The sequence below is a fragment of the Brevibacterium sp. AGC70 genome (genome assembly GCF_057334195.1).
Window position 1 is genome coordinate 193658 of record NZ_JBHFIH010000009.1, and the last position, 42631, is coordinate 236288.

The following is a 42631-nucleotide window of genomic DNA, read 5'->3' on the forward strand; positions in this document are numbered from 1 at the left end:
GCCCTCTCACGTTGAGCCCGGGGCTGTGTTCAGCGCAATCGGAGGAATTTGAACGCGTTCAGGCGCGGAGAAAGTCCTTCAGCGCCGCCGAGACCGCCGCAGTCTCCGTGAGGAAACCGTCGTGACCGACCTCGGATTCGATGACATGATGGGTGACCGCTCCGGGCAGATTCTGCGCGAGCAGTTCGACCTGTGCGGTCGGGAACAGCCGATCAGAGGAGACTGAGACGACGAGGTTGTCGGTGCAGGCATCGGCCAATGCAGTCGCTAAGTCCTGGGAGCGACCGGTGCGCACGTCGTGATCGCGCAGGGCGCGAGAAAGCACGACGTAGCTGTGGGGGTCGAATCGAGCGGTGAGCTTCTTCGCCTGGTAGTCGAGGTACGAAGTGACTTCGTGATAGTCAGGCGATCTGCGCCGGCTGGAGAATCGGTGGTTGAGCTCCGCATCATTGCGGTAGGTCAGGTGGGCGATCTGGCGGGCCAGGCCCAATCCTTGTGCAGGGAAGGCGCCGACCGCGGTGTAGTCACCGGAATAGTAATCGGGGTCGAGTTCGATCGCGCGTTCCTGCATCATCGCCCAGGCGATCTGATCGGCGTCGCAGAAGGCCGGTGCTGCGATGATCGCGCACTTCTTCACTTTGCGTTTGTCGAGAAGTGCGAATTCGAGGGCTCTGGCTCCGCCCATCGATCCGCCGATGACGGCATGCCAGGAGTCGATGCCGAGGATCTGTGCGAGATTGTGTTCCAGTCGGGCCATATCGCGGATCGTGACCGCTGGGAATCGTGATCCGTAGGGCAGACCGTCGTCATAGACAGACTGCGGACCGGTGGTTCCCGAGCACCCGCCGAGCGAATTCGCACACACCACGAAGTATTCGTTCGTGTCGATCGCCTCGCCCGGACCGACGACTCCTGCCCACCATTCGGTGACGCTGGTATCGCCGGTCAGGGCGTGTTCGACCAGGATCGCATTGCTGCGGTCCGTGTTGAGTGTGCCGAAGGTCTCATAGGCGACTTCGACAGTCCCGAACGTGTGTCCGGATTCTGTGACGAAGCCCAGAATTCGCTCGACGGAAGTGCTCTGGGTAGTCATGTCAGGCGGCGGCCGATGCCTTCGCTGCGGCAGCGGCGAAGCCCTTGTCGATGTCGGCGATGATGTCGTCGCTGCCTTCGAGTCCCACGGACAGACGCACGAAGGCGGGATTCACGCCGGCGGCAATCTGTGCTTCTTCGTCCAGCTGGGCATGGGTTGTCGATGCCGGGTGGATGACCAGCGAGCGGACGTCGCCGATATTGGCCACGTGGGAGTGCAGTTCAAGGGCATCGACGAATGCCACAGCGGCGTCGAAGCCTCCGGCGATGTCGAAGCCAAGGACCGATCCGACACCGTTCGGCAGGTACCTCTTGGCTTTATCGTGCCAGGGGCTGGACTCGAGTCCGGCGAAGGCGACCCGGCTGACCTGTTCGTGGTTCTCGAGGTAGGCGGCAACCTTGTTCGCGTTCTCGACATGGCGGTCGATGCGCAGGCTCAGGGTTTCGATTCCCTGGGCGATGAGGAATGCATTGAACGGGCTGGCGGCCGGTCCGAGGTCGCGCAGACCCTGCACACGGGCCTTGAGGCCGAAGGAGACGTTTGCGCCGAACGGCGAATCCGCGCCGAGATCGCGAGCGTAGACCAGACCGTTGTAGGACTCATCCGGGGTGTTGAAGCCGGGGAACTTCTCCGGCTGCGTGCCGTAGTCGAAGTTTCCGCTGTCGATGACGACACCGGCGATCGAGTTGCCGTGTCCGCCGAGGTATTTCGTGGCCGAGTGGAGGACGACGTCGGCACCGTGCTCGATCGGGCGCACCAGGTAGGGGGTGGCCAGTGTGTTGTCGGTGAAGAGCGGAACACCGGCCTCGTGTGCGACGTCAGCTACAGCGGCAATGTCGAGGACATCGGAGCGGGGGTTGGAGACAACCTCGGCGAAGAAGAGCTTGGTGTTGTCCTGCACTGCTGACTTCCAGCCATCGAGGTCATCGACGTCGACGAATGTGGTCTCGATGCCCAGCTTGCGCAGGGTCACGTGAAGCAGGTTGTAGGTTCCGCCGTAGAGGCTGGAACTGGCCACAATGTGGTCACCGGCCTCAGCGATGTTCGTGATCGCCAGCAGGGCTGCTGACTGTCCCGATGCTGTGAGTACGGCGTGGACGCCGCCTTCGAGGTCGGCGATGCGGTTCTCCACGACCTCAGTGGTCGGGTTGGTGATGCGGGTGTAGATAGGGCCGAGCTCTGCGAGTGCGAAGCGATTCGCGGCAGTCTCATTGCTGTCGAAGACGAACGAGGTCGTCTGGTGGATGGGCAGCGCGCGGGCCCCGGTGACCGGATCGGGTGTCTGACCGGCGTGGATCTGGCGGGTTTCGAATGACTGAGCCATGATGTCTCCTTCGGATGCGACGGGTTCGCCCGCAATGGTTCATGCGGGTGATGCGAGTGGTGGTGATGGCTCTACTCTCATGGACTCTGTGACTTCCCCGATGTGATCTCGTCATCTTCGTGTCATGTGTCGTCATGTTCCGTCACACATCATCAGCGGAAGTTGCGGGCCTTGGTCGGCAGCTGCACCTCGAGCGGGATGAGCTTGTGGGCGTAGAGGCTCACGACCTCTCCCCCGCGTTGGATCAGCCCGGTGACCACGAGCGCGTTGCGCGAGGTCGCGATCGGCCGGAAGCGTTTCATCAGCCCGGCAGTGGCGACGACGTTGAGCATCCCGAATTCGTCCTCGAGGTTGATGAATGTGATCCCCGAAGCGGTGGCCGGGCGCTGTCGGTGTGTGACGATGGCGGCCACCGTCATCCGGGTCCCGTCCGCAGCCGCTGCGGCATCCGCCGTCGAGGCATAACCCCGTTCGAGCAGGGACGCTCGCAGGATCTCGGTCGGGTATCCGTCGACGGTGATCCCGGTGGAGAAGAGTTCGGCCAGGGTCGTGTCGAAGGCATCCATGGTCGGCAGGCTCGGCGCCGAGGAGATCGTGGCGGTTCCCGGGAGCACGCCCGGGTGTGCTCCCGCGACGCCTCCGGCCAGCCACAGTGCCTGTCTGCGGTCGAGGTCGAAGCTGCTCAGCGCCCCTGCGGTGGCGAGCCCTTCGAGTGCCTGCTTTCCGATTCCGGTCCTCTCCGCCAGGTCCGTCACCGAGGTGAATGGTGCGTTCGCGCGTTCGGTCACGATCACCTCGGCGAAGGAGCCGACATGGGCCACCGAGTCCAGACCCAACCGGATCCCGAACTCGCCTGAGGTCTCGACGCGCTCCAGATCGCTGCCGGCCATCGAGTGGCGAATGTCCACGGGCAGGATCTTCACACCGTGGCGACGGGCGTCGGCAACGAGGGACTGCGGTGAGTAGAAGCCCATCGGCTGACTGCGCAGCAGCCCCACGGTGAACGCCGCATGGTGATGATATTTGAACCAGGCCGACTGGTAGACGAGGTTCGCGAAGCTGATCGCATGGGATTCGGGGAACCCGTAGTTCGCGAACGCGGCAATCGTGGAGAAGATGGACTCCGCGGTCTCCTCGTCGACGCCCTTGGCTGCGGCACCGGTCTGGAACTTCTGCGCCAGTTCGGTCATCCGCTTCTCTGACCGCCGTGATCCCATGGCCTGCCGTAGCTGGTCGGCGTCGGCACCGGTGAAGCCGCCGACGTCGATGGCCATCTGCATGAGCTGCTCTTGGAACAGCGGTACCCCGTAGGTCTTGGCCAGGGACTTCTGCAGCAGCGGGTGGAGGTATTCGACCTCGTCGAGGCCCTGCCGTCTGCGGATGTAGGGGTGGACGGACCCGCCCTGGATGGGGCCGGGCCTAATGAGTGCGACCTGGACGGCGAGATCGTAGAACGTCTCGGGACGCAGACGGGGAAGGGTCGCCAGCTGGGCTCGCGATTCGACCTGGAAGACACCCACCGCATCGGCCTTCTGCAGCATCTCGTAGACACGGTTGTCCTCGTCGTCGATGTGGGCGCGTTCGATGAGCTCACCCGTGTGCCGGTGGACGAGATCGACCATCTCGTGCAGTGCTGTGAGCATGCCCAGCCCCAACAGGTCGAACTTCACCAGGTCCATGGCGGCGCAGTCGTCCTTGTCCCATTGGACGACGGTGCGATGGCCCATCGTGGCCTTCTCGATCGGGACGACCTCACCGATGGGACGGTCGGCAAGGATCATGCCACCGGAGTGGATGCCCAGGTGACGGGGTGAGCCCAGGAGGTCACCGGCGATTCTGAGCACCGGGGCCGGGACCGGGGAATCCTCGGCTTCGGGCAGAGTCGACCAGCGGTTGCTGGCTTTTGAGAACGCATCCTGCTGACCCGGTTCGTAACCCAGACTGAAGGCCGCATCCCTGATCGCCGACTTCGCCCGATAGGTGATGACGTTCGCGACCTGAGCGGCCCGTTCACGGCCGAAATGATCATAGACGTATTGGATGACCTCCTCCCTCCTGCCCGATTCGATGTCGATGTCGATGTCCGGATAGCCCTTGCGATCCGGTGAGAGGAAACGGTCGAAGAGGAGTTCATGCTTGACCGCGTCGACGGCGGTGATGTCGAGGACATAGCAGACGGCGGAGTTCGCAGCCGAACCTCTGCCCTGGCAGAAGATGGCCACCCGATGGCAGAACTCGGTGATGTCGTAGACGATGAGGAAGTATCCGCAGAACCCCAGCGTCGCGATCATGTTCATCTCCCGATCGAGCTGCGCCCATGCCTTCGGGTTCGCAGCCCGGGATCCGTAGCGTCTGGCACCGCGGTCTTCAATGAGCTCGCGCAGATACTCTTCGGCCCCGCGGTCATCGGGCATCGGAGCACGCGGCAGATCCGGACGAGCCGAGTTGAGGACGAAGGAGCATTCCTGGCCGATGGCCACCGCGTTCTCCAAGGCCTGCCGAGGGAAGCGTGCGGCCATCTCCTCGCCCGTATGGATCCGGGCATTCGCTGTCGCCGGCAGCCACCCGGCCAGCTCGTCGAGGGACAGTCGAGACCTCACCGAGGCCCTCACCTGCGCGGACTTCCATTGCGCTCGGGTAGCGAAGTGCACACTGTTGCTGGCTACGACCGGAAGATTGGTCCGCTGTGCAAGCTCGCCGAGGTGGCGCAGCCGTTCATCGTCGTCCGGGGTTCCGTCCCGGCTGAGTTCGACCGCGATCCGGTCGGCTCCGAAGAGCGCGATGAGCTCACGCAGGGCTCCGAGCCCACCGTCGGAATCATTCAGGGCTCGGCGCAGGGGACCTTTGCGACAGCCGGTGAGGATCGTCCAGTCCCCGCTCATCGCGGCCAGCTCTTCGAGACCGAACACCGGCCGGTTCTTCTCCCCTGCCAGGTTGGCCTCGGTGATGGCCATCGACAGTCGGTGATACCCCTCGACTCCGCGGGCAAGGACTAAAAGGTGGGTGGCGTCGGGATCGGTCTGGCCGGGGATCTTCTCCTCCAACCCCACGGACAGCTCCGCGCCGAAGACGGTAGGCAGCCCCACCTCGGCGGCGGCATGGGCGAACCGCACCGCACCGTAGAGACCATTGTGATCGGTCAGCGCTAAGGACCTCAGCCCCGCGGCCGCACCTACGGCCACGAGCTCCTCAGGGTCGGAGGCCCCATCGAGGAAGCTGAACTGGGAGTGCACATGCAGCTCGGCCCACTCGACGGTCGAAGTGCGCAGAATGGGCCCCTGGCCAGGTCCCGAATACCGTCCGGTGCCATCGGAGCCGCCGGGTCCCACCGACACCTGATGGCGGTCGGGGCGGGAGAAGGCGGGCGCGTCGGATCCGTCGGCATGTTCGTCAACCGCCTGCCTGTTGACCGTCTGCCTGTCGGCGACCTGTTTGCGGCTGGCCTGTTTGCCCTCCAGCCTCTGAGCCAGCTGGGACCAGGGGGTGCGCGGATTCGAGAAGCCCATCAGCGGTACCGGCCGGTGATGTACCACTGGCCGTTCTCTTTGCTCAGCAGCAGTGCCTGCCCCGAGTCGGTGACGACCTGCAGCCGGGTCCGGTAGATGGCTTTCGTCGGATCCCACCAACCGGATTCGACAGGCCAGGAGCCCGAATAGTCAATGACCGCCTCGGCGGTTCCGGTTGGAAAGCGGATCGCATACGGCACCGATTCCAGGCCAGCGGGACGTGCTCCCACCGGTCGGCCTCCCGCGGCGATCACGTCGACGGGCAGACGTTCGACCGTCGTCGGTCGGGGTGCGTGCAGCGCCCCGGGCCAGGGTGCGCCGGGGCTGCGCACAGGTGATGCCGCTTGCTGCCACGGTGTCCACAGATTCGTCTCGGCCGGATCCCATCCGCCCTGCAGCCCCGGGACCAGGACCGAATCGGGACCGAACAGTCCCTGCAGCCGCTCCAGCGTGTGGGTGACCTGCCCGGTGTTCTCATCGAACAGGCTCTTCGTCGCACCGATGGGGGTGGTCAGCTCCGCGGCCACGAGGCCCAGAGCGATGATGCCCTCTTCGGAGAAGTCTTCCGGGTCGGGACCGGGCTCGTCGGGAGCCGACTCGAACTCGGGAGTCGACCCGAGCTGAGGTGCGGCCGGTCCCTTTCGAGCGGCCCCTGCCAACCATCCCTCTGCCTGCCACCGCAGACGATCGGCGATGGTGTTCTCGTTCATGTCCTCGATCCGCCAAGTCCGCTTCGAGGACTGCCCTGAGACAGCGATGAGCTCGATTGTGATCTGCGTGCACACGAGCCCTCGGCGCCGCACTGTGGTCAGAAGGTCGGCGGCGAGCTGGCGGGTCAGGAATCCCAAAGTGTCACTGCGGGTGGTCGGTGTGTCCAGACCGAGTTCGACATTGAGTCGTTCCTCCCGGACATGATCATTCAACGGCGTCCACTCGGTTCCTGTGGCCAGATCGTGCGCGCGTTTGCCCAGTGCCCCGAATCGTGAGTTCACGTCCCGCGCGTCGATGTCGGCCAGGTCCCCCAGGGTCCGCAGACCCAGCTGGGTGAAGGTGTCGATGAGTTCGGTCGCGCCTGCCCCGGCATATTCGAGGGTGCTGATCGGCTGAGCGGCCAAGAACTCCGTGGTCTGCCCTGGCTCGACCCGGCGTGCCTGCCCCGCGGCGAGGACTGCCGCGAACACGGTGTCAGCAATGCCGGGGAAGAACTCCCACCCGGTGACCGATACGAGTGCGGAGATCAGCGCCTCCACGGCGGTGGGCTCATCGTCATAGCCGTGTTTGAGCGAGTCGAGGGGAATGGCGAGCGTGCCGGGGCTGAGCAGAGTGAACCGCGCCACGAGTTCTTCGAGCGCTCCGACTCCTGCGGAGAAGTGCCTGTTGTCTGCCTCCTCGTCCCAGGCCACCACGTGTGCTTCGGGACAGCGGTACCCGACCGCACGTTTGTTGTTGCCCAGAGCGATTCCGGCTGCGCGCGCAGGCGCATTGGCTGCCATCACCTTGCCCCCGCTGAGAACCGCCACCGGAGTGCGAGGGCTGAGGTCATGCTCGGTCGCGGCCGCCACCGCGGACCAATCGGGGACGGTCAGAACCAGCGTGCGACGGTCAGCGGTGCCGGTGCGCACAGCCCTGGGCTCAGCAGCGGCGTCAGCTGACACTGCGGATCACCGGCCGTTCGAATACACCCTCAGATGGGGAAGGTGCGGGTGCCTCGGCAGGAGTCCCGTCCGGTCCGGGCAACAGGAACCGGTGGACGCCGGTCTGAGATCGGGCCTGCACGAGGCAGGAGCGGAGACGTCCATGGCCGTGTTCCGTGCCCGACCACTGTGTATCGGTGATCTCGATCTGCTCCGTGCTTCCAGGCATCGACGTCAGACTGATGAGGCTGATCTTACGTTCGCGCACCTTCGCCAGCAGCCGGGCGCGTTCCCCAGCGCTGGGCAGAAATCCCGGGTCGATGACGAGGATATCGAAGGACTCGATGAGGATGGAGGCCACCCGCAGCCAGTCTTCGGCGGGGGTGACGAGGTTGACGAAATGGTCGAGGTCAACGCCCAGATCGGCAATGGACGACACGGCCGGTTCTCCGAGTCCGATGCCGGCGCACCATTTCTGCTCCTGGGTTGCGACGGCGATCGCAGCGAGGGCACAGCTCAAGGACTGGCCCCCGGTCAGTGTCACGATCTCACCCCTGGGAAGACCGCCTCGCCGAAACATCGGTGCCAGCACCGGATCCACAGCGCGGGGGGCAGGCCCATCGAACAGAGCAGTGGCCGTGGAGATACCCATCTCCCGGCTGAGCTGTTCAACGAGTGGTACTGCAGACATGACATCCATTATCGAACTAGTGTTCTAAATAGGCAAGATTTACGCAGCGGCATTGTTCGCCCGGGCGTGTCGCCATTCCGCTTCGAACATCCACGCAATGCAATAGTCCAGGCTGAAGCCGTACCCACCGCCGAGAGTGCTCGGATCCGCTTCGGCTACCGCCTTTTCGGCAACTTTCACCAGCCGCGCAGTGTCGAAGACGTGGCGCCCTCGCCTCCTCTCCTCGAGGGGAAGCAGCTGCGAGCCGTCGGGCAGGAAGAAGGCGAATGCCGCCTGTCCGTCCAGCGTTCCGGCGAATGGTGCTGGGGTCCGTGAGATATTCAACTCATATTTGTGCACCGCCGTGTGGTGCGTGCGGCAGAGCAGGATGAGATTGTCCAGGTCCGTCGCTCCGCCCTGTGACCACGGACGGACATGGTGAGCGTCACACCTCCTGCGGGCGCGGCAGCCCGGGAACTGGCATCCCATGTCCCGTGCGCTCAGCGCCAGGCGTTGGCGTCTGCTCACCAGCCTCTTCGAACGGCCGAGCATGAGCACGTCTCCGTCGGCGTCCTTGATCGCCCCACTGATCAGGGCTTCGCAGCTCAGCCGTTCCGCCGTCGCCGAGGTGACGCCTCCGAAGCCGTCAACACGACAGGTCAGGTCCCTCTTCCCGACCACAGGCGTCCCCGCGGGGACGTCGTCGAGGACAGCACCGGTGGTCTCGTGCTCGGTAGTCTCGTACTCGGCGTCTGCAGCATCGAGGGCACCGAATCTGGTCACCACCTCGGCGGAGGCATGCACGAGCATGCGGGCGCGGTCGACGTCAACGGTGCCGGACGACTCTGCCTGCGGAAACGCATGCACGATCTCCATCAGGCACATGACCTGCGAGATCGGCTCGTACGGCGGCTTCTCAACCTGCTCGTCCGTGTCGACCTCTTCCGTGTCGGACTGCCCATTCGTGCCGGACTGCTGTTCGAGGACATGCCGAGCAGCGTCGAGCATCGAGGAGAACTCAGCGGCTTCATCCTCGCCCAGGTCGATCGTGATGCGGGTCCGCCCGGATTCGGTGGTCCGCATACTCACGCTGTCGCGTGGAAGGAAGCGAGGTGGCCCACCGGCCTCGTTCGCGTCGGACAGCTGGAGGTAGTTGCGAGCTATCACACCGATCTGGCTCCCGGTGGAGACATCGGCTAAGCGCAAGGCCTCCTCATCAGGGATCCGCCCCACCAGCCTGGTGACCTCGCGCACCTTGGAGAAGCTGACATTCCCCTCCCCCAGACCCTCCTTGACCTTGGGCATTTCGCGCAGCGCCATCATCACGCGGACGTATTCACGTGCGGTATGTGCACTGACAGCAGCGATGTGCATGACCCACTGAGGCAGCGATGTCACGCCCACCCACTGTGCCCACAGGCCTCGGCGTTCGACCTCGTCGATGAGTGCAATGACACGGGCATGGCAGAAGGCGATGCACGAGATGTTGCGTCGAATGTCGGCAACCAGCTCTTCGGAGGTGAGGTCGCCGAGCCCAGTCCCTGTGTCCGCCTGAGGATCCGCATCCGTCTCACCGCCAGCGCGACCTCCAGGGCTCGGCTCGGCATGCGGAGCTTCTGCCTGCGCCCTCGAGTCTCTGCTGTAGTCGCTGGGATCGACGCTCATCGATTTGAGAATCTCTGAATCTGAGAACGGGTCCGGATAGTCCGCAAATGGATCTGCCGCCGTGTTCTCGACCATGGTTCCCACCTTTCCCCTTCGGCCCCTGTGGCCGTTCGGTTCGCGAGTCCCCATGACCTCGAACCAGACTTTAACCATACGAGGCACCACTGACATGACGTCCGGATCATCATGATCCACTCTGATGAATAAGATTGTCATCTTCTAATCTCATTCGACATCTCAATGTATATGTTCTAGATGATACGAATCCTCCGAATGTGAATGCGTCCCCGCGGGGACGCACCAGGCTCAATCGCAGCGTCACACCGTAGGCTGTTCGCATGAGCGATGAGACGAATGACGGCGCGGTCCTCTCCCATAGCAGCCCCCAGGATTCGGACCGAGAGACAGCCACCCGAGTCTCCTACGATGCGATCGCCGAGACCTATACGGGCTGGATTGCAGACGAGCTCACGGCCAAGCCACACGATCGAGCAGTTCTCGGTGCCTTTTCGGAACTCGTGCTCGCCACAGGAGATTCCCAGACGCTGGAAATCGGGTGCGGCCCCGGTCGGATCACCGCATTCCTTGCCGCCCTGGGTCTGACTCCGTCGGGCCTCGACCTCTCCCCCGCCATGATCGCCCTGGCAACGCGCCACTACCCCACCCTCGACTTCACCACCGGAACCATGACAGCACTGCCCTACGGCGACGACAGCTTCTCCGGACTCCTCGCGTGGTATTCCATCATCCACGTTCCCGATGAGTCCCTGCACACAGTCTTTGCTGAGGCGGCACGAGTGCTGCGGCCAGGCGGGCTGTTCCAATTGGCCTTCCAGCTCGGCGATCGAATCGACCATCAGGCGAAGGCCGCCGGCTTCACGGTCGATCTCGACTTCCACCGTCGCTCGATCGATCAGGTTCTCACGGTTCTCGCTGACCACGGCTTCGTCCCCGTGACCCGGCTCGAACGGGAACCGGACCAAGCGGGCCGATTCCCAGAGGCGACGCGGCAGGGCTACCTGCTCGTCCGCCAGCCAGCCTGACTCCCATCCCCAGGAATCAGCCCGTATCGCCTACTCCAGTCACAAGGGACCGGACCAACAGTTACGAAGGAGTGACATCATCCGCCGAGGTGGAGCGACGTTCTTCCCCGCATTCGAATCCACCTGGCTGGAATGACGGCAGAAACGACTTGCGAACAGTGACAAAATGGAACTCATATGAACATCGACATCGTCTTCCACACACCTGAGATCCCCGGCAACACCGGCAACGCCATACGCCTGGCCGCGGTCACGGGGGCCCACCTCCACCTCGTCGAGCCCTTGGGCTTCGACCTCTCTGATGCGAAGCTGCGTCGTGCGGGACTCGATTATCACGATCTCGCCCACGTCACGGTCCACGCGTCTCTGTCGGATCTGTGGAACCACCTCGGCGAGCGTCGGGTCATCGCATTCACCACCCATACGGAGCAGTCCTTCGCCGAGGTGGACTACTGTGACGGTGATGTCCTCCTCTTCGGTCAGGAGTCGACGGGCCTGCCCGATGCAGTCGTCGATGATGAGCATGTGGACCTGTCCGTGCGCATCCCGATGCTGCCGTCGCGGCGCTCACTCAACCTCGCGAATTCTGCGTCGATCGCGATCTACGAGGCCTGGCGACAGCAGGGATACGCCGGTGCCTGAACGCGCGTAGACTTCTGCCCGACAGCAATTCCCGAAAGGACCACTATGACCTCCAAAGTGCTCACGATCGCCGGCTCCGATGTCTCAGGTGGAGCAGGGCTCGAAGCTGACCTGAAGATGTTCGAAGAGTACGGCGCGTTCGGCACCGCCGCCGTGACCTGCATCGTCACCTTCGATCCGAATGACGGCTTCAGTCACGTCATCGAATTCATCGACCCCGAGGTTGTGACGAGGCAGCTCGAATCGACGCTGGCCGTGCACACGTTCGATGCGATCAAGTCGGGCATGCTCGGGTCCGTGGAGAACGCTCTCGTCCTGGCGGAGAAGCTGAAGACGAATGAGCTGCCCTATGTCTTCGACCCCGTCCTCGTGTGCAAGGGAGCGGGCACGATGGTCGATCTCAAGGATCTCTTCGTCGACAATCTCGTCCCCTTGGCCACCGTCATCACCCCGAATCTCGAGGAGGCTGCGACGCTGGCCGGCATCGATCCGATCGATTCGGTTGAGGGAATGATCGAGGCCGCGAAGATCATCCACGGTCAGGGTGCCGAAAACGTCGTCGTCAAAGGCGGTGCACGCCTAGCCGGTGATGACGCGATCGACATCCTCTTCGACGGCGAGAGCGTCACGACGCTGCGTTCACGCAAGGTCAACGAGAAGCTCGTCAACGGTGCAGGCTGTTCGTTCGCCTCATCCATCGCCGCTGGCATCGCCACCGGGCTGAGCATTGAGGACGCGGTCGTCTCGGCGAAGGAGAAGGTCGCCCACGGCATCGCGAACTGCCTCGGCAATGCCACCGGCGTTGCCTCGCTGTTCCACCCTGCGGCACGGACTCAGCCGTCGCCAGACGTCCGCGTCAGCGTGGACTGACAACTGAGCACAGAGCAAAAGAACTGCCCCGCACACCGTCTCAGGTGTGCGGGGCAGTTCGCATGGTTCATGCGTGACGGTCGGAACCGTCTGATCGGTCGAAACCGACAGGGGATCAGCGCTTGCCGAAGCCCTTGTAGCGATCCTTGAACTTCTCGACGCGGCCTGCGGAGTCGAGGATGCGCTGCTTTCCGGTGTAGAACGGGTGCGATGCGCTCGAGATCTCAACGTCGATGACTGGGTAGGTGTTGCCGTCTTCCCATTCGATCGTCTTTTCGCTCTTCGCGGTCGAGCGGGTGAGGATCTTGGTTCCCGACGACAGATCGTTGAACACGATCGGTGCGTATTCCGGGTGGATGTCCTTTTTCATATTCTTACCTTTGCTGAATCCGCTCAGGCGCCTGGTATGGGTCGACCCATCCGCCAGTGCCCGAATTCGTCTGCTGGACACGCCCCGTACCGTAGGAACCGGACACGAAGCGACAGTCCAGTCTATCTGATGGACCGGCCCAAAGCGATTCCCCTGCCGTCTCCTAAACTGTGGCCATGAACACCAAGGAACGCATCTCCGCGCAATTCGACCTCATTCCCGCAGCAACGGCTCCCGATCTCATGGCCGAGCCCACCGCCGAGGCGATCCCGTCGATCACCGGCGGTGTCGTCGCCTTCGCCATCGACCCGCAGATCGCTGACACTTCGGCCCTGCTCGACGCCACCGGCCTCGGGCCTGAGACTTCGGCCAACTGCGTCCTCGTCGCAGGTTCACGCGCCGGTGAGGAAAGGATCGCGGCCTGCATGGTCCTCGCGAACACGCGCGCCGATGTGAACAAGCGCGTGAAGAAACTCCTCGACGTCCGCAAGGCGTCATTCCTGCCTATGGATCGTGCGGTCGGCGAATCGGGTATGGAGTACGGCGGCATCGGGCCGATCGGTCTGCCCGCCAACTACCGGATCCTCATCGACTCCCGTGTGGCCGAGGCCAAAGAGCTCATCATCGGCTCGGGCATCCGCGGGTCCAAGCTCATGCTCTCTGGCGCGGCATTGGCATCACTTCCCACCGCCGAGGTGGTCGAGGGGCTCGCCAACGAGATCAGCTGAGCGCACCAGAGCTCAGTCGACTGACCCGCTGGTCAGGAACGTCGATCAGCTCAGCCCGGCTCGTTCGAGGACGAAGTCGATGAGCGGTTGGTAGAGGTAGGGCACAACATCGTCATCGAGGGGAACGGTGACCTCGATGGCTCCCTGCGCCTCGGCGACAAAGAGGGCAGGATCGTTGCAATCCGCATAACCCAGAGTGCGCAGACCCCGGGTCGAGGCCGCACCGGCCCACCCGTGATCGGCCACGATCAGATCCGGGGTCCGGCCGCCTCGGCGGGTGATGTCGTCGAGAAGTGCGTGCATGGGTTCGGCGAGGTGGGTGTGCGGGGTGCCACCGTGCTGATGCCAGGTCCACACACGGTTGATCTGTCGGCAGTCGCCGCCGATTCCGGAGACGGGAACGGCATTGGCCTGCTGGGTGATTGTGGCACCGCGGGCTTCGGCTTCCGCGGCGATGGCCATGTGCACGGGAAGCAGCCCGGCGGGGTGGCCGGTGGCGAAGAGGATCTCTCCCCCGGCTCGAGTGACATCTCCGATTGCCGCTGCCAACTGCTCGAGTGCGTCGATGCAGCGCGAGGTCGAAATCGTGTCGACACCCTCGATGAAGTCCGGCTCCGGACGCAGGCCCGCACGATCGACCATGAGAGCGAACACGGAGTCGAAATCCCAGTCGCGGGTGAGTTCGACGCCGAAGTCGAACTGCTTCTCCTGTGCGAGGAATCGGTGGATGTGGGAGAGGTTGTTCTCTCTGGGTGTGGCGACTTCGCCGGTGATGCGAGCGGTTTCGAGGGCGTTGGCGAGTGTGGTGCGATCCACTGGTCTCCTCATTCAGAGTCACGTTGTTCGAGGTCACGAAAACTGCGGGCGAAATGCCTGCCACCAGTCTCGCACAGCCGATTCCGTCCCCGGTCAGCGGACCGGCAGTGCGGTCTGTGCTCCCAGTTGCCGTGCGGAACATGACGATGGTCTCGCGCTTTCCTGCTCCGACCTCGACGACGAACGTGTCGCCGAACGCAATGACATCGGGTAGATGAGCTCTGCCAACACAATCAATTGCGTGACTGGAGCGTGCCTCCTGGGCGAGGTGATCTCTGCGCGTGTCGCTGAGCTTTGGCCCGGTTTCCACACCGGCTCATCGAGCACCATTGCCGCCTGCTGCCACGGGAGGAGTCGCGAAACAACAGCCCGCACCGGTGATGCGCGCATTCCTTGATCTCGAGCAGACCCCCATCCCGAACGATCCCGATGAAGTCATCCGCAATCACTCCCAACAGACGCTGAGCAGACCAGTTCGACGGCGACGTGACGGACACCTGGCCGGTGCGTTCATCGATGGCGAGCTCCGAATCAGGCACCAGCCGCTGGCAGCGATTCACCAGCTCTACGTGGGCGCGTTCTGGTGCCGGGGCACCGGGCCTGACAAGCTCGTAGACCGCGCGGCGGAGCCGCCGTGCGGTGAGCAGTTCGCCCTCGGTTGCGGGGAACACCTGATCGGCAATACCGGCCATTACTGCCCATCGACCGAGGTCACTTGAAGCCGACAGCGTCTCCTGGGGGTCCGTTGACCACCGGTCACGCAGAGTGTTGACGAAGTCGAGACTCTGCGCGTCGCCGTGGAATAGCCACTCATTCATTTTTCAATTCTAACCTGTTAAACAGGTTAGTATGATTGCATGATGATGAAGACAGTGGATCTGCCGAACCTGCGCATGAGTTACCGCGACACCGGAGGAGACCTGCCCCTGCTCGTGCTCCTTCATGGCTGGCCGCAGACATCGCAGTGCTGGGACCAGGTGATTCCCGCGCTTGCCGAGGACTTCCGCGTCGTCGCTCCGGATCTTCGCGGGTACGGACATTCCGACAAACCCCGAATCGGCTACGACAAGAGAACGATGGCGCAAGACATCCGTCAGCTGGTCGACCATCTCGGCCACGTCTCGGTGCGCATAGTCGGCCATGACCGCGGTGCACGGGTGGCGCACCGCTTCGCACTGGACCATCCGGACATGCTTACACACCTCACACTCCTTGACGTGGCTCCCACTCTGCACACATTCCGCAAGGGAACGACCTCGACCGCGCAGAACTATTGGCACTGGCTGTTCCACATGAAGGACGATCTGCCCGAGCTGCTCGTCGGCGAGAACATCGAGGCGTACCTGCGATTCTTCTTCGAGCGATGGACAATGCAACGAGATGCCGTGGAGCCAGCCATCCCCGACTACGTGACAGCCTTCTCCCGGCCTGGCGCGTTGCGGGCCGGCTTCGACGACTACCGCGCCACCGACATCGACCTGCTGCACGACGGCGCAGATCACGATGCCGGCACCACAGTGAACATCCCGGTACAACTGCTGTGGGGCGATCACGGACTTGTCTCTGGTATCGATGTCATCGCCGCCTGGAAGCCCTTCGCCCCACACGCCTTCGGCACGCCGCTGGTCGACTGCGGCCACTTCCTCCCCGAAGAGCAACCCAGCAAACTGACCGAGAAACTCCGCCCCTACCTGGCCTGACACCTGCTCGAATCCTCGCTGTGGCCGAGGGGAAGCACGAGTCCCAGAGCCGAGCCATAGCGGTCGAGACATTGGTCGGCGCGCAGGATCTCTTGGACCGCGTCGTCGGCGTCAGGCTCCGACTCAGAGAGCGGCCGCAGGCTCCGTCTGCAGAGCGAAGCAGGCCACCGCCGAGGCGGCCGCGACGTTGAGTGAGTCGACTCCCCCGGACATCGGGATCATCACAGTCGAATCACAGGCGACGATTGTCGAGCGTCGCAGACCGTCGCCCTCGGTGCCGAAGACGATTGCGGTGCGCTCAGGCGCATCGGCGGCGAACTCTCGGATCGCCACGGAATCCTCGTCGAGGGCCAGCGCCGCGACATGGAAACCGAGCTCACGCAGGGCATCGACTCCGGCGGGCCACGCTTCTATTCGCGTCCACGGCACCTGGAACACGGTGCCCATGGACACTCGGATGGAACGTCGGTAGAGAGGATCGGCGCACCTCGGCGTCACCAGAACAGCGTCGACGCCGAATGCGGCAGCGGACCGGAAGATCGCGCCCACGTTGGGAGGTGTTGTGGTCTGCTGTGGAGACGTCCGCTGTTCTGTATGCAACGCGCGATACGTCCTGGAGGCAGCTCATACCGGTCTCTTTCTCCTGGTCAGGAGACAATTCAAAATTCGACAATGCATGGCGATCGCTGCATCGTGTTCAATTAACGTATGCGAACCTCAGCTCCTACAATCGGGTCGACGCCGCCGAGCGCGAGCCCCGGTGGCCAGATCCTGAGCCACACGTCATGGCTCTCGTAGGCCTGGTGAGAGTCACCGAGGACTCTCGCGACGTCCAGCGACAACGCGATGTGCTGGACCGCATCTGCGCGCACGTGTTCGAAGAGCAGTCGTGTCGTCGACGCCTGGTCAAGAACCGGCCGCAGCTTCTCGCTGCGCTGGAGCAGCTTGGCACCGGTGACCGGCTCGTGGTCAGGAAGGTCAGAGATCTGGCGCAGAGCATGGTCGAAGGCTGGGAGGTGCTGATCGACCTGATCGAGCACAGCGTCGCGGTCCGGGTGCTCGAAGGCTCCGATGCGGGTGACTACGACGAGCTGTCGGACATTCGCGTACTGGTACGCGACATCACCGAGATCCGACGCTCCATTCTGAGCGACAGGATCAAGTGCGGGCTGCAAGCAGGTCGCGAAGGTGGCGCTGTCGTGGGCCGTCCGCAAGTCACCGATCGCGCCATGCGAGCCGCCATCTTCAACCAGCGCGACCAGGGAGAGACCCTGCGTTCCATCGCGCAGTCACTCAGCGTTTCGGTCGGGACGGTGCACAATGTGCTAATAGCCGAGAACCCTACAGAGGCATCATCGTGACCCAGCGGAGGTGAGCTGCCATCACAACCAATGTGCTCCTCAGTCACTCGACGTTCGGGACTGCTGCACGGATAGGTAACAGTTTGTCCTAACCTACACGTGCAGCAGACTCCTCGAGCCCTATGGCGAGGCTGGCGGATACTGGCTTGAGTGGGATTCCGGGATCTCGGCGCTGGACACAGACTATCGGGAAGCAGTTCGTCCGGATGCGCGGCGGCCTACCAGACGTCGTCCTCTGACGAGCAAGCAACTACAAAACCCACAACCACGAACAACTTGAGCTCGCGACTTTAGAATACGTCTGGTAGTGGGCCACTCAGCGACTCCACGGCGAGCTCGACATACGCACATCAACTGAAGTATTCTGTCCTTGAATCAGCCAGCCGGGCGTCTGCCGGACAAGCAATCTGATAGAAGTGGAAGCCGGTCCAATTCAATGGAAGGCTTACCAGCGAATCGGTGGAACAGACCAAAGGCGGTTTGGATGCGTATTATGTCAGTCAGCATTGAGAATTTCCGATGCCTAAACAAAGTCGAGATCGACTTTAACCAGATCACGACCTTTATCGGCCCTAATGGGGCGGGGAAAAGCTCGGTGCTTCGTGCGTTGGACTGGTTCTTCAATGGTGGAGTCATCGACGAGAAGGATGTCTGGTCGGGAAGTAACCAGCAGAGAGTACGAGTAAGAGTCACCTTCGACACCTTGAGCAACACAGATCGCGCCGTTCTAGGCGACAAGTATGCTTCAGCAAGAACTGAGACGTTTACGGCTTGGCGCACGTGGTCCAATGGCGAGGACAAGATGACCGGCAACGCCTTAACTTTCCCGCCTTTTGAGCGCGTCCGAATTGCTACTGGAGCTGGCCCCAAGAAAGAAGCCTGGCAGAAGATTCTCGAAGACCACCCAGACCAGGATTTACCCAAGTGGACGTCCGCGGCCAAAATTGAAGCCGCCATGGATGAGTGGGAACACACTCACCCTGAATATCTCGAAGAGTCTGAATCAGGTGGCCGTCATCTATTTGGATTCAATGGGCAAAACGTCCTCTCTGGAATCTTTGATTTCGTGCTGGTCACTGCTGATCTTCGTGCAAACGAGGAGAGCCAAGATACCAGGGGAACGATTATTAGTCGAATACTCGAAAAGACGGTTGATCGAGCAGCTGCCGACGAAGCGTATTCCGACCTTGCCGAGGAGGTGGCGAAGCGCCGTAAGGCCATCTCCAAAGAGTACCTAAACTCCCAACTTGAGACGCTCGGTGCTGACCTCAGCAGTGAAATCGAGGCGTTCACCTCCGGTCGCAAGATCCAATTATCGGCGGAAGAGCCTGAACTCAAACCTCAAATGTCGAAAATCCGGGTGACCGTCAAAGACCAGTTGACTCAAACCGACGTCGACAGGCAAGGACATGGATTCCAACGCGCTCTATTGATCTCCAGCTTGAAAATGCTTGCAAGCAAGTCCGCCAGCGAAGAATCAGAGAGTGTTATCTGCCTAGCCGTTGAGGAGCCAGAGCTCTTCCAGCATCCCACCCAAGCTCGTGCGTTTTCCAGCGTTCTGCGGACGCTTGCGAGCGATCTCGGCAACGGTCTGCAGATCACCTACGCGACGCATTCACCCTATTTTGTGGACGCACGGTACTTCGATGAGATTCGGCGAGTTCGGCGAAGTATCGCTACCCCAAGTCAGCACGCTGAGGTCACGATCTCACATGCAAGGCTGACTGTAGTTGCATCTAGATTGACGAGTTACGTCGACCCGAAAGTCGTGACCGCTCGGTGGGACATGGTTTGTAATCAACACCTATCCGAAGCACTCTTTGCCGATGCCGTAATGCTGGTCGAGGGTGATGACGACAAGGCGGTGTTCGAAGGCATTGCTGCGCGTTCTAAGCACCTTTCCGCAGATGGCATTGCTGTCGCAGCGGCGCAAGGAAAAGGGCATCTGTACATCCCCCATGCAATCCTGAGTGAACTTAATATTCCGACGTTGGTGGTATTCGACAATGATTCGGGCTGCGAAGCTCGGATGGCCGAGAAGAAGAAGCATGAGTCGGATCCCGACAAGATCAAAGAGAACTCAAAGGCCATCAATCATGCTGTGCGCAACCATGTCAAAAACAACCATGCTCTCCAACGCTACTTCAACCTGGACGAGCTCGATTACCCGATTGGAGCGCTGTCGCGGGAATTGCATGCTGTCGACGACACACTCGAGACAATCATAAATAGTGATTGGCCAGGCTGGAGCGATACCCTTCAGGAATTAGTTAAGAGCGGCCAGGGCGTAGGCAACAAGAATGCTGCAACATACGCACTTGCTTCAACACGCTGCGAGGAAGAACCTCGTGGCCAGATAGCGTTGCCGATCGAGAGCATCAGAAGCTTAGTTCGCACCACCATCGGGTGATAGCAGTTCTTACATTGACTACTTTACGGGCAATGGAACCGACACGGTCATATCGTCGGCGAAGGTCCGCCCGCGTCCATAAAGCGTCGGATTGAGATTAGTGCTTGGTGCAGCTTCGAGCGACTCGCATAACGTTCAGAATTCGGTCGATTGGACGAGCGTTTGAAAGGTGCTCGATCGCACGTCTTTTGGGAGCCCAAATCTTTAAATTGCTCGTTCAGCAATAGGTGCGTTTGAAAGTAGTAATTACACACGTTTGATGAACGGAGCAAGCCATGGCACTAGTCGCCATCTCTCGATGAACCCATTCCCGGTCCGGCTGCGCGTACACGCTCTCGTGCTCACTCCGACCCGGGAACAGCTTCGCGTAGACCGGCTCGTCCTCGAGCTCGGCCACCTCGTCCCAGCCGATCGCCGCCGCCTCCGCGGCGTCCAGCACGGCAGTGATACTCTTGTCCGACATGCCCTGCGACGACGCTATTGCTCGGCCCGATAAGCCATCCGCGCGTAGCTGCAGAATCAGATTCGCTCTGATCTTCCGCACCATTCCATTGCGCCTTCCGCCGCGTGCCCAATGCACGCGGTGGAAGGAGCGTAAGCAGGGTGGCTCCCGAACACACTATTACCGCTGCCTCCACTACCGCTACCGGGCGAAGAGCGCACTGGCTCTCAGGTCCGCTACCGATGGACCCCAGCGAGGCGAATATTGACTTCACTACTACTATCGCAAACACGCAGAGGGCAAGCGCCACAACGCTGCCGTCATCTGCCTAGCACGCCGCAACGTCATTTTCGCGATGCTCCGCGACGGCAACTGCTACCAGCCACCGACCCCCGCGCCGGCTGACCTCGCAGCTTGACTCGGCACATAGGGCCGCCGATCTGGGGCCGCCCGACGCTCCGTGAGCAGCTCGCTGAGCAGGACCGTGGCGTAAGACAACAGGTAGTCTCCGCTGGCCAGGCACGACAAGAAGCTCCCGGCAATCACACCCTGGAATTCCGAATACGATGGATACATGACCATCGCAACAGACCTCCCCATGGCGACCAGACGCTCGTCCGACCTGAGCAAGCGCTCGGCAGAGGTCTTCACGGAGGCCGAGGACCACCCCGTCACTGCGACGCGCCACGACGGCGAGTCGCTGGTCCTAATGTCGCAGCGCGAGGCCGAGGGCCGCGCTCGCCTGCTGGACTTCGCCGCGCAGCTCATCACCGTCACCCTCGACGACAGCGGCACGCTCGCCGAGCGCATGTCCAAGGCCTTCCCCTGGATGCTCACACTCTCGCCGATCGGGAGTCCTGCGCCCGGGACCTCGTCGACGCCGCGCGCGTCGTTCTCCACCGACCAGCCGCACCTGGCGATCGCTGAGCTGACGAGTTGGAAGTAGACGGCCACGGCGGTCGCTGCCGGACTCGGCCGGTCCGACCTCGAATGGCTCGACGAAGACGAGACCGTGGAGGGTCCCTGACCGTGGCAACAGCCAAGAAGGGCGAGCTGGCACCTAGACCCCACAACATCGAGCGGTTCGCCAACCAAACACTTCAGCTGTTGAGAGACCTGGATTCGCGACAATAGGGTGGATCGACTCCACAACACTAAAGTCGGTCGAGAACCTTCAACGAGACTTCCGCCCGCTACCAGCGTGTCTCCATCTAGGTGCTGCAAATTCTGCCATTCTCAAACCATGAACGCATCAATCGACGACCCTCCTTTGATTTCTCGCGAAGCATGGGAGACCCTTTCCCGGTCACACATCGAGTTTCAGACTGGAACTTCCCAGAATTATGACGAAGTCCTGCACGAAGTCCACGATTGGATAGAGACCAGCTCAAGCATCGGCAAGGCTGATATCGGGGCGCTGCTCTTCTGGAAACGACTTCGCGCAGACACTCGGTGGGTTCGCGAACTCATGATCATGCCTGACGACGAAGTCCGAGGTCATACTCATAATGCTGTAACTTCGGTCAATGACGAAGCGTTGACTGTGCCTGAAGCCGCTTCTACTGGCCGATCGCACCTGAGCTACCTGCCTGGCTTCAAGACTGGAGATGCGTTGGCATCTGCACTTCTATTAGCCGCGGCACCTCATCGGATGGCTGTCTACGATAGACGTGCTCAGATAGGGCTGGAAACACTTGGCTTGTCGCTGTCACCAGCACCGGGGAGATACGGGCGATACATAGACCTTGTCGAGAGCATTCGGTCAGACGCTACCTTCTACGGATCATCATGGTCTGCCCGCGACGTCGACGTCGCGCTGTTCTGGCTCGGTGGCAGTAACAACAGATCAAACCCACCGAAAACCAGCTAAGACACAGCCGGGGCTGTTCAGCCAGAAGTAGTACGAACTAACAATCTTCGATCCTCAACGCGGCACGTCGACTACGAGGGAGCGCCCCGGCTCCATGCACAATCGTCACAGTCCCGTTCTAGTCGAGCTGAAGAACGGAGTCTTTCGTTTTTCTGGACCGAGTCTCTCTAATCGCATGCTGTCCGCAAGCAAATGGGGAACCGAACTGTGTACGCGGCATCTTCAGGGCGCGCCTCGTCATTCGAGTCAGCGGGGTCCGAAACCAATGAGTTATAGTTCACTACTCGTCATCGCCGCAAGGCAATCGCGCCGCGGCCAGGAAAAGGCTGCGCTCCTTCCATCTCCCGGACACAAGCGGGAATCAACGAGAACGGCATTCTTCGCATAGAACGAAACTGGTGAGGATCCGTGGACTGGCGCTAGCTCCACCTAGTGGTAACGGTCCGATTGAAGTATGTGTCAACTACCAAGAAGATTGGGACCTGATTTATAAGACCCAGCGATCCACGTAAAGTGCTCGGTGGAGTCCAGCGACACTCGGCTTGGTCGACGAACTTGAAAAACTCAGATTAGCGGCAGGAAGTAGCCAAGGAACAACATCGCGCTCGATACAATGGTGAATATGTTGTCTGAGCATGGAACGTATTTTGAAGCAAATGGGGCCAAAGCAGAGTTTGCCGATGCTTTGGCTGCTTGAGTGCCCATCGCACACGATTCCCTCGTTCAGACTGCGAGCAACTACAACCGGACGACAACGTACAAGGAGCTCACTGAGGCTGTCCAGTTGCGCTCAGGGATTCGCACCAAGATGCTGATCGGGAATTGGAGCGGAAAGCTCCTCGAGCAGGTGGCAGAACGTGCAGCCGCCGTAGGTGAACCGCCGCTGAGCTCCTTGTGCGTCCACCAGAACGGGACCATCGGCGCGGGATACAGACAGGCACCGAAGTCCGTCTCCAGCGATCCCAGCACTGATGTCGATGATCTCGCGGCCCAGCACCGGTTGCTTTGCTACCAGCGATACTCCGTTGACCTTCCTGCCGACGGAGGAGCCCCGACTCTGACTCCCAGAGTCGTCGAATCACGGGCTCGTCGCGCGAAAGGCGGCGAGAAGCAACGCTCCATATGCCCGGAACACTTCATGGAATTGTCTGCAACTGGGTCTTGCGCCGAGTGCGAATAGGGGCTCCTTTTGTACTTCGCGGTGACGATGGACAGGCGTCTTAAAATTCCCAGTTCCTGGGCGTAATAGCGCGAGGCCGACTTACGAGATGCAGATTATGGTCGGTGACCGATGTTCCAAGTTCGTCTCGCTGAAGTGGTGTCTATGAGACGCCATGATCGGTATTTTGGCGGACATAGTTCGCTGGTGGACCGATCATCAGCATTGAGGCATTGACAGTGTACTTAGGGCAAGATGCCTACACACGATAGTATTGATCCATCACGACCGGTTCCGCCTACTTCGGTAGGTCCAGGGCCGGTCCTCATTATTCTTCGGCGGTGTTCTTCGGGGTAATGATCAACGGGGTGTCCGTTTCCCCTTTTTAGCCCCGCCTAGTTGTATTAACCATGGAGGTTAGTGACACACGGCGTGGCAGCGTGACATGAAGTAGACCCCCGGGCGAGGTGGAGCTTGTCTAAAAGCCCATCTATCCGGAACTCTACATGTCCTATTCTAGCGCCGTACTCGCATCCAAAGGTCGCCTGCTCCTGGCCAAATGCATCATCGATGATGGGTGGCCACTGCGACGTGCTGCCGAACGTTTCCAAGAGTCTGTCACGACTGCTTCCCGTTGGACGTCCAGATACCGCCACGAGGGTTCGGCAACGATGCAGGGCTTCCAACAGCCAGGCGCGTCACTAACCTATCGGGTCAACACCTAGCCGCGAAGAGTGACGCCGCGGCGCTGCGCCATGCAGCCGACGCGTGGGCAGATGATCAACGCCTCACGCAGGGACTAGAATCCCTCGCTGGGTACATCGAAACTGTCGGTCCAAATGGCACAAGAGCGTGGCACTGTACTTGGAACGTGATCGTGTGTCGCTTTTCAGCGAGCCGTTGATATCGATCGCAAATTTCTAGACCATTTCCTGAATTTCAGGAGCACTCGTTGCCCAGCCATTGCGGTCAGACTTCGTCAGTCGGATTTGGACATGAGAATCTCCGGATCAAACCATTCGTGAGCAAATTCGCTCTCACCTTTAAGCCCTCGTTCGAGACACAAGCGGGCGATGGCCGCACCGAACTCTTTCGCACGGATATTAAGAGCCACGTCGCAGTCTATGAGTCTGGTTTCAATCTCATTCGTTGTCAGTACGGCTGTTCGAACTGATTCCAGTTCGATGAGTTCGGTGTATAGCTTCTGGGAGCGTGCCGCCATCGACAACAGTGTTCCTCCGTGAACAATCAGATCGTACGACTTCCGATCGCTGATTCGTCGTGAGAAGTCTTCAGCGAATGACCATGAATTCGGGTCAGGAGAGACAGTGAGCACGTCAGGCTCCAACCCTCTCACTGTGCACCAATTGACGAATGAGCTGATGAGCATCTGAGACCACGAATACTTGTCCAGAGGTTCGAATGCGATGAGGAACGGTGATGTAACTGCACGCTGCTGTTCCAGTCCGTCGAGCGCCTCCGTCAGCATCTTCCAGTAGTCGATCTCGATCAGGCCGGCCAATCGACTGGTCGGCAGCCCTTCAATTCGACCGGCCGTAAATACTGTTGACCCATTATCTAGATTCTCGCGAAGAGGGCCATCGTTCAGACACGCATCGACAACAATCACTGCAGCGAACTGCGTCCACTGACGCGGATCTTTCGCATCGGAAATGATCGTCAGGTCATAACCATATTGTCCCAACTCGTCCGCGACCGACATCGCAAACGCCATGTAGAACTCCATCCCGAGCACCCGCCTGGGAATGTAGATTCCGACGTTGAGGCTCGACCCGCTGCGAAGCGACTGCGCAGGTCGGTTCGGCGAGTAACCCAACTCGGCTGCACCCTCGAGAACCTTGGCACGCGTAGCCTCGGCAACTCTCCCCCGACGTCGCAACGCATCGGACACCGTTGTCACGGACAATCCGACGTGAGCAGCGAGATCATGCAGCGTGGGCGACGGTCGTTTCATACGGGAACAGTACCAGCCCGAATGAAAGGGACCGGGTCGAGGGTTCATTGCCCATTTAGTCGATTACGGAGGCCCGACCCCTTGACACGGAACCAACGAATATGGCTACACTCTTTCAATGCCGGAACGTTCCGGCAAGACGCAATCCAACGTTTCGAAGGTTGTTGTTCATGTCAAAGAAGACAGATACTACTCGAACAGTCAGAGCAATCATTGCGATTTCCGCCGTCCTCATACTATTTCCTCCCCTACACTGGATCTTCGGCCACGGCTGGTGGTCATTGGCCTACATCGTCGGCAGTTCCACACTCGTCGCGGCAATGATTCTCGCACTCAACAGGATTACGCTCACTGCCGAGGGAGGCGACTGAGCATGTGGATCACATTCGGCATGATTGCTGCCTTCTTCATCTTCGTCATCATCGTCATGGAACGCTCCACTGCCAAGAACGCTTCCTTCTCCGACTACGCGACCGGCGGCCGGTCGTTCAACTCCGTCTACGGAACGGCCGCGTTCATCAACACCTGGCTGCCTGGAACCGTGTTCATATCGTTCGCGGGACTTACCGCCGGCAGCGGAGTGACAGGGTTCTATCTGGTCCAGTACAGCGTCTTCGCTGCCATCATCATGTTCCTGTTGGCCAAGCCAGCCTACCTCTGGGGCACACGGTACGATCTCCGCACCCAGGCTGACTTACTCGGTCTCCGCTACGGCTCGACAACAGTCCGCGTCATCGCAGCGATCATCGGGGTCATCGCATCGATCCCATGGGTCGTTCTGGGAATGCAGTCACTGGCGCTCATCTTCAGTTTCTCATCCGACGGGGCCATCGGACCCGTCTTTGCTGTCGTCCTCGGCGTCGTCGTCCTGACGATCCGACAAATCTGGACCGTGAAATTCGGTATGCGAGGAGTGATGATTTCGGATCTGATCCAGGGAATCGCTGCCTACTTGATCGGATTCCTCGTCATCTTCGGGCTTATTGTCTGGCTCATCGCCAACAACCATGGATTCGACCAAGTCGACCCGGCGCTCCTCATCCTGCCCGGGCCAGGAAGCGAGCTTGGTCCTCTCTATCTGTTTTCGCTGGTCCTCACCGGCGCATTGGGCGGCTGGTGCTGGCCGGACATCTTCGTCCGCCTCTTCACACAGAATGGTGTCAGCACCATCCGTCGCACCTCCGTCCAAGCAGTCCCGATCCTGCTCGTCTTCGCCACCGCACTCAACGTGCTGGCACTACTGGCATCATCAGTGCCAGAGGTCGCCGCGGCACCGGACACTGTGTGGTTCGTCCTGGCCTCATTCGGAGGCCCATTGCTCCTCGGCCTGGCCGGCATCTGCGTACTGTGCGGCTCCATGGGCAACGTCGGCGCGAACCTCCAGGCAATCGGAGCCATGACCGCCAATGACATCATCGGGCCGATGAAGAAGCAAGAGATTCAGAACGCACGAATCGGCAAGATTTCTGTCGCAGCTGTCACGATCATTTCGTCTCTCGGAGCGCTGGCAACGGCTACGACTACGTCAGGTCTGGTGCTGTGGGCACAAGTCTCATATCAAGGAATCTGCCAACTCGCACCGACGCTGTTCCTCGGCATCTTTTGGAGACGAACGACTGCGCTCAGCGCCGTCCTAGGAATGGTCCTTGGATTCGGCACCGCCGCAGTCGTGCAGATCTTCTACCCCATTTCGGTTCCGTGGCTGGGCGGAATGACCTCAGGCATAGCGGGGCTGATCATCAACACTGCCGTTATGGTGGCCGTCAGCCTGCTCCTGCCCAATAGCGCAAAAGAACAGACCCGAGTCGACAACCTCTTTGCCGAACTCAACCAGAAGCAGAAGGACGAGAAGCAAGCATCATGACAAACGCAGAACACCCGACTACGCGCAACACCGGCTACATTTGGCACGAAAGATTCGGATGGCACGACACTTCTACACACGTCGGCTTCCTCTCCGCGGGCGGCTTGCTCCAACCTCTCGAGCACTTCGAAAGCTCGGCATCTAAAACGCGAATGGCAGGCCTCATTGAAGTCAGCGGACTTCGAGCGAGTCTGACCGATCTGGACTTCACTCCTGCTACCAAAGAGCAGATCCTGTCAGTCCATTCGGAGGACTACGTCGACAAGATCATCGAGCAGAGCGATTCTCGAGGAGGTGACGCCGGCGATGGCACCTCTCCCTTCGGACCCGGCAGCTACGAAATCGCTCAGATGGCAGCCGGTGCAACGACCTCGGCGCTGCTCAACGTACTCGACGGCACTGTCGACAACTCCTATGCACTCGTTCGACCCCCGGGCCACCACGCTGAACCCGACCAGGGCCGCGGATTCTGCATCTTCTCGAACGTCAGCATCGCGATCAACGAAGCAAGACGCCAAGAGAAGGCAGAACGAATCGCCATCGTCGACATCGACGTCCACCATGGGAACGGAGCGCAGAAGGTCTACTGGGACGATCCCGAGGTGCTGACGATCTCTGTCCACCAAGACCGCCTGTTCCCGCTTGACTCCGGAATGCTAGAGGAGACTGGCGGCGACGGAGGCAACAGAACGACTATCAATCTCCCGCTGCCAGCCGGATGCGGCAATGGCGCGTACGTCGCCACCATTGAGGAGAACGTCGTCCCTGCTCTTGAAGCGTTTCAACCCGAAGTGATCATCGTCAGCTGCGGCTTCGACGCTTCGATGGCCGATCCATTGGGCCGAATGTGTGTCACGGCTGCGGGTTATGCGGAGATGACGCGAACCCTCATGTCTGCGGCAGATTCGCTGTGCGATGGAAAGCTTGTCTTCTCGCATGAGGGAGGCTACTCACCCGCCTATGTCCCGTTCTGCGGGCTTGCGGTGATCGAAAGTCTTGCTGGCATTGCCGAACTCACTCCCGACCCGTTCGTCTGGGCATTCGACGAGTACCCCGTGCACGAGGTTACGCATGATCAACGCGAGGCCATCGATCGTGGGCACAAAGTGGTGACGAGGGCAATAGACGCTTCAAACTGATGTCCTCCCTTGAGATACGAGCGTTTGTCTAGCGAACACGGCCTCTCTTCCTCGCCTTTCCTTCAGCTCTAGGCGATTTGCACTTAGTCCAGACCGTGCAATTTTCGTTCTACAAATTTCGACCTGCGACAAGGTCTCGGCGTGGAGGTAGTTCACCCAGTAGTGCACGTGTCAAAAGGACTCGCGCGACTTGTCTTAGCAGTGGAAGTTTCCTCGATCGAAAGTCTTCTGTGGTATCGCCAGAAAAGAGACCAGCGCTGAGAAGCCCCGGGGTAGTTTCACCTCCGTGCAATTTTCCGGCATGCACAGTCTTAGAGCGGGAACGATATAGAGCATCCAGTTCATTCGCGGCGTCTTCACTCAGCACTTCACGTAGAGCGGAGCGAAAACCGTAGGCAATGTTCTGTTGCCCGTTACATTCGGGGCACCGCTGGTGCTTGTAGAGCATGCTAGCAATCGTCTCAATACTCGATGTATAAGCGACCACTGCCAACGACGGGTGCCTCTCCTCCGCATACTTGGCTTCTAGGAAGACGTCGACTGCTGCAGACAGGGAAGTACTATTCTGAAGTGCGGCCCAAGCCGCATCCAGCCAGTCCGGAACAACATGGTCACTCCAATGCGGGTCATTGCCAAGATCGTCTATTGGCTCTCGATGCCAAGCGCGTCTCTCTCGACCTTGTCGTTGCCCCCAGGTCAATGGTGCGGCGGGCTCACCTACTTCGTAGACTTGTTCCCAGCAAAGCGAAAGCAATCCGCATAAGCTACGCAATGTACGCGCCGCAACACCTGATGCATCTTCTCTCCAAGCATATCCAGCACTCGACCCACGGACCCGTATTGGAATGGACTGCCGTACTCCCCAAGTGCTACCGAAAATGCTACCCGTCGGTAGTGGCGAAAACGGGTCCTTGAAGATAAGGTCAAGAGGCTCCAGGCATAAATTACCAATGATTGTGTTTTCACTGAGCCGTTCTGCGGGTGATGCCAGTGATCGCGGAGTTTGCACCAATACTGCGGTCCAAGAGTGCTCCAATCTCTCCCCGCCAATGCGCTCTGAAACGCCACTGATTGTGCTTCTCAGCGTTTCGAGTATGACCTTCTCAGGTTCCGAGCGAGCTACAACCCGAACTTCCACTGGCTCGCTGCGATGAGATATAAGAATGCTCACGCCCATATTCAAGCGCACGACTACCCAAGCCGAGTCCGAGTTGTATTCCCACCCCATGAAAGCGAAGTCCGGGTCGAGATCGGTTAGAACCTCGCCGAACAAGACCAGCCACTCATCGCCCTCCACAGCAAAATCGATGTCGATCTCGCCGATAGTTTTCTGCCACCTGTAATCGTCCATAGCGTCATGTTCCCAGAAAGCAGCCGGGGGCCGCCCCCGATACTTTCGAGAATCGTAGTCGCAACTTTCTAAAGACGGCGAAGGAGCTGGCGCAACTGCTGACTCCGTAAAGCTCCGACCAGCCGCCAGGAGACGCTTCAAAAGGGAACCAAGACAGCCATGGCCTTGCCCATGAAGCGCGCAAAATCATCCCGATCTAGGACAATCGACAATGGCCAAACCCCAGGCTATGAGTAACCTGAGTTCAGCCCATTGTCTGCCATGCCTCCGAGTAGATGGTGGAAAGGTTTGTGTTTGTGTCTTGGGAGCGGCCTCTCGGCGCGAGAGACTTCGCCGGCTGGATCGGCGAGGAATCGATACGCATTTTGGAAACCCACACACTGTTGGGTGTTGCTAGGCGCTGGGCGTGCTGCCAAGCGGCCTCACAGGCCCGGTCGGCAACCCACTGCCGCCCGGCATGACCCGAGTGTCCAACAACTACTTGACCAATCTACATCCCATAGCCTGTGACAGCTCCGCGCCATCTCGACGCGGCACCTGTCGTCGGCTCGTTCCTAGGTAGGCGGTATTGGTGCTCATCGGTTTGGTCCGCGACCGCAACGACACTGTCGACGCGTCGCGCCAGCATGCTCTCCTCGATCCCTTGTGCGATGGCGTCTTCGAAGAGCGAGCCAATCGCAGACTCGTCATCGACAATCGCCCAGCACTCTGCGCTGCGCTCGACGCCATAGGACACAACGGTGCCCTTGTCATAGAGCACGTCAGCGCACTTGGCACGAAGCACGCCACCTCACACATCGTTCTGGCCCGCCTCCACGACCGCGGCGTGAGGCTGAGCATCCTCACCGGGTATGCCAGTAGTGCTCCCCTGCGCGAGACGGTCGAGTACGGTCGAGCGCTCGACTGCTCGCGACGCTTGCTACGCAGACTCTCCATCCAGGAGGGCCAGCGTAAGGCACGCGCCCGGGGCACACTGATCGGGCGACCGAGCGTGGTCGATGACGAGACTCGGTCGCACATCCTGGAGCTCCGGTTGCGTGGTGAGTCCATCCGGGCAACTGCCACGGCTGTCGGTGTGTCCGCCAGCACCGTCGCTAACGTCGCTTAGGTGAGACCAGCTAATGCCAAGTCGCTACCAACAGACCCTTGACAAGGCACTGATGAAGGCCGGAGCGGGGTGGGCTCGAAAGGGGCGAGGGGATGGGCTATAGGGACGAACACATTGCGATCCGGGGCGGTAAATCTAGGGTTCGCATGTGGTGACCGAATTCCGCGAGTTCTGCCAACTCGCCGATCGAGGACCGGCGCAAGCACCTCGACTACATCCAGTCGATGGTCACGAGGCGGTCCGCTGCATCCTCCTCGGCGAAGGAATGGCTGCTGCCCACCGTCACGGTGACGTTCTGGTTCGCGCTCAGGCAGGAATCGTCGCCGCTCGCGGTCCACTCCCAGGAAGCACTCAAAGACCATATCGTTGCCTATATCGACGCCCTCATGCTGAACCTCAGTTCGAGTGTGGTCAAGATCCCTGAGGGAGGGTGGCGGTAACCTGCCATCACGATTTCGCAGATGGCGTGGGGGCAAAAGCAGAACCCCGGCCGTGTGATCTGCTCTACGAGGAGAGCTACAGGGACGGTTCCGGGGTGTTCAACATCTATACTACATGGCAACGTCGGTCGAGTGGGTCAGCACAGCGCGGGGTGACCAGGGCTGCGTCGAGGCCCATGGCCGCGGCCGATCTGAAGCACGCTCCAAAGTTCGTGGTGGTTGCAATGTGCTGGGCACACGCTGGGCAGGAACGTTGCCGTTGGCCATAGCCAACACGCATTCTCGTTGCATGCATTCCCGTGAACTCCAAGTGGCTGCGGCTGTTGCAAACGCGCGAGCTTAGACTATGGTGACGTCGTCAGTAACAGCAAACGCGAGCGAGACCCCGGCTAGGCTGAGGCTATGATTTCTCGCTACCACCTCAAGTGCACCGGTTGCGAGGAAGTTTTTATCGCGCGGCTGGGTGTAGAACCGACCGTCCGGACGCGCTTCTATCTCCCTTGTCCGCATTGCCGATTGCCGATCCGAGGCTCCATGTCGGGCACTGAACTTGAAAACCACCGAATCAGCATCGAGTGCGATGTGATGAACGGCTCCGATTTAGAGCTTCCCGGCGCACGCGTCGTGACCATCAACCCGTTCGTGCCGTCACTCTACGAAGCCGATTCCTTCGCTCCGACCGGTGCCTTTCCAACGCTGACCCTCGTTCAGGTCCTCGGCAAGGACGTCTTCACCAAGTTCGAGTCCGAACGGCATACTGCGCTCGAGGCAGGCGGGGCCATGTGGCCCAACGTCCGCATGCTGTTTCAGTACTACCTTCAAGGCAACACCCAGATGTTTTCTCGCATCGCGAAACAGAAATTCGGCCTTGCTTGGAACCCGAGTGCGAGCCATCAGCGGACAAGTGTCGCCTACCAGGCCCTGGGAACGGCGACCACATTGATCACGGGGAGGACTGGTACTTCCAGCGAGACAGTGATCGGTCGTTTCTCGCGGAAGCACACCGCGGCGATGAACCGGCACAGGGACCACCTTCTGGCCTTTCGGCGTCGGGGTCAAGCGGCGGCCGCGCTAGAGCGGGATCTCTTCACTGAGCTCAACCGTTTCGTCGAGCAGCACGAGTCCTGGGAGATGGGGCTTCTCGGAAGGTCCGTCGGGCCCGACGAGAAAGTTGCCTTCGACAAATTGGTTCTGTACCGCGACGAGTTCTCGACAGTGAGGGACCTGTACCAGCATGGATTCGAGGTCGCGTGCAAGTGCCTCTGGCCGCTCGTTGCGGCTCAGAACACCGTGAAGCGAGGCAGCCCCGACAACTTCGGCGACGATCACCCCAACATCGTGCCCGCGAAGTTCCGCCCCGCGAGCCTTGAGAAGTACGACAGGCTGTCAGCTGCACGCAAGATCGCGTACGTTACCCAGGTTCCGGGCTGGGAATCATTCGCGGGTCTTCTCAATAGCCGCCGCCGCAATACGATCGGCCACGCGACCGCACATCACGACCTGCAGACTGGGCGTGTAGTCAGCGACGATGATCACTCCGGTATGACGTACCTCGAGTTTCTGAGCGAGACTTTCGGCGTCTTCGAAGCACTTTCGACACTGGCCCAGGTATTCAGAGCCAGCCGCGTCGCTTCGTCCCCGGACTTCGGTCTTTCGGACTGATCATTTTCCTAGGCCACGCCACTTGCGTGACGCAAGCCCGAGTCGTGCGGGAAGGGCCTTTTCCTGAATAGACATGGTCATCGAACTGACGCCGGTAATCGACGGTCTCCACCCTCGCGCAACCCTCCACCCATGCGTCGAATGCAGAGAGAGTAGGTCTGCGCCGCCGACGTCTCGACGGCCTTGGTCGCCTTCTCGTCGAGAGTGCCATCGCGGTACTCAACCTCGGCAAACAGGGTGTGCTCGATCGCGTTGCGCAGGACGACCAGGGCGTCGGCGACCAAGAGGACGACCTTGCCCGCGATCGGCGACATGCAGACCACGACAGTCTGACTGTGGGTGATCATCGCCACCTCTCGCAACTAGATGATTCCTTCCGGCAGCCTCTGATAGTCGAAGAGGAGGTTGGCGACTTCTCCGATGAGCTCGTCGGCATGCGCGAGCGTCGCCGCCACGGCCAGATGGTGGTCGGACAACCATGCATAGCTCGAACTCAACCTCGGTCCTCCTGATCGGGCCTTATGTGGAGTCCACACTCCGCCGGCCCGCACGGAGACCAACGCAAGCTGGGAGCAATCAGCCCGATCTCTTGGTCTGGATTCTGACCGGATCGGCGGCGACCACGAGGACCGCATGCTGATGGTCGAGAAGTACTCCTGATTGCTCGACTTCCGACGAAACCGTGCGTCGGCCGGTCTCTGAGCGGTCAGGACGAAGATTTATCACGGGTCGAGAGCAGAGCCGCGACTTGACCACAAGAGAACGGAGCCGACCGAGGCGGCAGCCTGTGCTCAACGTAGCAACGCACGTCACTCGGGTAGTAGACAGAGCCCCGGTCGCCGTGCGCGTAGGCCTTCATGATCATGTACTCGTGGAAGTCGGCCATACGGTCGCCGAAGATGCCGATGTGCTGATGCTCGGAATGGCCGAGTTCGCTGTCGGGCGTGGGGAGCAGGCTGGCATCCATGTCTCTATTCTTCCGAACGATCGGTGTCCGGGCACCTCCCACCCTGCGTCTTGGATCCCGACGGCCGCCGCTTAAGGCAAACAATATTGAGGCAAGGTGAGGCTGTCTGAGTCTTATCGAGCGGCGAGCTGGTGAAATGCCTGCGGATCTATCGGCCGACGCTCGCGGTTGTGTTTAGCCCGGACTCGTCCTCTTAAGGATCTGTGGTGATACGACGCCCGAAGAGACAGTGTCAGGTGCGGGCTGCCGAACTATTCCTCGTCCTCTGGGGAGAGCCTGAAGACGAAGTCGCCATACAGCTTAGGATCCGAGTACGGCATGACTGCCCAGTGCAGATCCTCGGCGGAATCGATCATCGCGCCGTTTATCGCGTCCTGCTGGCGAGTGTGGTTCTGGATCAGGTGCATCTGCACCACCTTGGCTGTTTGCCGGATAGCGTTCGCGATCTCATCTCCAGTGATGGTGAGCGGACTGGCGATGCTCTCGCCGTTCCGGTCCACGTACGGGCCAGCTTGCTTGTCGAGATTGCGCTGCTTCGCGGTGGAAGTGAAAGTCTCAAGGTCCGGGCGCTCGTAGCACTCCATACTGCGCTCCAAGCTCCAGAACCCTGCGAGACCCGAGGCGAACTGCTCAGCGACCTGCAGATTCTCCGCATGAGGCAGGCGGGTCGAGCTCAGGCCTTCGGGCACGTCGATGTCCCCGGCCACCGTAGGTCGGGCAGCAACATCTCCCGTTTGTGCAGCAGTCCCTGACGCATACGTGCGTTCACAGCGGAGTCGTCAAAAGTAGGCTTGAGCCCCTACGAGTGAATCCGTCGCCGTCGTCGCCGCGCCAGTGTTGCCGGATCGGCCACGCCTCGGAGCTATGTACCTTTACGCCCGATGGCAAAGCGCTACTTAGTGGCGTAGAACGCCACCGCTGAGCTCGACGCAACGTTCAGCGAGTCCACCCCGCCCATCATCGGGATCGTCACCTTTCGATCGAGCAATTCCTCTGTCCGCGGTGAGAGCCCGTGTCCCTCGGTGCCGAACACGAGCGCAAGATTCCGGTGGTCCTCGGCCACGAGCTCGTCAAGCGTGATCGACCCCGCCCCCAACGTCATCCCCGCCACGACGTATCCAGCCTCTTTGAGCTGATCGATGTCACTCGGCCAGTGAACGATGCGGGTCCACGGCACTTGGAAGACCGTACCCATCGACACGCGGATAGACCTGCGGTAGAGCGGATCCGCGCATGTCGGTGTCACCAGGACAACATCGACCCCCATCGCTGCGGCAGAGCGAAAACACGCGCCAACATTGGTATGGTCGACCAAACCGTCCAGGATCGCGATCCGCGAGCGATGATGCGATCCGTTGGCCTGCGAGGACGGCTCTCGATTCTTGGAGTACCCCACGTTTGTATGATCGACGACGTCTTCGATGACGACGATGCGACGGGCTTTGGCCACGAGCTGGCCGACATCGGCCATCTCCGGGCGATGCATGGCCGCCAGAGCACCTCGGTGCAGGTGGAAGCCGGTGAGGGCTTCGACTGCGGCATCGGTGCCGATGAAGATCGGAGCATCGTTGGCGGCGATGAGGTCGGCCAAGTCGAAGAGCCATTTGGGGCTCGTCAGGTATGACCGGGCAACCATGCCTGCGGCGTGGGCGCGGCGAATGATCTTCGAGGACTCGGCGATGAAGAGCCCTTCGGCTGGTTCACGGATGCTGCGAAGAGCCACATCCGTCAGCTGAGTGTAGTCATACAGGTCGGTGGCAGAGACACCTCCGTCGGCGCTGCCCTGCTCGCCGTTGACCGTCTCCGCGTCGAAGAAATGCAGTCGCTCGGCAGTGATCCCAAGGTCGGCGGCACGGTCGATGATCTGCTGCCTTGTCAGTGGTGCCTTGGCCGGAGTGTTCATGCGATCACAGTGTGAGGATGCGCCAGATGGCGACGAGGCCGAGGATGACGATGACGGTGCGCAGCAGCACAGGTGAGAACCTGCGTCCGACACGGGCTCCGAAGTAGCCGCCGATGAGCGAGCCGATCGCGATGCAGATCACGGCGATCCAGTTGATCCGGTCGTGACCGACGATGATGTAGGTGCTCGCCGAGACCGTGTTGACGACGAGGACCAGAACGTTCTTCAGTCCGTTGAGACGCTGCAGGTCATCGGGCAGGATCAGCCCGAGCAGAGCGATGAGGATGATTCCCTGGGCTGCGGCGAAGTAGCCGCCGTAGATCGCGGTGAGGAAGACGACGAGCAGGACCAGGATGTAGCGACCGCTGGAGAGCTTATCGCCGACTGAGGCCGCCACATGCTCTCTGCCTGCCCTTTCAGCACGACGAACCGCTCGGCTCTTCAGATGACGCGAGAGCGCCGGCTGGGCCACGACCATGACGAGGGCGATCACCAGGAGCACCGGGACGATCGTCTCGAAAGCATCTTCTGGCAGGTGGAGCAGCAGATAGGCACCGGTCAGCGAGCCCAAGATGGAAGCCGGCACGAAGCCGAGGATCCGTCGCCATTGGCCCTTCAGCTCCTCTCGATAGCCGAAGGACGACGCAATGTTGCCGGGGATCAGTCCGACAGCATTGCTCATCGTCGACACGACCGGCGGCACACCGAAGGCCACGAGAACCGGGAAGGTGATGAGGGTACCGGAACCGACAACGGCGTTGATGCCGCCAGCACCGATTCCGGCGAGGACGATCAGCGCAATCTGCCACAGTTCCATTCCGAGGACTGGGTCCATGCTCAGTAAGGGGATCGGGCGTGGAACCGCTGCCCGTCGCGGGTGAGCTTCACATCGATGCCGAAGGTCGCCGACAGATTGTCGGCGGTCAGGGTCTCATCGATAGGACCGGCGGCAAGATCAGTTCCCTCGGCCAGCAGCAGCACGTGTGTGATGCCCACCGGGATCTCCTCGACATGGTGCGTGACCATGATCGTCGCCGGAGCCCACTTCGAGGACAGGATCTCTGTCAACGCGGCCAGCAGCTCTTCGCGTCCTCCCAGGTCGAGTCCGGAGGCAGGCTCGTCGAGCAGCAGCAGCTCCGGGTCGGTCATGAGCGAGCGGGCGATCTGCACGCGTTTGCGCTCGCCCTCGGACAGGGTGCCGAAGGTGCGATCGGCCAGATGCGAGATGTTGAACGCCGCGAGGAGGTCCTTGGCCCGTTCGATGTCGGTGGTCTCATATTCCTCTACCCAGCGACCGGTGACGCCATAGGCGGCGGTCAGCACGGTGTCGAGGACGGCTTCGGACAGAGGAATGCGGTTGGCCAGGGCCGTCGAGGAATAGCCGATGCGCGGGCGCAGTTCGAAGACGTCGACGCGCCCGAGGCGCTCCTGAAGGATTCCGACCGAACCTGTCGTCGGGTGCATTCGTCCTGCGGCCAGTTCCAACAGAGTCGTCTTCCCGGCGCCGTTGGGCCCGAGAACGGCCCAATGCTCACCTTCGGAGACGGTCAGGGAAAAATCTTGGAGGAGGAAATTCTCTCCTCGGCGCACGGAAACAGAATCCAAAGTCAGGACATCACTCATATCAGCCAACTCTATCGCAGGCTCGGCGTCTATTCTGGTTCGACATGGACTTGACTACCGACTCACTGCTGCTGACCCTGGCGATGAACCATCGCCTGCACTCCAGCCTCGCCCCTGACGAGGTCAGTGCCGCATTCCTCGACGACGATCGTGATGTCCCTCTCATCGTCGCCGACGAGGTCTTCGGCAGCTCGCCGCCGACGGGTCTTCTGCTCTTCACCGCCGAGGCTGGCGCCGCTGGAATCACACATGCCCGGCTCGCACTGCACCACCCTTCGCTGCCGCATACGACTCCGCCGGTGGACAAGGCCGATCGGCTCAAGGTCGGTCGGCATACGGCGCCGATCGTCCTCCACTCCGGCTCCCACCAAGTTGCGGTGGTCCTCGTGGGCGCCGAGGCGAACGTCGAGGTCATCACCTGCCGTGACACAGTCTTTCATCCGGTCACCGTGGCTACCCCCGCCGAGGCGCTGCGCCGACTCCGGCTCCTTGTGATGGAGGGACTGAGCCTCATCGAGTCGATCGAGGTTCCCGCCGACTGGCGAGAGGGGCCGTGGCGGGACTGGCAGGAGGAGCTGAGCCTGAGCCATCCGATCTCGAGGCTCATCCCCTCGGTCGCCGACGCTCGAGCCATCTATGCCGCCCTCGACATCCATGAGCGGATGCGCACAGTGCTGGCTCCGGCCACGGTCGCACCTCCCGCCTTCGGTGATCTGCTCTCACGTCTCCACCCCGCGGCCGCCGACTACATCATGGCGGTCGCTACGATGAAGGGGTGAATGACTCAGACTCCGCAACCCCGATGCCAGGCAACGCCATCCAGCTCCTCGTCATGGACGTCGATTCGACGTTCATCAATGAGGAGGTCATCGACCTCATCGCCGTCCATGCCGAGGTGGGCGCCCAGGTTGCCGACATCACGGAACGTGCCATGGCGGGCCAGTTGGACTTCGCCGCATCGCTGGCCGAGCGAGTGGCCCTGCTCAAAGGCCTGCCGGTCTCCGTCCTCCACGAGGTGCGGGCACAGATCACGCTGACCGAAGGTGCCCGTGAACTTGTCGCGGCTGTTCAGTCGGGCGGCGGCGTCGTTGCCCTGGTCTCCGGTGGCTTCACCCCGATCATCGCTCCGGTCGCGGAGACGATGGGCATCACCGAGGTCTACGCCAATGGTCTCGACTCCGACGACGGACTGCTGACCGGCGTCACGAGCGGTCGTGTCATCGATCCGAGTGCGAAGGCGGAGATCTTCGCGCAGCTGTCATCGAAGTACGGATGTGATCGGGCCCGAACAGTGGCCATCGGCGACGGTGCCAATGACATCGGCATGATCCAGGCCGCGGGTCTGGGTGTCGCCTTCTGTGCGAAGCCGGCACTTGTCGCCGCCGCCGACGCTTCGGTGACGAATCGTGATCTGCGTGAGGTGCTCACCCTCATCGAGGCACGCGCACAGGGGTGAACGTCACCGCGGGTGAATGGAACTCAGGCGCCTGAAACTCGTTCAGACGCCTGGTTGCGTGTCAGCGGCAGGGCTCAGGCCCCGAGGAAGACCCTGAGTTCGGGTGCGGGATAGTTCCCGGGTTCGACGTCCCAGCTCTCAAGGACGAACACTGCAAGAGAGGAAGGACGGAACGCGTCCGGGACTCCGGTGGCAGGGTTCAGGTGGCCGACCACCTCGGCGACGGTGGGCTGATGGCCCACGATATAGGCGCACTGGGAATCGGACGGGATCGAATTGATCGCGTCGATCCAATCGTCGACTCCCCCGTTGTAGAGGGACTCGTCCTGGCGCAGTTCGAGGCCTGCACCGGTCTCAGGTTCCCCGTTGTGCCGGTTGACGGCTTCGACCACGGCCTGCCCTGTCTGGACGGTGCGCCTGGCCGCCGAGGCGATGGCCACGTCAGGTGACCAGCGCTCGGCGATCTCGGCTCCGGCTTCGACGGCTTGAGCAAGACCTTTGGCGTTTAACGAGCGTTCGAAGTCCGTCGGTCCCTCGGCTTCGGCCTTCGCATGGCGGGCGAGAATGAGCACAGGCATCGTCGTGTTCTCCGGATCAGTGTGGGTCTCGGGTGGTCCGGTTCAAGCGCCGGTCGAGTGGAATCCGCCGTCGACGTGGACCATCTCGCCGGTTGTGGCGGGGAACCAGTCCGAGAGGAGGGCGACGATCGCTTTGCCTGCCGGAGTGGTGTCCTTCTGGTCCCAGCCCAGCGGCGCACGGTCGCCCCACATGTCTTCGAGGGTCCCGAATCCGGGGATCGAGGTGGCCGCGGTTGTCTTCAGCGGTCCGGCCGAGACGAGATTGACGCGGACACCGTCCTCGCCGACGTACTTCGCGAGGTAGCGAGCAGTGGACTCGAAGGCGGCCTTGGCCACACCCATCCAGTCGTAGACCGGCCAGGAGATGGTGGCGTCGAAGGTCAGCCCGACGACACCGGCACCCTTGTTGAGCACGGGCTTCGCGGCCACGGTGATGGCCTTGAGCGAGAACGCCGAGACATGGATCGCTGCGGACACGGAGTCCCAGGGGGTGTCGAGGAACACGCCGCCGAGTGCGTCTTTGGGGGCAAACGCGATGGCGTGGACGATGCCGTCGATGTTGCCCTCGAGGCGCTCAGGCAGTGCTGCCAGGTCATCGTCGTTGGTGGCATCGAGTTCGATGACCTTCGGGGTCTCGGGCAGTCGCTCGGCGATCACTTGGGTGATCTTCATCTGGCGGCCGAAGCTGGAGAGGATGACTTCGGCACCCTGCTCCTGGGCGATGCGGGCGGCTGCGAAGGCGATGGATGCCTCGGTCAGAACGCCGGTGACGAGGATGCGCTTTCCGTCAAGAATTCCCATTGTGGTCCTTTCGAAATGTTCAAACGTGGTTGAAGTCGTTGCGATCGACGCCGTAGGAGCCGGCGTCCTTGATGTGAAGTCTAGATGTTGACGGGGCTCAGTGCCCCATCCCCAGTCCGCCGTCGACGGGAATGACGGCGCCGGAGATGTATGCGGCTTCGTCTGAGGACACCCAGCGCACGACCTTCGCGACCTCGCTCGCCTCGGCGAATCGCTTGGCGGGGATCGTAGCGAGGTATTCCTTCTGCTGTTTCTCGGGCAGCTCATCCGTCATGTCGGTGCGGATGAAGCCCGGTGCGACGACGTTGGCGGTGATGCCGCGCGAACCCAGTTCACGGGTGACCGAGCGGGCGAGACCGACGAGGCCGGCCTTCGACGCCGAGTAGTTCGCCTGACCGGGGACCCCGTAGAGTCCCGACACGGACGAAATGAGCACAATGCGGCCCTTCTTCGCGCGAATCATTCCGGTGATGGCACGTTTGACGGTGCGGAAGGTGCCGGTGAGATTGGTGTCGACGACGGCCTCGAACTCCTCGTCACTCATCCGCATGAGCAGATTGTCGCGGGTGATGCCGGCGTTCGCCACGACCACCTCGACTGGGCCCAGCTTCTCCTCGATCTGCGCGAACGCCGCGTCGAGGGAGGCAGTATCGGTGACGTCCGCGGACACGGCCAGAGCACCTTCCGGTGCGTCTCCGTTGCGGGAGGTGACGGCGACCGTGTCGCCCTGGGCGAGGAATTCCTCGGCGATGGTGCGGCCGATTCCGCGGTTTCCTCCGGTCACGAGGACTATGCGTGGTTCTGACACGAATCTCTCCTGTTGGTGGACAATACAGATTGATCAGCGTTTGAGATCAAACTTACCGTCACTAACCTATCGCGAACCGGCAGGCGTCGATACGACTCACACAAACGAAGAGTATGATTTTGTAGCAGTAATCGAACGAAGAAGGCTATGTCCAAGCACCCCCAGCAGATCACCACGGCAGACGCCGCCCTTGATGACGACATGAAGTCGCGGATCATCAAATACTCGATCACCATGGCGATTCGCACGCTCTGCTTCGTGGCGGCCTATCTCATGTTCCGGGCAGATCTGACCGTGTTGATGTGGGTCTGCGTGGCCGGTGCCGTGCTCCTCCCCTATCCGGCTGTGATCTTCGCCAATGCCGGGCGTGAGCGCACCACCAATGACGATTCGGCGCTGCTGGACAACGCGCCGATGCCCGAGCTGCCACCGGCAACTGGTGAGACCATCGCCGGGGAGACGATCGCCGGGGAATCCGACGACTCCGCGCCGGACGATGGTGAAACCTCGGCAGACCCGACTCGAGGTGATGAAGCATGACCGAGACGCTCCAGTGCTCGGCGAAGGGATGTCGGGCGGAAGCCACCCGCGCAATTCTGTGGAACAATCCCCGCCTGCACATGCCCAAACGCCGCAAGACCTGGCTGGCCTGTGACGAACATCTCGACTATCTGCGAGAGTTCCTGACTATGCGCAGCTTCTATCAAAGCGACGTTGCCGTCGATGACATCCCGGAGGACGCCGGTTGATGTCACGCTATTCCTTCCTCTTCAGCGCACGGTGGCTGAAATACATCGCCATGACCGTCATCATCGTCATTGCCTGCATCTTCCTGGCACTGTGGCAGAAGGACCGACAGGATCAACGGCAGTACGAGATCGCTACGATCAACGCGAACTATTCGTCAGCACCGGTCGACATCACGAGCATCCTGGATTCCACTTCGGCGAAGCTCGATGAGTCCGATGAATGGCGACAGGTGTCGCTGACCGGACACTTCCGGACGTCCGATACCGTGTTTGCGCGCAACCGCACGGTCAATGACAAGGTCGGCTACTACGTCGTCGTTCCGTTCGAACTCACCTCCGGAGACACGATCGCAATCGTCAGGGGATGGATCGCGGAACCCGATCAGGTCCCGCCGACGCCCACCGGGGAGCAGACCATCGCTGCCCGTCTCCAACCGGCCCAGGACGGCTCCGAGGACAATAATCCGGATGGGCTGATCAAGGCCATCGATCCCGCCCGGATCCCCGGTATGGACTCGGCATACGAATACGTCTACGCGGAGACCGTCCACACCGGCGGCGGCCTGCCCGGCGAATCTGGGCTGACGCCTCTGCCTGCACCGGATCTCGACCCGGGCAACCACCTGTCCTACATGCTTCAGTGGTTTACCTTCGGCATCATGATCATCATCGCCGTGTCGATCTCTGCCAGACGAGAACGCAGAGCCGACGCCGAGGCGGCTGAGAGATCCACCGGCGACGTCGAATACGTCGTCGTGGACAAGGAGGCACTGGGAGCGGGAGCGAAGATCTCCCAGCCGGGCAACCGCTATGGCCGCAACCGGTTGAGATCACCGGGCGTGCACGGCCGTGACGAGGCCGAAGAGGACGAATTCATCGAGGACCGGTTCAGGCACTCCTGAAC

General features: G+C 61.1%; 41 protein-coding genes and 5 pseudogenes. 22 read left to right on the forward strand and 24 right to left on the reverse strand.

The features are described from left to right. Positions 1-58 precede the first annotated feature (58 nt). The 6 genes from metX to ACE03M_RS06365 all read right to left on the reverse strand — a co-directional run bounded on the left by metX (position 59) and on the right by ACE03M_RS06365 (position 9967). On the reverse strand, positions 59-1093 hold the full coding sequence (gene metX / locus ACE03M_RS06340; RefSeq protein ID WP_143921710.1) for a homoserine O-acetyltransferase MetX: 1035 nt from the start codon (positions 1091-1093) through the stop codon (positions 59-61). A gap of 1 nt (position 1094) precedes the next feature. Then, positions 1095-2417 (reverse strand): O-acetylhomoserine aminocarboxypropyltransferase/cysteine synthase family protein, encoded by a 1323-nt coding sequence (locus ACE03M_RS06345; protein ID WP_143921711.1) that lies wholly within the window; start codon positions 2415-2417, stop codon positions 1095-1097. Between the two features lie 152 nt (positions 2418-2569). Beyond that, entirely contained in the window at positions 2570-5923 is a 3354-nt protein-coding gene (locus ACE03M_RS06350) for an error-prone DNA polymerase (protein ID WP_485933181.1), read from the reverse strand. Further along, positions 5923-7578: a Y-family DNA polymerase gene (locus ACE03M_RS06355; protein WP_485933182.1), complete on the reverse strand. Its 1656-nt coding sequence runs from the start codon at positions 7576-7578 to the stop codon at positions 5923-5925. Before ACE03M_RS06355 ends, ACE03M_RS06350 begins: the two co-directional genes overlap by 1 nt. After that, positions 7568-8248, reverse strand: coding sequence for a DNA recombination/repair protein RecA (locus ACE03M_RS06360; RefSeq protein WP_235344295.1), 681 nt, complete (start codon positions 8246-8248; stop codon positions 7568-7570). The genes ACE03M_RS06355 and ACE03M_RS06360 overlap by 11 nt, the downstream gene beginning before the upstream one ends. 39 nt (positions 8249-8287) lie before the next feature. Then, positions 8288-9967 carry an HNH endonuclease signature motif containing protein gene (locus tag ACE03M_RS06365; protein ID WP_485933183.1) on the reverse strand — a complete coding sequence of 560 codons (1680 nt, stop codon included), beginning with the start codon at positions 9965-9967 and terminating at the stop codon, positions 8288-8290. Positions 9968-10230: 263 nt separating this feature from the next. Between ACE03M_RS06365 and ACE03M_RS06370 the strand changes: the two genes are divergently transcribed. From ACE03M_RS06370 to ACE03M_RS06380, 3 genes are all read left to right on the forward strand, one after another. Further along, positions 10231-10935: a class I SAM-dependent methyltransferase gene (locus ACE03M_RS06370; RefSeq protein ID WP_143921715.1), complete on the forward strand. Its 705-nt coding sequence runs from the start codon at positions 10231-10233 to the stop codon at positions 10933-10935. A gap of 177 nt (positions 10936-11112) precedes the next feature. Then, positions 11113-11577, forward strand: a complete 465-nt coding sequence (locus ACE03M_RS06375; protein WP_485933184.1) for a tRNA (cytidine(34)-2'-O)-methyltransferase — start codon at positions 11113-11115, stop codon at positions 11575-11577. 45 nt (positions 11578-11622) lie between these two features. Further along, on the forward strand, positions 11623-12447 hold the full coding sequence (locus ACE03M_RS06380; protein WP_485933186.1) for a PfkB family carbohydrate kinase: 825 nt from the start codon (positions 11623-11625) through the stop codon (positions 12445-12447). Positions 12448-12562: 115 nt separating this feature from the next. On the opposite strand, the gene ACE03M_RS06385 is transcribed toward ACE03M_RS06380, so the two are convergent. Next, a complete protein-coding gene (locus ACE03M_RS06385; RefSeq protein ID WP_143921718.1) occupies positions 12563-12817 on the reverse strand; it encodes a type B 50S ribosomal protein L31 in 255 nt (84 codons plus the stop codon). Positions 12818-12993: 176 nt separating this feature from the next. Between ACE03M_RS06385 and ACE03M_RS06390 the strand changes: the two genes are divergently transcribed. Continuing rightward, positions 12994-13545 (forward strand): YbaK/EbsC family protein, encoded by a 552-nt coding sequence (locus ACE03M_RS06390; protein ID WP_485933188.1) that lies wholly within the window; start codon positions 12994-12996, stop codon positions 13543-13545. A 45-nt stretch (positions 13546-13590) separates the two neighbouring features. Here the strand turns inward: ACE03M_RS06390 and ACE03M_RS06395 are convergent, their stop codons facing one another. After that, positions 13591-14361: a phosphatase gene (locus ACE03M_RS06395; RefSeq protein WP_485933190.1), complete on the reverse strand. Its 771-nt coding sequence runs from the start codon at positions 14359-14361 to the stop codon at positions 13591-13593. A gap of 233 nt (positions 14362-14594) precedes the next feature. Further along, a complete protein-coding gene (locus ACE03M_RS06400; RefSeq protein WP_485933192.1) occupies positions 14595-15179 on the reverse strand; it encodes a CGNR zinc finger domain-containing protein in 585 nt (194 codons plus the stop codon). Between the two features lie 39 nt (positions 15180-15218). Here ACE03M_RS06400 and ACE03M_RS06405 point away from each other — a divergent pair, with 39 nt between their 5' ends. Next, positions 15219-16061 (forward strand): alpha/beta fold hydrolase, encoded by an 843-nt coding sequence (locus ACE03M_RS06405; protein WP_485933193.1) that lies wholly within the window; start codon positions 15219-15221, stop codon positions 16059-16061. A 123-nt stretch (positions 16062-16184) separates the two neighbouring features. Here ACE03M_RS06405 and ACE03M_RS06410 read toward each other — a convergent pair whose 3' ends face one another. Next, on the reverse strand, positions 16185-16661 hold the full coding sequence (locus ACE03M_RS06410) for a TrmH family RNA methyltransferase (RefSeq protein WP_485933195.1): 477 nt from the start codon (positions 16659-16661) through the stop codon (positions 16185-16187). Positions 16662-16846: 185 nt separating this feature from the next. Here ACE03M_RS06410 and ACE03M_RS06415 point away from each other — a divergent pair, with 185 nt between their 5' ends. Together ACE03M_RS06415 and ACE03M_RS06420 are read left to right on the forward strand one after the other, a co-directional pair. Continuing rightward, positions 16847-17422 carry a recombinase family protein gene (locus tag ACE03M_RS06415; RefSeq protein WP_485933196.1) on the forward strand — a complete coding sequence of 192 codons (576 nt, stop codon included), beginning with the start codon at positions 16847-16849 and terminating at the stop codon, positions 17420-17422. Between the two features lie 493 nt (positions 17423-17915). Further along, on the forward strand, positions 17916-19832 hold the full coding sequence (locus tag ACE03M_RS06420) for an ATP-dependent nuclease (protein WP_485933197.1): 1917 nt from the start codon (positions 17916-17918) through the stop codon (positions 19830-19832). Positions 19833-20118: 286 nt separating this feature from the next. On the opposite strand, the pseudogene ACE03M_RS06425 reads toward ACE03M_RS06420, so the two are convergent. Continuing rightward, positions 20119-20379: pseudogene (locus ACE03M_RS06425) on the reverse strand (IS21 family transposase); the annotation flags it as partial. Between the two features lie 169 nt (positions 20380-20548). Between ACE03M_RS06425 and ACE03M_RS06430 the strand changes: the two are divergent. From ACE03M_RS06430 to ACE03M_RS06445, 4 genes and pseudogenes are all read left to right on the forward strand, one after another. Beyond that, positions 20549-20692: pseudogene (locus ACE03M_RS06430) on the forward strand (IS110 family transposase); the annotation flags it as partial. 156 nt (positions 20693-20848) lie between these two features. After that, a complete protein-coding gene (locus tag ACE03M_RS06435; RefSeq protein ID WP_485933198.1) occupies positions 20849-21220 on the forward strand; it encodes a prevent-host-death protein in 372 nt (123 codons plus the stop codon). 297 nt (positions 21221-21517) lie between these two features. Further along, positions 21518-22144, forward strand: a complete 627-nt coding sequence (locus ACE03M_RS06440; protein WP_485933199.1) for a hypothetical protein — start codon at positions 21518-21520, stop codon at positions 22142-22144. A 1665-nt stretch (positions 22145-23809) separates the two neighbouring features. After that, positions 23810-23977, forward strand: a pseudogene (locus tag ACE03M_RS06445) (helix-turn-helix domain-containing protein); the annotation flags it as partial. Between the two features lie 305 nt (positions 23978-24282). On the opposite strand, the gene ACE03M_RS06450 reads toward ACE03M_RS06445, so the two are convergent. Continuing rightward, positions 24283-25050, reverse strand: coding sequence for a hypothetical protein (locus ACE03M_RS06450; RefSeq protein WP_485933361.1), 768 nt, complete (start codon positions 25048-25050; stop codon positions 24283-24285). An 84-nt stretch (positions 25051-25134) separates the two neighbouring features. Further along, positions 25135-25326, reverse strand: a pseudogene (locus tag ACE03M_RS06455) (LacI family DNA-binding transcriptional regulator); the annotation flags it as partial. Between the two features lie 122 nt (positions 25327-25448). Here ACE03M_RS06455 and ACE03M_RS06460 point away from each other — a divergent pair. From ACE03M_RS06460 to ACE03M_RS06480, 5 genes are all read left to right on the forward strand, one after another. Then, positions 25449-25649, forward strand: a complete 201-nt coding sequence (locus ACE03M_RS06460) for a hypothetical protein (RefSeq protein ID WP_485933200.1) — start codon at positions 25449-25451, stop codon at positions 25647-25649. A 2-nt stretch (positions 25650-25651) separates the two neighbouring features. Then, positions 25652-27142, forward strand: a complete 1491-nt coding sequence (locus ACE03M_RS06465) for a sodium:solute symporter family protein (RefSeq protein ID WP_485933201.1) — start codon at positions 25652-25654, stop codon at positions 27140-27142. A 152-nt stretch (positions 27143-27294) separates the two neighbouring features. Further along, positions 27295-28281, forward strand: coding sequence for a class II histone deacetylase (locus tag ACE03M_RS06470; RefSeq protein WP_485933202.1), 987 nt, complete (start codon positions 27295-27297; stop codon positions 28279-28281). Positions 28282-30203: 1922 nt separating this feature from the next. Beyond that, complete coding sequence (locus ACE03M_RS06475) at positions 30204-30740, forward strand: hypothetical protein (protein ID WP_485933203.1); 537 nt, start codon at positions 30204-30206, stop codon at positions 30738-30740. 224 nt (positions 30741-30964) lie between these two features. Beyond that, entirely contained in the window at positions 30965-31180 is a 216-nt protein-coding gene (locus tag ACE03M_RS06480; RefSeq protein WP_485933204.1) for a hypothetical protein, read from the forward strand. 121 nt (positions 31181-31301) lie between these two features. Here ACE03M_RS06480 and ACE03M_RS06485 read toward each other — a convergent pair. Beyond that, positions 31302-31394 (reverse strand): annotated as a pseudogene (locus ACE03M_RS06485) (TrmH family RNA methyltransferase); the annotation flags it as partial. A 188-nt stretch (positions 31395-31582) separates the two neighbouring features. Between ACE03M_RS06485 and ACE03M_RS06490 the strand changes: the two are divergent. Next, positions 31583-32842, forward strand: a complete 1260-nt coding sequence (locus ACE03M_RS06490) for a hypothetical protein (RefSeq protein WP_485933205.1) — start codon at positions 31583-31585, stop codon at positions 32840-32842. Between the two features lie 77 nt (positions 32843-32919). On the opposite strand, the gene ACE03M_RS06495 is transcribed toward ACE03M_RS06490, so the two are convergent. The 7 genes from ACE03M_RS06495 to ACE03M_RS06525 form a co-directional block, all read right to left on the reverse strand. Further along, positions 32920-33189 carry a hypothetical protein gene (locus ACE03M_RS06495; protein WP_485933206.1) on the reverse strand — a complete coding sequence of 90 codons (270 nt, stop codon included), beginning with the start codon at positions 33187-33189 and terminating at the stop codon, positions 32920-32922. Between the two features lie 15 nt (positions 33190-33204). Next, positions 33205-33339: a hypothetical protein gene (locus ACE03M_RS06500; protein WP_485933208.1), complete on the reverse strand. Its 135-nt coding sequence runs from the start codon at positions 33337-33339 to the stop codon at positions 33205-33207. A 209-nt stretch (positions 33340-33548) separates the two neighbouring features. Next, positions 33549-33809, reverse strand: a complete 261-nt coding sequence (locus ACE03M_RS06505; RefSeq protein ID WP_485933209.1) for a hypothetical protein — start codon at positions 33807-33809, stop codon at positions 33549-33551. A gap of 251 nt (positions 33810-34060) precedes the next feature. Continuing rightward, the gene (locus ACE03M_RS06510) at positions 34061-34393 is read right to left on the reverse strand and encodes a hypothetical protein (protein ID WP_485933210.1); all 333 of its coding nucleotides are present in this window, start codon (positions 34391-34393) and stop codon (positions 34061-34063) included. 308 nt (positions 34394-34701) lie between these two features. Further along, on the reverse strand, positions 34702-35712 hold the full coding sequence (locus ACE03M_RS06515; protein ID WP_485933211.1) for a TrmH family RNA methyltransferase: 1011 nt from the start codon (positions 35710-35712) through the stop codon (positions 34702-34704). Positions 35713-35716: 4 nt separating this feature from the next. Next, the gene (locus ACE03M_RS06520) at positions 35717-36529 is read right to left on the reverse strand and encodes a sulfite exporter TauE/SafE family protein (protein ID WP_485933351.1); all 813 of its coding nucleotides are present in this window, start codon (positions 36527-36529) and stop codon (positions 35717-35719) included. 20 nt (positions 36530-36549) lie between these two features. Then, a complete protein-coding gene (locus ACE03M_RS06525) occupies positions 36550-37335 on the reverse strand; it encodes an ABC transporter ATP-binding protein (RefSeq protein ID WP_485933212.1) in 786 nt (261 codons plus the stop codon). A 44-nt stretch (positions 37336-37379) separates the two neighbouring features. Between ACE03M_RS06525 and ACE03M_RS06530 the strand changes: the two genes are divergently transcribed. Then, on the forward strand, positions 37380-38114 hold the full coding sequence (locus ACE03M_RS06530; protein WP_485933214.1) for a hypothetical protein: 735 nt from the start codon (positions 37380-37382) through the stop codon (positions 38112-38114). Then, positions 38111-38791: a phosphoserine phosphatase SerB gene (gene serB / locus ACE03M_RS06535; RefSeq protein WP_485933215.1), complete on the forward strand. Its 681-nt coding sequence runs from the start codon at positions 38111-38113 to the stop codon at positions 38789-38791. The genes ACE03M_RS06530 and serB overlap by 4 nt, the downstream gene beginning before the upstream one ends. 74 nt (positions 38792-38865) lie before the next feature. On the opposite strand, the gene ACE03M_RS06540 is transcribed toward serB, so the two are convergent. The 3 genes from ACE03M_RS06540 to ACE03M_RS06550 all read right to left on the reverse strand — a co-directional run bounded on the left by ACE03M_RS06540 (position 38866) and on the right by ACE03M_RS06550 (position 40978). Next, entirely contained in the window at positions 38866-39369 is a 504-nt protein-coding gene (locus ACE03M_RS06540) for a SixA phosphatase family protein (RefSeq protein ID WP_143921726.1), read from the reverse strand. 42 nt (positions 39370-39411) lie between these two features. Continuing rightward, on the reverse strand, positions 39412-40170 hold the full coding sequence (gene fabI, locus ACE03M_RS06545; RefSeq protein ID WP_143921727.1) for an enoyl-ACP reductase FabI: 759 nt from the start codon (positions 40168-40170) through the stop codon (positions 39412-39414). 97 nt (positions 40171-40267) lie between these two features. Beyond that, complete coding sequence (locus tag ACE03M_RS06550; RefSeq protein WP_198396227.1) at positions 40268-40978, reverse strand: beta-ketoacyl-ACP reductase; 711 nt, start codon at positions 40976-40978, stop codon at positions 40268-40270. A 147-nt stretch (positions 40979-41125) separates the two neighbouring features. Between ACE03M_RS06550 and ACE03M_RS06555 the strand changes: the two genes are divergently transcribed. Genes ACE03M_RS06555 through ACE03M_RS06565 form a run of 3 tightly spaced genes read left to right on the forward strand, consistent with a single transcriptional unit; the run spans position 41126 to position 42629 of the window. Then, complete coding sequence (locus tag ACE03M_RS06555; RefSeq protein WP_485933216.1) at positions 41126-41518, forward strand: DUF3099 domain-containing protein; 393 nt, start codon at positions 41126-41128, stop codon at positions 41516-41518. Continuing rightward, positions 41515-41727, forward strand: a complete 213-nt coding sequence (locus ACE03M_RS06560) for a hypothetical protein (protein WP_143921730.1) — start codon at positions 41515-41517, stop codon at positions 41725-41727. The genes ACE03M_RS06555 and ACE03M_RS06560 overlap by 4 nt, the downstream gene beginning before the upstream one ends. After that, on the forward strand, positions 41727-42629 hold the full coding sequence (locus tag ACE03M_RS06565) for an SURF1 family cytochrome oxidase biogenesis protein (protein ID WP_485933217.1): 903 nt from the start codon (positions 41727-41729) through the stop codon (positions 42627-42629). Before ACE03M_RS06560 ends, ACE03M_RS06565 begins: the two co-directional genes overlap by 1 nt. Positions 42630-42631: the final 2 nt, after the last annotated feature.

Bases quoted from the DNA above. Each gene is read 5' to 3' on its own strand.
- metX (WP_143921710.1), bottom strand. From the start codon at position 1,093: ATGACTACCCAGAGCACTTCCGTCGAGCGAATTCTGGGCTTCGTCACA.
- ACE03M_RS06345 (WP_143921711.1), bottom strand. From the start codon at position 2,417: ATGGCTCAGTCATTCGAAACCCGCCAGATCCACGCCGGTCAGACACCC.
- ACE03M_RS06350 (WP_485933181.1), bottom strand. From the start codon at position 5,923: ATGGGCTTCTCGAATCCGCGCACCCCCTGGTCCCAGCTGGCTCAGAGG.
- ACE03M_RS06360 (WP_235344295.1), bottom strand. From the start codon at position 8,248: ATGTCTGCAGTACCACTCGTTGAACAGCTCAGCCGGGAGATGGGTATC.
- ACE03M_RS06365 (WP_485933183.1), bottom strand. From the start codon at position 9,967: ATGGTCGAGAACACGGCGGCAGATCCATTTGCGGACTATCCGGACCCG.
- ACE03M_RS06370 (WP_143921715.1), top strand. From the start codon at position 10,231: ATGAGCGATGAGACGAATGACGGCGCGGTCCTCTCCCATAGCAGCCCC.
- ACE03M_RS06375 (WP_485933184.1), top strand. From the start codon at position 11,113: ATGAACATCGACATCGTCTTCCACACACCTGAGATCCCCGGCAACACC.
- ACE03M_RS06380 (WP_485933186.1), top strand. From the start codon at position 11,623: ATGACCTCCAAAGTGCTCACGATCGCCGGCTCCGATGTCTCAGGTGGA.
- ACE03M_RS06385 (WP_143921718.1), bottom strand. From the start codon at position 12,817: ATGAAAAAGGACATCCACCCGGAATACGCACCGATCGTGTTCAACGAT.
- ACE03M_RS06390 (WP_485933188.1), top strand. From the start codon at position 12,994: ATGAACACCAAGGAACGCATCTCCGCGCAATTCGACCTCATTCCCGCA.
- ACE03M_RS06400 (WP_485933192.1), bottom strand. From the start codon at position 15,179: ATGAATGAGTGGCTATTCCACGGCGACGCGCAGAGTCTCGACTTCGTC.
- ACE03M_RS06405 (WP_485933193.1), top strand. From the start codon at position 15,219: ATGATGATGAAGACAGTGGATCTGCCGAACCTGCGCATGAGTTACCGC.
- ACE03M_RS06415 (WP_485933196.1), top strand. From the start codon at position 16,847: ATGGCTCTCGTAGGCCTGGTGAGAGTCACCGAGGACTCTCGCGACGTC.
- ACE03M_RS06420 (WP_485933197.1), top strand. From the start codon at position 17,916: ATGTCAGTCAGCATTGAGAATTTCCGATGCCTAAACAAAGTCGAGATC.
- ACE03M_RS06435 (WP_485933198.1), top strand. From the start codon at position 20,849: ATGACCATCGCAACAGACCTCCCCATGGCGACCAGACGCTCGTCCGAC.
- ACE03M_RS06440 (WP_485933199.1), top strand. From the start codon at position 21,518: ATGAACGCATCAATCGACGACCCTCCTTTGATTTCTCGCGAAGCATGG.
- ACE03M_RS06450 (WP_485933361.1), bottom strand. From the start codon at position 25,050: ATGGAGTTCTACATGGCGTTTGCGATGTCGGTCGCGGACGAGTTGGGA.
- ACE03M_RS06460 (WP_485933200.1), top strand. From the start codon at position 25,449: ATGTCAAAGAAGACAGATACTACTCGAACAGTCAGAGCAATCATTGCG.
- ACE03M_RS06465 (WP_485933201.1), top strand. From the start codon at position 25,652: ATGTGGATCACATTCGGCATGATTGCTGCCTTCTTCATCTTCGTCATC.
- ACE03M_RS06470 (WP_485933202.1), top strand. From the start codon at position 27,295: ATGGCAGGCCTCATTGAAGTCAGCGGACTTCGAGCGAGTCTGACCGAT.
- ACE03M_RS06480 (WP_485933204.1), top strand. From the start codon at position 30,965: ATGGTCACGAGGCGGTCCGCTGCATCCTCCTCGGCGAAGGAATGGCTG.
- ACE03M_RS06490 (WP_485933205.1), top strand. From the start codon at position 31,583: ATGATTTCTCGCTACCACCTCAAGTGCACCGGTTGCGAGGAAGTTTTT.
- ACE03M_RS06495 (WP_485933206.1), bottom strand. From the start codon at position 33,189: ATGATCACCCACAGTCAGACTGTCGTGGTCTGCATGTCGCCGATCGCG.
- ACE03M_RS06505 (WP_485933209.1), bottom strand. From the start codon at position 33,809: ATGGATGCCAGCCTGCTCCCCACGCCCGACAGCGAACTCGGCCATTCC.
- ACE03M_RS06510 (WP_485933210.1), bottom strand. From the start codon at position 34,393: ATGGAGTGCTACGAGCGCCCGGACCTTGAGACTTTCACTTCCACCGCG.
- ACE03M_RS06515 (WP_485933211.1), bottom strand. From the start codon at position 35,712: ATGAACACTCCGGCCAAGGCACCACTGACAAGGCAGCAGATCATCGAC.
- ACE03M_RS06520 (WP_485933351.1), bottom strand. From the start codon at position 36,529: ATGGAACTGTGGCAGATTGCGCTGATCGTCCTCGCCGGAATCGGTGCT.
- ACE03M_RS06525 (WP_485933212.1), bottom strand. From the start codon at position 37,335: ATGAGTGATGTCCTGACTTTGGATTCTGTTTCCGTGCGCCGAGGAGAG.
- ACE03M_RS06530 (WP_485933214.1), top strand. From the start codon at position 37,380: ATGGACTTGACTACCGACTCACTGCTGCTGACCCTGGCGATGAACCAT.
- ACE03M_RS06540 (WP_143921726.1), bottom strand. From the start codon at position 39,369: ATGCCTGTGCTCATTCTCGCCCGCCATGCGAAGGCCGAAGCCGAGGGA.
- fabI (WP_143921727.1), bottom strand. From the start codon at position 40,170: ATGGGAATTCTTGACGGAAAGCGCATCCTCGTCACCGGCGTTCTGACC.
- ACE03M_RS06555 (WP_485933216.1), top strand. From the start codon at position 41,126: ATGTCCAAGCACCCCCAGCAGATCACCACGGCAGACGCCGCCCTTGAT.
- ACE03M_RS06560 (WP_143921730.1), top strand. From the start codon at position 41,515: ATGACCGAGACGCTCCAGTGCTCGGCGAAGGGATGTCGGGCGGAAGCC.
- ACE03M_RS06565 (WP_485933217.1), top strand. From the start codon at position 41,727: ATGTCACGCTATTCCTTCCTCTTCAGCGCACGGTGGCTGAAATACATC.